Origin of the sequence: Streptomyces justiciae (assembly GCF_015163075.1) — a bacterium.
GTDB classification, from domain to species: Bacteria; Actinomycetota; Actinomycetes; order Streptomycetales; family Streptomycetaceae; genus Streptomyces; species Streptomyces justiciae.
Genome location: NZ_JADDXU010000003.1, coordinates 560,330 through 618,000, shown reverse-complemented (window position 1 = coordinate 618,000; position 57,671 = coordinate 560,330). Strand labels below are relative to the sequence as shown.

The 57,671-nt window shown below is 70.3% G+C and carries 47 protein-coding genes, 2 tRNA genes and 2 pseudogenes (2 of these 51 running past the window's edge); 31 read left to right on the top strand and 20 right to left on the bottom strand.

Annotation, left to right across the window (positions count from 1 at the left end; genetic code table 11):
- On the top strand, nucleotides 1-513 hold the 3' portion of the coding sequence (locus tag IQ210_RS11155; RefSeq protein ID WP_194078740.1) for an LppU/SCO3897 family protein. 6 nt of this gene lie to the left of the window's left edge; the window shows 513 of its 519 coding nt (coding positions 7-519); its start codon lies off the left edge, out of view; its stop codon occupies nucleotides 511-513.
- Between the two features lie 114 nt (nucleotides 514-627).
- On the opposite strand, the gene IQ210_RS11150 is transcribed toward IQ210_RS11155, so the two are convergent.
- Complete coding sequence (locus IQ210_RS11150; RefSeq protein WP_194078739.1) at nucleotides 628-2,070, bottom strand: CCA tRNA nucleotidyltransferase; 1,443 nt, start codon at nucleotides 2,068-2,070, stop codon at nucleotides 628-630.
- A gap of 297 nt (nucleotides 2,071-2,367) precedes the next feature.
- Here IQ210_RS11150 and IQ210_RS11145 point away from each other — a divergent pair, with 297 nt between their 5' ends.
- From IQ210_RS11145 to trxA, 7 genes are all read left to right on the top strand, one after another.
- A complete protein-coding gene (locus IQ210_RS11145) occupies nucleotides 2,368-4,740 on the top strand; it encodes a DUF6049 family protein (protein ID WP_194078738.1) in 2,373 nt (790 codons plus the stop codon).
- 44 nt (nucleotides 4,741-4,784) lie between these two features.
- Nucleotides 4,785-7,049, top strand: coding sequence for a murein biosynthesis integral membrane protein MurJ (murJ, locus tag IQ210_RS11140; protein ID WP_194078737.1), 2,265 nt, complete (start codon nucleotides 4,785-4,787; stop codon nucleotides 7,047-7,049).
- 138 nt (nucleotides 7,050-7,187) lie between these two features.
- Entirely contained in the window at nucleotides 7,188-8,906 is a 1,719-nt protein-coding gene (locus tag IQ210_RS11135) for a protein kinase family protein (RefSeq protein ID WP_194078736.1), read from the top strand.
- A 29-nt stretch (nucleotides 8,907-8,935) separates the two neighbouring features.
- Entirely contained in the window at nucleotides 8,936-9,661 is a 726-nt protein-coding gene (gene sigM, locus IQ210_RS11130) for an RNA polymerase sigma factor SigM (protein WP_194078735.1), read from the top strand.
- Nucleotides 9,658-10,560: an anti-sigma factor family protein gene (locus IQ210_RS11125; RefSeq protein ID WP_194078734.1), complete on the top strand. Its 903-nt coding sequence runs from the start codon at nucleotides 9,658-9,660 to the stop codon at nucleotides 10,558-10,560. Before sigM ends, IQ210_RS11125 begins: the two co-directional genes overlap by 4 nt.
- Nucleotides 10,561-10,723: 163 nt before the next feature.
- Complete coding sequence (trxB, locus tag IQ210_RS11120; RefSeq protein WP_059194370.1) at nucleotides 10,724-11,692, top strand: thioredoxin-disulfide reductase; 969 nt, start codon at nucleotides 10,724-10,726, stop codon at nucleotides 11,690-11,692.
- 46 nt (nucleotides 11,693-11,738) lie between these two features.
- Nucleotides 11,739-12,071 (top strand): thioredoxin, encoded by a 333-nt coding sequence (gene trxA / locus IQ210_RS11115; protein WP_007383275.1) that lies wholly within the window; start codon nucleotides 11,739-11,741, stop codon nucleotides 12,069-12,071.
- Between the two features lie 80 nt (nucleotides 12,072-12,151).
- Here the strand turns inward: trxA and IQ210_RS11110 are convergent, their stop codons facing one another.
- The 9 genes from IQ210_RS11110 to rpmH form a co-directional block, all read right to left on the bottom strand.
- Nucleotides 12,152-12,769 carry a GNAT family N-acetyltransferase gene (locus IQ210_RS11110; protein ID WP_194078733.1) on the bottom strand — a complete coding sequence of 206 codons (618 nt, stop codon included), beginning with the start codon at nucleotides 12,767-12,769 and terminating at the stop codon, nucleotides 12,152-12,154.
- Nucleotides 12,770-13,114: 345 nt separating this feature from the next.
- Nucleotides 13,115-14,215 carry a ParB/RepB/Spo0J family partition protein gene (locus tag IQ210_RS11105; RefSeq protein WP_194078732.1) on the bottom strand — a complete coding sequence of 367 codons (1,101 nt, stop codon included), beginning with the start codon at nucleotides 14,213-14,215 and terminating at the stop codon, nucleotides 13,115-13,117.
- Nucleotides 14,212-15,285 carry an AAA family ATPase gene (locus IQ210_RS11100; protein ID WP_079083284.1) on the bottom strand — a complete coding sequence of 358 codons (1,074 nt, stop codon included), beginning with the start codon at nucleotides 15,283-15,285 and terminating at the stop codon, nucleotides 14,212-14,214. The genes IQ210_RS11105 and IQ210_RS11100 overlap by 4 nt, the downstream gene beginning before the upstream one ends.
- A gap of 318 nt (nucleotides 15,286-15,603) precedes the next feature.
- The gene (gene rsmG / locus IQ210_RS11095; protein ID WP_097266267.1) at nucleotides 15,604-16,323 is read right to left on the bottom strand and encodes a 16S rRNA (guanine(527)-N(7))-methyltransferase RsmG; all 720 of its coding nucleotides are present in this window, start codon (nucleotides 16,321-16,323) and stop codon (nucleotides 15,604-15,606) included.
- 127 nt (nucleotides 16,324-16,450) lie between these two features.
- The gene (locus IQ210_RS11090; protein WP_079307551.1) at nucleotides 16,451-16,963 is read right to left on the bottom strand and encodes a Jag family protein; all 513 of its coding nucleotides are present in this window, start codon (nucleotides 16,961-16,963) and stop codon (nucleotides 16,451-16,453) included.
- Between the two features lie 15 nt (nucleotides 16,964-16,978).
- The gene (yidC, locus tag IQ210_RS11085) at nucleotides 16,979-18,280 is read right to left on the bottom strand and encodes a membrane protein insertase YidC (RefSeq protein ID WP_194078731.1); all 1,302 of its coding nucleotides are present in this window, start codon (nucleotides 18,278-18,280) and stop codon (nucleotides 16,979-16,981) included.
- A gap of 3 nt (nucleotides 18,281-18,283) precedes the next feature.
- The gene (yidD, locus tag IQ210_RS11080) at nucleotides 18,284-18,661 is read right to left on the bottom strand and encodes a membrane protein insertion efficiency factor YidD (protein WP_194078730.1); all 378 of its coding nucleotides are present in this window, start codon (nucleotides 18,659-18,661) and stop codon (nucleotides 18,284-18,286) included.
- A complete protein-coding gene (gene rnpA, locus IQ210_RS11075; RefSeq protein WP_079083267.1) occupies nucleotides 18,658-19,029 on the bottom strand; it encodes a ribonuclease P protein component in 372 nt (123 codons plus the stop codon). Before rnpA ends, yidD begins: the two co-directional genes overlap by 4 nt.
- Before the next feature lie 21 nt (nucleotides 19,030-19,050).
- Nucleotides 19,051-19,188 carry a 50S ribosomal protein L34 gene (gene rpmH / locus IQ210_RS11070; RefSeq protein ID WP_015659252.1) on the bottom strand — a complete coding sequence of 46 codons (138 nt, stop codon included), beginning with the start codon at nucleotides 19,186-19,188 and terminating at the stop codon, nucleotides 19,051-19,053.
- Nucleotides 19,189-19,564: 376 nt separating this feature from the next.
- On the opposite strand from rpmH, the gene dnaA reads away from it, so the two are divergent.
- The 9 genes from dnaA to IQ210_RS11025 all read left to right on the top strand — a co-directional run bounded on the left by dnaA (nucleotide 19,565) and on the right by IQ210_RS11025 (nucleotide 32,476).
- On the top strand, nucleotides 19,565-21,604 hold the full coding sequence (gene dnaA, locus IQ210_RS11065) for a chromosomal replication initiator protein DnaA (protein WP_194078729.1): 2,040 nt from the start codon (nucleotides 19,565-19,567) through the stop codon (nucleotides 21,602-21,604).
- An 890-nt stretch (nucleotides 21,605-22,494) separates the two neighbouring features.
- Nucleotides 22,495-23,625, top strand: a complete 1,131-nt coding sequence (dnaN, locus tag IQ210_RS11060) for a DNA polymerase III subunit beta (RefSeq protein ID WP_194078728.1) — start codon at nucleotides 22,495-22,497, stop codon at nucleotides 23,623-23,625.
- 182 nt (nucleotides 23,626-23,807) lie between these two features.
- Nucleotides 23,808-24,683, top strand: a complete 876-nt coding sequence (gnd, locus tag IQ210_RS11055) for a phosphogluconate dehydrogenase (NAD(+)-dependent, decarboxylating) (protein WP_194078727.1) — start codon at nucleotides 23,808-23,810, stop codon at nucleotides 24,681-24,683.
- Nucleotides 24,684-24,736: 53 nt separating this feature from the next.
- On the top strand, nucleotides 24,737-25,858 hold the full coding sequence (gene recF, locus IQ210_RS11050) for a DNA replication/repair protein RecF (protein ID WP_194078726.1): 1,122 nt from the start codon (nucleotides 24,737-24,739) through the stop codon (nucleotides 25,856-25,858).
- Complete coding sequence (locus tag IQ210_RS11045) at nucleotides 25,855-26,385, top strand: DUF721 domain-containing protein (protein WP_194078725.1); 531 nt, start codon at nucleotides 25,855-25,857, stop codon at nucleotides 26,383-26,385. Before recF ends, IQ210_RS11045 begins: the two co-directional genes overlap by 4 nt.
- 416 nt (nucleotides 26,386-26,801) lie before the next feature.
- On the top strand, nucleotides 26,802-28,841 hold the full coding sequence (gene gyrB, locus IQ210_RS11040; protein WP_194078724.1) for a DNA topoisomerase (ATP-hydrolyzing) subunit B: 2,040 nt from the start codon (nucleotides 26,802-26,804) through the stop codon (nucleotides 28,839-28,841).
- A 42-nt stretch (nucleotides 28,842-28,883) separates the two neighbouring features.
- The gene (gene gyrA, locus IQ210_RS11035) at nucleotides 28,884-31,478 is read left to right on the top strand and encodes a DNA gyrase subunit A (protein WP_194078723.1); all 2,595 of its coding nucleotides are present in this window, start codon (nucleotides 28,884-28,886) and stop codon (nucleotides 31,476-31,478) included.
- Between the two features lie 17 nt (nucleotides 31,479-31,495).
- On the top strand, nucleotides 31,496-32,314 hold the full coding sequence (locus IQ210_RS11030; protein WP_194078722.1) for a DUF3566 domain-containing protein: 819 nt from the start codon (nucleotides 31,496-31,498) through the stop codon (nucleotides 32,312-32,314).
- A gap of 88 nt (nucleotides 32,315-32,402) precedes the next feature.
- Nucleotides 32,403-32,476, top strand: a tRNA-Ile gene (locus IQ210_RS11025).
- 211 nt (nucleotides 32,477-32,687) lie between these two features.
- Here IQ210_RS11025 and IQ210_RS11020 read toward each other — a convergent pair.
- Nucleotides 32,688-36,629, bottom strand: a complete 3,942-nt coding sequence (locus IQ210_RS11020; protein ID WP_194078721.1) for an nSTAND1 domain-containing NTPase — start codon at nucleotides 36,627-36,629, stop codon at nucleotides 32,688-32,690.
- Between the two features lie 334 nt (nucleotides 36,630-36,963).
- A complete protein-coding gene (locus IQ210_RS11015; RefSeq protein ID WP_194078720.1) occupies nucleotides 36,964-37,440 on the bottom strand; it encodes a hypothetical protein in 477 nt (158 codons plus the stop codon).
- A 54-nt stretch (nucleotides 37,441-37,494) separates the two neighbouring features.
- On the opposite strand from IQ210_RS11015, the gene IQ210_RS11010 reads away from it, so the two are divergent.
- On the top strand, nucleotides 37,495-37,977 hold the full coding sequence (locus IQ210_RS11010) for a hypothetical protein (protein WP_256784870.1): 483 nt from the start codon (nucleotides 37,495-37,497) through the stop codon (nucleotides 37,975-37,977).
- Nucleotides 37,947-38,186, top strand: a complete 240-nt coding sequence (locus IQ210_RS11005) for a ferredoxin (protein ID WP_407699692.1) — start codon at nucleotides 37,947-37,949, stop codon at nucleotides 38,184-38,186. Before IQ210_RS11010 ends, IQ210_RS11005 begins: the two co-directional genes overlap by 31 nt.
- On the opposite strand, the pseudogene IQ210_RS11000 reads toward IQ210_RS11005, so the two are convergent.
- Both IQ210_RS11000 and IQ210_RS10995 read right to left on the bottom strand, forming a co-directional pair.
- Nucleotides 38,176-38,969 (bottom strand): annotated as a pseudogene (locus IQ210_RS11000) (glycosyltransferase family 2 protein). The gene IQ210_RS11005 and the pseudogene IQ210_RS11000 overlap by 11 nt on opposite strands.
- 97 nt (nucleotides 38,970-39,066) lie before the next feature.
- The gene (locus IQ210_RS10995; RefSeq protein WP_194078718.1) at nucleotides 39,067-39,441 is read right to left on the bottom strand and encodes a DUF6344 domain-containing protein; all 375 of its coding nucleotides are present in this window, start codon (nucleotides 39,439-39,441) and stop codon (nucleotides 39,067-39,069) included.
- A gap of 340 nt (nucleotides 39,442-39,781) precedes the next feature.
- Between IQ210_RS10995 and IQ210_RS47185 the strand changes: the two genes are divergently transcribed.
- The gene (locus IQ210_RS47185; protein ID WP_003999697.1) at nucleotides 39,782-39,910 is read left to right on the top strand and encodes a DLW-39 family protein; all 129 of its coding nucleotides are present in this window, start codon (nucleotides 39,782-39,784) and stop codon (nucleotides 39,908-39,910) included.
- Nucleotides 39,911-40,136: 226 nt separating this feature from the next.
- Nucleotides 40,137-41,411, top strand: coding sequence for a hypothetical protein (locus IQ210_RS10985; RefSeq protein ID WP_322656343.1), 1,275 nt, complete (start codon nucleotides 40,137-40,139; stop codon nucleotides 41,409-41,411).
- A 52-nt stretch (nucleotides 41,412-41,463) separates the two neighbouring features.
- Here IQ210_RS10985 and IQ210_RS10980 read toward each other — a convergent pair whose 3' ends face one another.
- Together IQ210_RS10980 and IQ210_RS10975 are read right to left on the bottom strand one after the other, a co-directional pair.
- Entirely contained in the window at nucleotides 41,464-43,251 is a 1,788-nt protein-coding gene (locus IQ210_RS10980) for a serine/threonine-protein kinase (RefSeq protein ID WP_194078716.1), read from the bottom strand.
- A 247-nt stretch (nucleotides 43,252-43,498) separates the two neighbouring features.
- Entirely contained in the window at nucleotides 43,499-44,047 is a 549-nt protein-coding gene (locus IQ210_RS10975; protein WP_093825278.1) for a helix-turn-helix domain-containing protein, read from the bottom strand.
- 183 nt (nucleotides 44,048-44,230) lie between these two features.
- On the opposite strand from IQ210_RS10975, the gene IQ210_RS10970 reads away from it, so the two are divergent.
- Nucleotides 44,231-44,303 (top strand) — tRNA-Ala (locus IQ210_RS10970).
- 123 nt (nucleotides 44,304-44,426) lie between these two features.
- Nucleotides 44,427-45,413: a transaldolase family protein gene (locus IQ210_RS10965; RefSeq protein WP_194078715.1), complete on the top strand. Its 987-nt coding sequence runs from the start codon at nucleotides 44,427-44,429 to the stop codon at nucleotides 45,411-45,413.
- Here the strand turns inward: IQ210_RS10965 and pabB are convergent.
- Both pabB and IQ210_RS10955 read right to left on the bottom strand, forming a co-directional pair.
- Entirely contained in the window at nucleotides 45,351-47,435 is a 2,085-nt protein-coding gene (pabB, locus tag IQ210_RS10960) for an aminodeoxychorismate synthase component I (RefSeq protein ID WP_194078714.1), read from the bottom strand. The two genes, IQ210_RS10965 and pabB, sit on opposite strands and share 63 nt — an antisense overlap.
- A gap of 95 nt (nucleotides 47,436-47,530) precedes the next feature.
- Nucleotides 47,531-48,262: a methyltransferase domain-containing protein gene (locus IQ210_RS10955; RefSeq protein ID WP_194078713.1), complete on the bottom strand. Its 732-nt coding sequence runs from the start codon at nucleotides 48,260-48,262 to the stop codon at nucleotides 47,531-47,533.
- Nucleotides 48,263-48,519: 257 nt separating this feature from the next.
- Here IQ210_RS10955 and IQ210_RS10950 point away from each other — a divergent pair, with 257 nt between their 5' ends.
- The gene (locus IQ210_RS10950) at nucleotides 48,520-50,484 is read left to right on the top strand and encodes a helix-turn-helix domain-containing protein (RefSeq protein ID WP_322656342.1); all 1,965 of its coding nucleotides are present in this window, start codon (nucleotides 48,520-48,522) and stop codon (nucleotides 50,482-50,484) included.
- A 12-nt stretch (nucleotides 50,485-50,496) separates the two neighbouring features.
- On the opposite strand, the gene IQ210_RS10945 is transcribed toward IQ210_RS10950, so the two are convergent.
- Together IQ210_RS10945 and IQ210_RS48465 are read right to left on the bottom strand one after the other, a co-directional pair.
- Nucleotides 50,497-51,705 carry an IS701 family transposase gene (locus tag IQ210_RS10945; protein WP_228047616.1) on the bottom strand — a complete coding sequence of 403 codons (1,209 nt, stop codon included), beginning with the start codon at nucleotides 51,703-51,705 and terminating at the stop codon, nucleotides 50,497-50,499.
- A 114-nt stretch (nucleotides 51,706-51,819) separates the two neighbouring features.
- A pseudogene (locus IQ210_RS48465) lies at nucleotides 51,820-51,885 on the bottom strand (pentapeptide repeat-containing protein); the annotation flags it as partial.
- Between the two features lie 381 nt (nucleotides 51,886-52,266).
- On the opposite strand from IQ210_RS48465, the gene IQ210_RS10940 reads away from it, so the two are divergent.
- From IQ210_RS10940 to IQ210_RS10910, 7 genes are all read left to right on the top strand, one after another.
- Nucleotides 52,267-53,739 (top strand): AMP-binding protein, encoded by a 1,473-nt coding sequence (locus IQ210_RS10940; protein ID WP_194078712.1) that lies wholly within the window; start codon nucleotides 52,267-52,269, stop codon nucleotides 53,737-53,739.
- Nucleotides 53,736-54,011, top strand: a complete 276-nt coding sequence (locus IQ210_RS10935) for an acyl carrier protein (protein WP_194078711.1) — start codon at nucleotides 53,736-53,738, stop codon at nucleotides 54,009-54,011. The genes IQ210_RS10940 and IQ210_RS10935 overlap by 4 nt, the downstream gene beginning before the upstream one ends.
- Before the next feature lie 63 nt (nucleotides 54,012-54,074).
- Nucleotides 54,075-54,449, top strand: coding sequence for an ectoine synthase (locus tag IQ210_RS10930; RefSeq protein ID WP_194078710.1), 375 nt, complete (start codon nucleotides 54,075-54,077; stop codon nucleotides 54,447-54,449).
- Between the two features lie 58 nt (nucleotides 54,450-54,507).
- Nucleotides 54,508-55,641, top strand: coding sequence for an acyl-CoA dehydrogenase family protein (locus IQ210_RS10925; RefSeq protein ID WP_194078709.1), 1,134 nt, complete (start codon nucleotides 54,508-54,510; stop codon nucleotides 55,639-55,641).
- Nucleotides 55,642-55,655: 14 nt separating this feature from the next.
- A complete protein-coding gene (locus IQ210_RS10920) occupies nucleotides 55,656-56,348 on the top strand; it encodes a transglutaminase-like domain-containing protein (protein WP_194078708.1) in 693 nt (230 codons plus the stop codon).
- An 11-nt stretch (nucleotides 56,349-56,359) separates the two neighbouring features.
- The gene (locus IQ210_RS10915; protein ID WP_194078707.1) at nucleotides 56,360-57,310 is read left to right on the top strand and encodes a pseudouridine-5'-phosphate glycosidase; all 951 of its coding nucleotides are present in this window, start codon (nucleotides 56,360-56,362) and stop codon (nucleotides 57,308-57,310) included.
- Nucleotides 57,307-57,671: the 5' portion of an HAD family hydrolase gene (locus tag IQ210_RS10910; protein ID WP_194078706.1), read on the top strand. It continues 358 nt past the right edge of the window; only the first 365 of its 723 coding nucleotides appear in the window; its start codon is at nucleotides 57,307-57,309; its stop codon lies off the right edge, out of view. Before IQ210_RS10915 ends, IQ210_RS10910 begins: the two co-directional genes overlap by 4 nt.

The following is a 57,671-nucleotide window of genomic DNA, read 5'->3' as shown; positions in this document are numbered from 1 at the left end:
ACTCCGCCGCCCCAGGGCCAGAACCCGTTCGCCCAGGGCCAGCAGCCCTACGGCCAGCCCCAGGCCCAGGCCCCGTACCCGCCCCAGGACGGCAACCCCTACGCCCAGGGCCAGCAGCCGGGCTTCCCGCAGCAGGCCGGCGTCCCGTACGCGCCGGTCCCGCCGGAGCAGCCGAAGCGCAAGCTGAGCTTCAAGACGATCAAGAACATCGTCATCGTCGTGGCCGTCGCCGGTATCGCCATCGGCGGCTACATCTCCAGCCGTGACGACGCCAACACCGCAGCGGTCGGCGACTGCATGCACCGCGGCAGCAGCGACGACAACAACCCGGACCTCGAGGTCGTCGACTGCACCTCCTCGAAGGCCCAGTACACGGTGCTGGCGAAGATCGAGGGCACGTTCAGCGGTACTCTCGCCGAGACCAAGTGCGCGGCCGAGGCCAAGGACTTCCAGTACGTCTACACCGAGTCCGGTGACGGCACTGACTTCCTGCTCTGCCTGAAGGACAAGTAGTAGGTCCTGCGGCACCGCAGACACCACGAGGGGCGACGTTTCACGTGAAACGTCGCCCCTCGATGCTTTCCAGGGGTCATGTTTCACGTGAAACATGACCCCGTTTTCACAGACTCAGCTCTGCTCGGCCCACCACTCCTTGAGTGCCGCGGCCGCGGCCTCCTCGCCCATCGGGCCGTTCTCCAGGCGCAGTTCCAGCAGGTGCTTGTACGCGCGGCCGACTGCCGGGCCAGGGGCGACGCCGAGGATCTGCATGATCTGGTTGCCGTCCAGGTCCGGGCGGATGGCGTCCAGTTCCTCCTGCTCCTGGAGTTGGGCGATGCGCTCCTCCAGGCCGTCGTACGCACGCGAAAGCGCCGTCGCCTTGCGCTTGTTGCGGGTCGTGCAGTCGGAGCGAGTCAGCTTGTGGAGGCGGTCGAGGAGCGGGCCGGCGTCACGGACGTAACGGCGGACCGCGGAGTCCGTCCACTCGCCCGTGCCGTAGCCGTGGAAGCGCAGGTGGAGTTCGACCAGGCGTGAGACGTCCTTCACCAGGTCGTTGGAGTACTTCAACGCCGTCATGCGCTTCTTGGTCATCTTCGCGCCGACCACCTCGTGGTGGTGGAAGGAGACCCGACCGTCCTTCTCGAAGCGCCGTGTGCGCGGCTTGCCGATGTCGTGGAGGAGAGCGGAGAGGCGGAGGACCAGGTCGGGGCCGTCCTCCTCCAGGGCCATCGCCTGCTCCAGGACGATCAGCGTGTGGTCGTAGACGTCCTTGTGGCGGTGGTGCTCGTCACGCTCCAGGCGCAACGCCGGCAGCTCGGGCAGGACGTGGTCCGCGAGGCCCGTGTCGACCAGCAGGGTCAGGCCCTTGCGCGGGTGCGCGGACAGGATCAGCTTGTTCAGCTCGTCCCGGACCCGCTCGGCCGAGACGATGTCGATGCGCCCGGACATCTCCTTCATGGCGTCTACGACCTCGGAGGCCACTTCGAAGTCCAGCTGCGCGGCGAAGCGCGCCGCTCGCATCATCCGCAGCGGGTCGTCCGAGAAGGACGCCTCAGGCGTGCCCGGCGTGCGCAGCACCCGTGCCGCCAGGTCCTCCAGACCGCCGTGCGGGTCGATGAACTCCTTCTCCGGCAGAGCCACGGCCATCGCGTTCACCGTGAAGTCACGCCGGACGAGGTCCTCCTCGATGGAGTCGCCGTACGACACCTCGGGCTTGCGCGACGTCCGGTCGTACGCCTCCGACCGGTAGGTCGTCACCTCGATCTGGTAGCCGTCCTTCTGCACACCCACCGTGCCGAAGGCGATCCCGACCTCCCACACGGCGTCCGCCCACGGGCGCACGATCTTCAGTACGTCCTGAGGGCGGGCGTCGGTCGTGAAGTCCAGGTCGTTGCCGAGCCGGCCGAGCAGCGCGTCCCGGACCGAGCCGCCGACCAGGGCGAGAGAGAACCCGGCCTCCTGGAAACGGCGGGCAAGGTCGTCGGCGACAGGGGCGACCCGCAGCAGTTCACTGACCGCGCGGTGCTGCACCTGGCTCAGGGCGCTGGGCTTGTCTTCGTTGGCGTTCGGCACAACAGAAAAGGGTACGTGGCCCCGGCGACCCGGAGCGCCCCGATTAATCGCGAGCGCCTCCGACAGGCGCCTCCATCAAATCTGCACAGCCCCGTACGCAGGTCGGTACAGAGGAAGCGTCTGCCGGACGTACTGATTCGCTCCCCTTTATACGCACACATACAGGACGGCCCGGCCCTGTTTCCCGATCTTGTGGAGCAGACCGCGGCACTTCCCCTCAGCGCGCATCGTTACCATGCGTGGACGCACATTGCGACGACCACTGACGACCACTGACGACGAGGGACGGGCGAGCGCGTGGCCGAGGCGGCAGACTTCCAGGGGATGAGTCCCTCACCTGCCCGCCGGTGGCTGCGGCGCACGGGAGCACTGCTCGCCGGAGCGCCTCTGCTGGCCGGTCTGCTCCAGCTGCCCGCCGCCGCGCCCGCGAGCGCCGCGTCCGGCTCCAGCACCGTGTCCGTGGACATCAACACGCTCACGCCCAGCGTCCCCACGGACGGCGACACGGTGACCGTGTCCGGCACCGTGACCAACGACAGCAAGCAGACGGTCACGGACGCCCAGGTGGATCTGCGCGTCGGCCCCGAGCTCAGCACCCGCTCGGACGTCGACAGCGTCGCGCAGCGCGCCGATTTCCAGCCGGGACTCGACGGAACGATCGTCGGCGGCAAGTACGTCAAGAAGTTCGCCAAGCTGACGCCCGGCGTCGCCCAGAGCTTCAGCATCGCCGTTCCGGTCGACGAGCTGGACCTCGGCTCGGACGGCGTCTACCAGCTCGGCGTCTCCCTGACCGGTCAGACCTCCGCGCAGCAGTGGCAGCAGGTCCTCGGCATCCAGCGGACGTATCTGCCCTGGCAGCCCGAAGGCGCCGACACCCAGACGAAGACGACGGTCCTGTGGCCGCTGATCTCCACCGCCCACATGACGGCCGAGACGGGGTCGAACGCGGAGCAGACGCCGGTCTTCCTCAACGACGACCTGGCCAAGGAGATCTCGCCGGGCGGCCGGCTGGAGCAGATGCTGTCGCTGGGCAAGGCCCTCGACGTCACCTGGGTGATCGACCCGGACCTGCTCGCCTCCGTCGACGCGATGACAGGTGCCTATCGCGTCGAGTCCGGCACCGGCACGGTGGCGGGTACGCACCAGGCGGTGGCCAAGCAGTGGCTGGCCGACCTTCAGGACGCGGTGACCGACAAGGAGGTCGTCGCCCTTCCGTTCGCCGACCCGGACCTCGCCTCACTCGCCCACAACGGCACCACCGTCAGCGGCTCCCTGAGCCACCTCAAGGACGCCACCGACGTCGCGGCCACCACGGTGCAGACGGTGCTCCACGTGACACCCGACACCGACTTCGCCTGGCCCGTGAACGGCGCCGTCGACCCGTCGATCGTCAAGGTCGCCACCTCCGCGGGCGCCGACAAGGTGATCGCGCGCAGCGACAGCCTCGAAGAGACCGCCGGGCTGCCGTACACGCCCTCCGCCGCCCGCCCCATCGGCGGCGGCACCACCGCGGTGGTCGCGGATGCGCGGCTGTCCACGGCGTTCCAGGGCGACCTGACCTCGGCCTCCGCGTCCACCCTCGCCGTGCAGAAGTTCCTCGCCTCGAGCCTGGCGCTGAACCAGCAGGTGGACAAGGAGCGCAGCATCGTCGTCGCCCCGCAGCGGACGCCGACCGCGAGCCAGGCGCAGGCGATGGCCGCGGCAGTGGCCGCCCTCCAGGGCGGGGAGTGGACGCAGACCCAGACCCTGGCGTCGGCGGCCGCCGCCAAGCCGGACGCGAGCGCCACCACCAAGGTCCCGCCGGCCTCCGCCTACCCCGCCAAGCTGCGCAAGCAGGAGCTGTCGAAGCCGTCCTTCGAGCAGATCGCGGCGGTGCAGGACAAGCTCGACAAGTTCAAGGTGATCCTCACCGACCAGTCCCGCGTGGTGACCCCCTTCGGGCGGGCCATGAACCGTGAGATGTCGACGTCGTGGCGCGGCCGTGCCGCCGAGGCGCAGAGCTACCGCGACGGCGTGCGGAACTACCTCGACAGCCTGACCAACCAGGTCAAGCTGATCGACAAGTCCGAGGTCAAGCTCTCCGGGCGCAGCGCCACGATCCCCGTGACCGTGCAGAACAACCTGGTGCAGGGCGTCGACCACCTCGTCCTGCGGCTCACCTCCACGAGCCCGACCCGTCTGAAGATCGGCGACGATGACTACGAGGAACAGCGGGTCACCGTCAACGGCGGACACAGCCAGACGGTGAAGTTCACCACCTCGGCCCAGGCCAACGGCCAGGCGAAGGTGGTCGCCCAGCTGTTCACCGAGGACGGCCAGGCGTACGGCGATCCCGTCCGGTTCGACGTGAAGGTCACCGAGTTCACGGCCACCGTGATGCTGGTCATCGGCGGCGGCTTCCTCCTTCTCGTCCTCGCCGGTTTCCGGATGTACAAGCAGCGCAAGCGCGCCGCCCAGCGGGAGGCCGAGGAGGCCGGCTCGGACGGTCCCGAGGAGGCCGGGGAGCCGGCGGACGGCCCGGAGAACCCGGAAGGGCCCGAAGACCGTCTCACGGAGGAGTCCGGCACCCGGCCCGGGGCAGACGACCCGGAGCAGCCGAGTGACCCGACACCGGACACCGCAGCGGAAAGCACCGACCCGTCCGGCACGGGTGAGAGAGTGGACCGTTGAGGATGTCGTGGCCGGTGGGCCCGGGACGATGAGGTGGGGTAACCATGAACGCGCCGTACGACGGTGACCGCGGCCAGGCCGCGGGCAGCTCGGGCCACCCCGAGGGCCCGCCGCCCGAGCACGGCCAGGTACCGCCGCAGCCACCCGCGGACATGTACCTCCAGGACGCCTATGCCCAGGACCCCTACCGGGCCCAGGACATCTCCGCCCAGGACCCGGTCGCCGAGGCGCTCTACGACCGCGCCGCGCACCCCCCGCCGCCTCCGGGCACGTACCAGCCGCAGCAACCGCTGTACGCCCAGCCCCAGCAGTCCCCGTACGCCCCCGACCCGCACGTGTGGGCCCAGACCCCGGCGCCCGAGCCGGACGGCGCGACCCAGTACCTGCCGTACGGCGACGACCCGCGCACCACGCAGTACGTGGGCGTCGACGACCTCGTCACGCACTCCGCCGAGGAGCGCCACGAGCCGGACGCGTTCGCGCACCTCTTCCGGGACCAGCAGCAGGGCGGCGGCCAGCAGCCGTACCAGCCCCCGTCGGTACCGGCTCCGTCCCCGGCGCCGGTACCGGGCGCCGAGCCGCCCATGCCGCCGTCCGCGGACAGGACAATGAACCTGGGCACGGCACCCGTACCCCCTCCGGCATCGCCGGCTCCGGCGGCGGCTTCCGCGAAGAAGGGCGGGAAGGCCGGCGGCCTGCTGAAGTCGAGCGCGGTGATGGCGGCGGGCACGATGGTGTCGCGGCTCACCGGATTCGTGCGCTCCGCCATGATCGTCTCCGCGCTGGGTCTCGGCCTCCTCGGTGACTCCTTCCAGGTCGCCTACCAACTGCCGACGATGATCTACATCCTGACCGTCGGTGGCGGCCTCAACTCCGTTTTCGTGCCTCAGCTCGTGCGGGCCATGAAGGACGACGAGGACGGCGGCGAGGCATACGCGAACCGTCTGCTGACCCTGGTGATGGTCGCGCTCGCCGCACTCACGGCCCTCGCGATGTTCGCGGCTCCTCTCCTGGTCCGCGCGCTGTCCGCGAAGGTCGCCAATGACCCGGCGGCCAATGAGGTGGCCATCACCTTCACCCGTTACTTCCTGCCCTCGATCTTCTTCATGGGCGTCCATGTGGTGATGGGTCAGATCCTCAACGCCCGCGGCCGCTTCGGCGCGATGATGTGGACCCCGGTCCTGAACAACATCGTCATCATCGTGACGCTCGGCATGTTCCTGTGGGTCTACGGCACCTCGGAGCGCTCCGGGATGGAGGTCACGAACATCCCGCCCGAGGGCCAGCGGCTCCTCGGCGTCGGTGTTCTGCTCGGCCTGGTCGTCCAGTCCCTGGCGATGATCCCCTACCTGCGCGAGACCGGCTTCCGCCTGCGGCTCCGCTTCGACTGGAAGGGCCACGGTCTCGGCAAGGCCGCGATGCTCGCCAAGTGGACGATCCTGTTCGTCCTCGCCAACCAGGCGGGCGCGCTCGTGGTCACCCAGCTGTCCACCGCCGCCGGCTTCGACTCCGGTGTCAAGGGCACCGGCTTCGCCGCCTACGCGAACGCCCAGCTGATCTGGGGCCTGCCGCAGGCCATCATCACGGTCTCTCTGATGGCAGCCCTGCTGCCGCGCATCTCCCGCTCAGCCGCGGAGGACGACAGCGGAGCCGTCCGCGACGACATCTCGCAGGGCCTGCGCACCACGGCCGTCGCGATCGTCCCCGTCGCCTTCGGGTTCGTCTCCCTGGGCATCCCGATGTGCACCCTGATCTTCGGTTCCTCGGGTGCCGACCAGGCCACCAACATGGGCTACATGCTGATGGCCTTCGGCCTCGGCCTGATCCCGTTCTCCGTGCAGTACGTCGTCCTTCGCGCGTTCTACGCCTACGAGGACACCCGAACCCCCTTCTACAACACGGTCATCGTGGCGGCCGTCAACGCCGCCGCCTCCGCCGTCTGCTACTTCGTCATCCCGGCACGCTGGGCGGTCGTCGGCATGGCAGCCTCGTACGGCCTCGCCTACGCGGTTGGCGTCGGTGTCGCCTGGAGCCGCCTGCGCAAGAAGCTGGGCGGCGACCTGGACGGCGCCCGCGTGATGCGGACCTACGCCAGGCTCTGCATCGCCTCCGTACCGGCCGCGATCCTCAGCGGCGCCGCCTGCTACGGCATCGCGCATGTCCTCGGCCAAGGCGTCATCGGTTCCTTCGCCGCTCTGATCGTCGGCGGAGCCGTCCTGCTCGGGATCTTCTTCGTGGCCGCCCGGAAGATGCGTATCGAGGAGCTGAACTCCCTGGTCGGCATGGTGCGCGGACGGCTGGGGCGCTGATAAGGGGGTACGCGCACAACCATCGTCCGCCACCGTGTGTCGTGCATAGCGGCGGACTGTGGGCACAATTGGTTTCGGCGTCGGACGGCGCGCACGGATGTCGGTCGGCGCGCAACGAATGGGGAGGCAGGAACGACGGTGGCGGAACGGAGCACGGCTGCCGTCGACGTGGCAGACAACAGCGGCGACGAGCCGCTGACCGCAGAGGCGGACCAGTCCACGGCCGACGGGGTGGCCACTAACCGGGAGCGGGACACGGACATCGACGAGGCACAGGGGAGTGGCGGGACCGAGGGTCCCGGGAAGGCCTCACCGCCCGAGCTGCACAGCGGCCACAAGCTCGCCAGACGCTACCGGCTCGAGGAGTGCGTCACCCGGCTGGACGGGTTCAGCAGCTGGCGTGCGGTCGACGAGAAGCTCCGTCGCGCCGTCGGTGTGCACATCCTGCCCGCAGACCACGCGCGAGCCCGTTCCGTGCTGGCCGCGGCCCGTTCGTCCGCGCTGCTCGGTGACCCGCGCTTCGTCCAGGTCCTGGACGCCGTCGAGGAGAACGACCTCGTCTACGTGGTCCACGAGTGGCTGCCCGACGCCACCGAGCTGACCGCCCTCCTGGCCCCCGGGCCGCTGGAGCCGCACGACGCCTACCAGATGGTCAGTCAGGTCGCCTCCGCCATGGCCGCCGCCCACCGCGAAGGGCTTGCGCATCTGCGCCTGAACCCGAACGCGGTCCTGCGGACCTCCAGCGGCCAGTGGCGCATCCGCGGCCTCGCCGTGAATGCCGCGCTGCGCGGCATCACGTCCGAGACCCCGCAGCGCACGGACACCGAGGCCATCGGCGCCCTGCTGTACGCGGGCCTGACCCAGCGCTGGCCGTACGAGAACGACGCCTACGGTCTGTCCGGGCTGCCCAAGGACATCGGGCTGATCCCGCCCGACCAGGTGCGTGCGGGTGTCCACCGCGGCCTGTCCGAGCTGTCGATGCGCGCGCTCGTCAACGACGGCGCCACCGCCTCACGCCACGAATCCGCGTGCACCACGCCGGAGGAACTGGTGAAGGCGATCGGCGAGATGCCCCGCATCCGCCCGCCGGAGCCAGCGTTCACCGCGCCGCCCGAGTACCAGCGCACGACGTACCAGCAGGGCACGTACGGCCGCCCGGCGCCCCATCCCGGCGTCACCCAGCCGCTGCCGCCTCCTCCGCCGCCGCTGCAGAGCCGCACCGGCAAGGCCCTGAAGTGGGCCGTGTCGGCGCTCCTCATCGCCGCGCTGGGCCTGGGCAGCTGGCAGTTGGCGGACGCCCTCATGGAGCAGAACAACAAGTCCGACGACACCAACCAGACGCAGACGACGGACGACAACGACAAGAGCGGCGACAAGACCAAGCCGGTCAAGACGCTCAGCATCGCCGGTGCCCAGGAGTACGTCGCCAGCGGTGACGCACAGGCTCCGGACGATGTGCAGCTGACGTACGACGGCAAGAGCTCCACGTACTGGCGTACCAAGCGCTACAACGAGGGCCCGACGCTCGCTCCGTACAAGCCCGGCGTGGGAATCGTCTACGACCTCGGTTCGGCGCAGAAGATCTCGACGGCGTCGATAGGGCTCCGGTATCCGGGCGATCACACGACCGTGAAGCTCTACGCCACCGACTCCCTGTCCCCCTCGACCGGGGTCGACGGGATGACAGAGATCGGAACCGCTACCACGAGCGGAACCTCTCTCACGGTGAAGGCTTCCAAGTCGGTCAAGACGCAGTACGTGCTGTTGTGGATCACCGCTGTACCGAGCGCACCCTCGGACGGCTACAGCAGCGCCGGCTACAAGCAGGCGGTCACCGACGTGACGTTCAAGGGCTGAGCGCACCGCATCCCAGGGGAGGGGGTCCGATGGCAGATGGCACCGCATACGGCGACGCAAGCGATCAGGACCTCCTCGCCGCTCACGTGGACGGCGATCCCGACGCGTTCGGCGAGCTCGTAAGACGTCACCGTGATCGGCTCTGGGCCGTGGCCCTCCGCACGCTCGGGGACCGCGAGGAAGCCGCTGACGCCGTCCAGGACGCCCTGGTCTCCGCCTACCGCGCCGCGCACACCTTCCGGGGCCAGTCGGCGGTCACGACGTGGCTGCACCGCATCACGGTGAACGCCTGTCTCGACCGTGCCCGCAAGGCCGCCTCCCGTAAGACCTCACCGGTCGACGACACCGAGCGCCTGGAACAGCTCCTGGAGCCCCACGAGGAGGCTTCGGCGCCGGCGGAGCGCAACGATCTGCACCGCCAGCTGCTGGAGGCACTCGGCACGCTGCCGCACGACCAGCGGGCCGCGCTCGTCCTGGTGGACATGCAGGGATACCCGGTCGCCGAGGCCGCCCGCATGCTCGACGTGCCGACCGGCACGGTGAAGAGCCGCTGTGCCCGCGGCCGGGCCAGACTCCTCCCCCTCCTCACTCATCTGCGGCCGGAAAACACCGGTGACAGCAGAGAACCGGGCAGGGGACGGAACCGGGTGCACGGGACATCCGTCCCACCGGCAGCGGGATCCCCTGACCCGGGGCCCCATGAGACAGGTCCAGGCGATTCAGCTGCTGTGACGGGCGGAGGTGGGCGAGCGTGACATCCACGACAGACGCGGCCGGGCACCCGGACGTCGCGGAGCTCTCCGAGCTCACCGAGGGCCTGCTCACGCCGACCCGCAGCGCGGACGTACGACGACATCTGGACGAGTGCGAGCTCTGCGCCGACGTGCACGCCTCGCTGGAGGAGATCCGGGGCCTGCTCGGCTCGCTGCCTGGTCCGCCGCGCATGCCCGACGACGTCGCAGGCCGTATCGACGCCGCTCTCGCTGCCGAGGCTCTGCTCAGCGCGACAGCTCCCGAGCCCGCCGATGCTTCCGGCTCCGATCACACCACCGACCTTGTTGCCCCCGCACTCGCCGGTACGCATGTTTCACGTGAAACATCGGCGTCGGCGGACCGTCCCGCAGGCCACGCCCGTGCCTCCAGCACCGGCCCCGGCCGCAAGGGCCGTTCCCGCGGCGGGCGACGCAGGATCGCCGTGCTGGGGACCGTGTTCACGGTCGCCGCCCTCGGACTCGGTTCTGTGCTGCTGTCGTCCTTCAACGACGGCAAGCCGTCCGACCCCACCGCGCAGGCCGACGCCTTCTCCGGCAAGAAGGTCGAGACCCAGGTCTCCGAGCTTCTGGCGCAGGGTGCCGGTGAGGGTTCCCGGTCCCCTCGCAGTCTCGGGGCGAACACCGTGCCCGAGAACCACCTCAAGAACCAGCCCCTGCCACAGGTTCCTGCTTGTGTGCTGAAAGGCATCGGTCGCGACGACACGGCTCTGGCCGCCAAGAAGGGCACCTACGACGGAGATCCGGCCTACCTCGTGTTGATGCTCAACGCGAAGGACACCAGCCGAGTCGACGCCTACGTGGTCGACGCCGGCTGTGAGAAGGACCCGTCCTCCTCCGCGAAGGTTCTGCTGACGCACTCCTACGCGCGTTCCGCGCACTGACGCTTCGTCTCTCTCCGGCGTGGTATCCCGTACGGTGGCGCCTCTCCGTGTGCCCGGACACACCGGGAATGCGCGCCCCGTAGGATCCGTTGGGTGGGGTGAGAGTTCTGAGAGGGGCTCCCACCGGTCGTACTGACGCAGTCCAGAGACGAGGAACCAAGCCGTGAGCGACGTCCGTAACGTGATCATCATCGGCTCCGGGCCCGCCGGCTACACGGCGGCGCTCTACACCGCGCGCGCGTCGCTGAAGCCGCTGGTGTTCGAGGGCGCCGTCACCGCAGGTGGTGCGCTGATGAACACCACCGAGGTGGAGAACTTCCCGGGCTTCCAGGACGGCATCATGGGCCCCGAGCTCATGGACAACATGCGCGGCCAGGCCGAGCGTTTCGGCGCGGAGCTCGTCCCGGACGACATCGTCAGCGTCGACCTCACGGGTGAGATCAAGACCGTCACGGACACGGCGGGCACGGTCCACAAGGCGAAGGCCGTCATCGTCGCCACCGGCTCGCAGCACCGCAAGCTCGGCCTGCCGAACGAGGACGCGCTCTCCGGCCGCGGTGTCTCGTGGTGCGCCACCTGTGACGGGTTCTTCTTCAAGGACCAGGACATCGCCGTGATCGGTGGCGGTGACACCGCGATGGAGGAGGCCACCTTCCTCTCGCGCTTCGCCAAGTCCGTGACGATCGTCCACCGTCGCGACACCCTGCGTGCCTCCAAGGCCATGCAGGAGCGTGCCTTCGCCGACCCGAAGATCAAGTTCGTGTGGGACAGCGAGGTCGCCGAGATCCAGGGTGACCCGAAGCTGGCCGGCCTGAAGCTGCGCAACCTCAAGACCGGCGAGCTGTCGGACCTGGCGGTGACCGGCCTGTTCATCGCGATCGGCCACGACCCGCGCACCGAGCTCTTCAAGGGCCAGCTCGACCTCGACGAGGAGGGCTACCTGAAGGTCGCCGCGCCCTCCACGCGGACGAACGTCACCGGTGTCTTCGCCGCCGGCGACGTGGTCGACCACACCTACCGCCAGGCGATCACCGCGGCCGGCACCGGCTGTTCCTCCGCCCTCGACGCCGAGCGCTACCTCGCCGCCCTGGCGGACGAGGAGCAGGCGGAGCCCGAGAAGACCTCTGTCTGATCCCCTCCCATCCACCACCCCACGCACAAGAGTTAAGGAGCCCGCCGTGGCCGGCACCCTGAAGAACGTGACCGACGACTCCTTCGAGCAGGACGTCCTCAAGAGCGACAAGCCCGTCCTGGTGGACTTCTGGGCTGCCTGGTGCGGCCCGTGCCGCCAGATCGCTCCGTCCCTCGAGGCGATCGCCGCCGAGTACGGCGACAAGATCGAGATCGTGAAGCTCAACATCGACGAGAACCCGGGTACGGCCGCCAAGTACGGCGTCATGTCCATCCCGACCCTGAACGTCTACCAGGGTGGCGAGGTCGCCAAGACCATCGTCGGCGCGAAGCCGAAGGCCGCCATCGTGCGCGACCTCGAGGACTTCATCGCCGAGTGACGTTCTGAGCCATCGAGTCGATGGCACATGTTTCACGTGAAACACGACTGGGCCGGCCCGAGAGGGCCGGCCCATCGTCGTCAGAGGGGACGGAGAGCGGGCTCCTTCTGCACCGCGCCCAAAAGGCGGTCCAGCGCCATCTCCACGTCTTCCTTCCAGGAGAGCGTCGTACGCAGCTCCAGCCTCAGTCGTGGGTGCAGGGGGTGCGGGCGCACCGTCTTGAAGCCCACCGCCAGCAGATGGTCGGCGGGCAGCACACAGGCCGGTTCCTTCCAACGGGCGTCCCCGAAGGCCTCGATGGCCTTGAAGCCCCGTCGCAGCAGATCCTTGGCCACCGTCTGGACCATCACCCGCCCCAGTCCCTGCCCCTGGTACCCCGGCATGATGAACGCCGTCATCAACTGCACGGCGTCGGGTGAGACGGGGCTCGTGGGAAACGCCGTCGAGCGCGGGACGTAGGCCGGAGGGGCGTACAGCACGAAACCCACCGGCACGTCGTCGACGTAGACGACCCGGCCGCACGATCCCCAGTCCAACAGGACGGCGGAGATCCAGGCTTCCTTCTCCAGGGCGGCTGTGCCCCCTCTTACCGCGGCTTCACCGCTGACTGGGTCCAACTCCCAGAAGACACACGAGCGACAGCGCTGGGGAATGTCCTGAAGGTTGTCCAGCGTGAGCGGTACGAGCCGACGCCCCATGAAGGCTGTTCCTCGCTTCCCTCGCCCGCGGCATCGCGGGCGGCTGTCAGAGCGCTCCGTTCCCGGAGCAGGCTGCCGACGAAGCCGCCGACCGCGCCCAGTCCCAGACCCGCGCTCACCAGTCCGCTGCGGCTCACCGTTCGCATGACACCTGCCTCCCCTGAGAGGTGCTGCCGGGTGGATGCGCCGTACCCGCTCGCATCGTATCCACGATGTGATGGCATCGACACCGCATGAAAGCAAAGAGCGGGCTGTGTCCGGTCCCTGCCGAACTCAGCCCGCTCTGCCGTGGAACACGGCCCGCTCTCCTGACCGACGGACGCTCTCGCACCGTCGGCCGGACGATCAGTCCTCCGAGTCCTCGGAGTCGCCGTCCAGAAGGCTCTTCTGAAGGACCGGCCCCTCGCCCGGGGCGAGCGTGCCGAGAATTCGCTCGAGGTCCTCCATGGAGGCGAACTCGACCGTGATCTTGCCCTTCTTCTGACCCAGGTCGACCTTCACCCGCGTCTCGAAGCGGTCCGAGAGACGGCCCGCCAGGTCGCTCAGCGCCGGAGAGACCCGGGTACCGGCCCGCGGGCCCTTGGCACGCTGAGCCGTCTGCGGACGCGACCCCATGAGGGTCACGATCTCCTCGACGGCACGCACCGAGAGCCCCTCGGCCACGATCCGGTGGGCGAGGCGGTCCTGCTCCTCCGAGTCCTCGACCGAGAGCAGCGCCCGCGCATGCCCGGCGGAGAGCACCCCGGCGGCCACCCGTCGCTGAACGGCCGGGGAGAGCTTCAGCAGACGCAGGGTGTTGGAGACCTGCGGGCGGGACCGGCCGATGCGGTCCGCCAGCTGGTCGTGCGTGCAGTTGAAGTCCTTCAGGAGCTGGTCGTAGGCGGCGGCCTCTTCCAGCGGGTTCAGCTGCGCCCGGTGCAGGTTCTCCAGAAGGGCGTCCAGGAGGAGCTTGTCGTCCTCCGTCGCCCGCACGATCGCCGGGATGGCCTCCAGGCCCGCCTCACGGCTGGCCCGCCAGCGCCGCTCGCCCATGATGAGCTCGTAGCGGGCGTGACCCACCTGGCGTACGACGACCGGCTGGAGGAGACCGACCTCCTTGATGGAGGTGACCAGTTCCTGCAGGGCGTCCTCGTCGAAGACCTCACGCGGCTGGCGCGGGTTCGGCGTGATGGAGTCGAGAGGGAGCTCGGCGAAGTGGGCACCGACCGGAGACGCGAGCGTCTCCACGGCACCGTTCAGCGACGGCTCCTCCGTTTCATGTGAAACAGGCGGCAGCGTGGCCACCTTCGCCGCCGCCACCCCACGGTCGGTCGTCAGCACCGGAACAGCTGCCGGGGACGCGGAACCCGCGCCACCCATCGCGGCCGGAGCCGGCGTCTTCTCCGTCGGGGCAGCGGGGATCAGTGCGCCGAGACCACGGCCCAAACCCCTCCGTCGCTCGCTCACTGAATGCCCTCCACCATGCTCGGGTTGCTCTGGGCGCCGATGTGGGCCTGGGTCGGGTCATAGCTGACGCCCACGCCCTTCAGCGCGATTTCGCGTGCCGCCTCAAGATAGGAGAGGGCACCGCTCGATCCTGGATCGTAAGTCAGCACCGTCTGCCCATAGCTCGGCGCCTCCGAAATACGGACCGAGCGGGGAATGCTCGTCCGCAGCACCTCGTCACCGAAGTGGGTGCGCACCTCTTCCGCGACCTGGGACGCGAGCCGCGTCCGGCCGTCGTACATGGTGAGCAGGATCGTCGAGACATGCAGGGCGGGGTTGAGGTGCCCTCGCACCAGGTCGACGTTGCGCAGCAGCTGACCCAGCCCCTCCAGCGCGTAGTACTCGCACTGGATCGGGATGAGGACCTCGGCTCCGGCGACCAGAGCGTTGACCGTCAGCAGGCCGAGCGAAGGCGGGCAGTCGATGAGGATGTAGTCCAGGGGGTGCTCGTACGCCTGGATCGCGCGCTGGAGACGGCTCTCACGTGCCACCAGCGACACCAGCTCGATCTCCGCACCGGCGAGATCGATGGTGGCGGGCGCACAGAAAAGCCCCTCGACATCCGGGACCGGCTGAACGACCTCGGCCAGCGGCTTACTGTCGATCAACACGTCATAGATGGACGGCACTTCGGCGTGATGGTCGATCCCCAGGGCCGTGGACGCATTGCCCTGCGGGTCCAGATCGATCACAAGGACCCGGCCACCGTGTACAGCCAGCGAAGCAGCGAGGTTGACGGTTGTCGTCGTCTTGCCCACGCCGCCCTTCTGGTTGGCGACAACGATGACACGCGTCTGCTCAGGCCGCGGCAGACCCTCGCCGGCGCGGCCCAGAGCCTCTACCGCCAGCTGGGCAGCGCGACCGATGGGAGTGTCGTCCATCGGGGGCGGTGTTTCACGTGAAACATCGTCCCCGATCGACTCGGTACGGGGACCGGGGACCGGATCGGTCATCGGTCCCGCGATGTTGGCGTCGGACCGCAAGGATTCACTCTCCTCGACTTCAGGCTCGCAATGAACAGAGCCTCCCATGTCTTCGGGGTCGTGAACCAGTGAGGCCTGGCGTTCTGTGGAGAAATCCACCTCTGTGGACAACTCCCTTACCTCTCCGAGTGACCCGAGAGGCTTCCGGTCGCGCGGTTCGGCCGCGGCGCGGCCACGGCTGATGATGCCGTGCAGGAGTGAGCGACGTTTCACGTGAAACACGATGCACAGCAGCGGAGAGCGAACTGCCGCGACACTCCGGCATGCGTAGGTTTGGCAGCTTGTGTGGAGTACGTCTCGTCGTCAGGACGGATCAGCGAAGCCGAGGCATCAGCCACCTGTCCGCGACGTCGAGACGTCGATCACCTATCCGCGACGACGGCGCGCACGTCCCGTACGAGCCGCCTTCGCCCGCTTGGCCGCGAAGCGCACTCCGCCGGGGCTCTCCCCGACCTCGACTCGCACGACCGTGGAAAGGGGATCCACGACTCCCTCACCCACCTGAAGGACAGACGTCTCCACGGCACCCAGCTTGCTCAGCGCAGTGGACGCCGCCTTGAGTTCCTCCTCGGCGGTGTCGCCCTTGAGGGCGAGCATCTCGCCGTACGGGCGCAGCAGCGGAATGCCCCAGGTGGCCAGCCGGTCCAGCGGAGCCACGGCCCGTGCCGTCACCACGTGCACCGGCGGCAGCTTGCCCATGACCTCCTCGGCACGGCCCCGCATGACGGTCACATGGTCCAGGCCGAGCAGTTCCACGACCTCGGTCAGGAAGGTCGTACGCCGCAGCAGAGGCTCCAGGAGCGTGATCTTCAGGTCGGGCCGTACCAGCGCCAGGGGGATGCCCGGGAGGCCGGCACCCGAGCCGACGTCGCAGACGGTCACGCCCTCGGGGACGACCTCAGAGAGCACCGCGCAGTTCAACAGGTGCCGTTCCCACAGCCGGGGCACCTCACGCGGGCCGATCAGACCGCGCTGCACGCCCGCCTCAGCGAGCAGCTCCGCGTACCGGACCGCGTCCGCGTAGCGATCACCAAACACCGTGCGCGCCTGCTCGGGCGCAGGGGGGAGCTCCGCTGCCTCCGTCACGGGGACCGTCCTTCCGTACCGCGATGGGCGCTCACGGCGCCGATCACCACAACCACCAGAACTATCAGGCTGACAAAGTTCGGCCCCGTCTGCCGGGCAGACGGGGCCGGAGGAACCTACGGTCCGATCAGGCGGGCAGTACGACGACGAAGCGCTGCGGCTCCTCGCCCTCGGACTCGCTGCGCAGACCGGCGGCCTTGACGGCGTCGTGGACGACCTTGCGCTCGAACGGCGTCATCGGCTTGAGCTTCACGGGCTCGCCACTGCTCTTGACCTCGGCGGCGGCCTTGGCGCCCAGCTCGGAGAGCTCGGCACGCTTCTTGGCCCGGTAGCCCGCGATGTCCAGCATCAGACGGCTGCGGTCGCCGGTCTCCCGGTGCACGGCCAGGCGCGTGAGCTCCTGGAGGGCCTCGAGCACCTCACCGTCCCGGCCGACCAGCTTCTGCAGGTCGCGGCTGCCGGCGTCGCTGATGATCGAGACAGCGGCGCGGTCGGCCTCGACGTCCATGTCGATGTCGCCGTCGAGATCGGCGATGTCCAGCAGACCCTCGAGGTAGTCCGCCGCGATCTCGCCCTCCTGCTCCAGGCGGGTCAGGGTGTCTGCACCCTCGGCAGCGGCGGAGGTGGTGCCTTCCGTCACGGGTTGGACTCCTTCTTACTTCTTGGACGGGGACTTGGGCCGCTGCGGGCCCTTGCGCTGTCCGGACTGGGCCTTGCTGCGGGTACCGGCGCCGGGCTGCTGCTTCTGAGCGGCCTTCTTGGCGGGGGTGGCGGGCTTGGCGTCTTCGGGCTCGTCGGACTTGCTGAGCGAGACGGACTCGTCGGCCGACTTGGCCGCACCGGTGGTGCCGGAGGCGCCACCCGACTGCCGCTGCGACTTGCTCTGCCGCTTGGGCTGCTGACGCTTCGGAGTGCCGGTGCCACCGGCGGTCGGCGTACCGTCCTCGGCCTGGGCGGCGGCCTGGCTCTCGCTCTTGATCACGGCGCCGTCGGCCTGGGCGGCGAGACCCGCCTTGCTCAGGGCGTTGATGAACTTGCGCTCGAACTCGTTGCGGTCACGGCCCTTGGCGACGATCGCCTTGACGATGGTCTTCTCGCTGCGGCGGCGGACCTTGCCGTGGTGCGTGACGTGCTTGGTCAGACGCTCCAGGTAGGCGGCCTGAGCCTTGGAGCCCGGGGTCGGGTTGTTGTGGATGACGTACATCTGCTGGCCCATGGTCCACACGTTGGTGGTCAGCCAGTAGACGAGGACACCGACCGGGAAGTTGATGCCGAAGACGGCGAACATGACCGGGAAGACGTACATCAGCATCTTCTGCTGCTGCATGAACGGCGTCTTCACCGTGGTGTCGACGTTCTTCGTCATCAGCTGGCGCTGGGTGAAGAACTGCGAGGCCGACATCAGGACGATCATGACCGCGGTGACGATGCGGACCGTGGTCAGCGAGGCGTCGAGGGCGGCGACGTCGGCGGAGCTGTCGGTGAACTTCGCCGCCAGCGGGGCACCGAAGATGTGCGCCTTCTGGGCGCTCGCCAGCAGGCTCTCGTTGATGACACCGATGGTGTCGTTGTTCGCGATGCCGTTGAGCACGTGGTACAGGGCGAAGAAGAACGGCGACTGCGCCAGGATGGGAAGGCACGAGGAGAGCGGGTTGGTGCCCGTCTCCTTGTACAGCTTCATCATCTCTTCGGACTGGCGCTGCTTGTCGTTCTTGTAGCGCTCCTGGATCTTCTTCATCTCGGGCTGGAGCGTCTGCATGGCCCGCGTCGACTTGATCTGCTTCACGAAGAGCGGGATCAGGCAGATACGGATCAGGATCACCAGGGACACGATCGACAGGCCCCAGGCCCAGCCGGTGTCAGGGCCGAAGATGGCGCCGTACACCTTGTGGAACTGGACGATGACCCAGGAGACGGGTGTCGTGATGAAGCTGAACAGGCTGGCAATCGTGTCCACTAATCATGCTCCTTGGGCATGGGACGGAGTCTCTGCGGCCGGGCTCGAAGGAGGATTCTCTTCGGTGGTCGAAGAGGGATTCTCCTCGGTGGCCGTTTCGGCGGCGGAGGGCCCGCCCCTGCGTGCACGCCAGGCGTCACGCAGCATTTCGTGCCACCGCGGGCGCTTGCGGGGCGGGACATGGTCCACGCCTCCCAGCGACCACGGATTGCAGCGCAGGATGCGCCAGGCGGTGAGCGCCGTGCCCTTGATCGCACCGTGCCGGTCGATGGCCGTGTAGCCGTAGTGGGAGCACGACGGGTAGTACTTGCACACGGGCCCCAGCAGCGGACTGATCGTCCACTGGTACAGCTTGATCAGAGCCAGCAGCGGGTACTTCATCGCGCGCCCCCTCCCAGTAGCCGCTCGATGGCGGCATCCAGGTCTCGGGCCAGCTGTGCATGGTCGGCGTCACCCGCACCGGGCAGCGCTCGTACGACTACCAGGCTACCGGGGGGCAGCAGGTCGACCCGGTCGCGCATCAGATGGCGAAGCCTGCGCTTCACCTTGTTGCGCACCACCGCACCGCCCACAGCCTTGCTCACGACGAAACCCGCACGCGTCGGGGGAGCGCTCTCCCCAGGCGCGTGCGGGTCCGTTGCACCGCTACGAAGATGGACTACGAGGTGCGGGCGTCCTGCCCGGCGTCCTCGTCGTACCGCGGTCGCGAAGTCCTCGCGCCGCCTCAGCCGGTTCTCGGTGGGCAGCACGACGGCATGACCTGACCGGAATCAGGCGGACAGGCTGGCGCGACCCTTGGCACGGCGGTTCGCGAGAATCGCGCGACCGGCACGGGTGCGCATCCGCAGGCGGAAGCCGTGGGTCTTGGCGCGACGACGGTTGTTCGGCTGGAAGGTGCGCTTGCTCACTCGGGGGCTCCAGAAATCAAATCGGTGGTGGCGGGTGCCGTCCTGGCTGTCACCGTGCGCCCACGAGTAGCTCTCGCTTACGCCCGAGTGCACCGCTTCCCGATCACCTGACGCGATCTGTGCCCATCGGAGGCAGGCGGCAGCAGCCATCGACAACTCGACCTGGTTACGGTACGCGCGGCTACGCCATCCGGTCAAACCAGCCGCCTCCGGGAGACACTATCCACAGCCTGGGGACAACAACTTGAACCGCACCCGTCGCCCTGACTACCGTGGCTGAACTCCGATTCGTTCCTTTGTCCCCCGCGCCCCGCGGTGTAGATCCCGACCCGTCCCACCATCACACGTTCGTGGGACCTGTGAGAGAGCGTGCCCTGTGGCTGACGTACCTGCCGATCTTGCCGCAGTGTGGCCACGAGTACTGGAGCAGCTCCTCGGCGAGGGCCGCGGGCAGGGCGTGGAGGTCAAGGACGAGCACTGGATCCGCCGCTGCCAGCCGCTGGCGCTGGTCGCGGACACCGCCCTGCTCGCCGTACCGAACGAGTTTGCGAAGGGCGTCCTCGAAGGCCGCCTCGCCCCGATCGTCAGCGACACCCTGAGCCGCGAGTGCGGCCGCCCGATCCGTATCGCGATCACCGTCGACGACTCCGCCGGTGAGCCCCCGGCCCCGCCGGCACCCCAGCCCGCGCGCCCCCAGCAGCCGCGTTACGAGGAGCCCGAGCTCCCCGCCGGCCAGTACGACGGCCAGAGCGGCCCGTACGACAACCAGTACGACAACGGCAACCAGTACGAGGGCTACGGCCGCCACCGCGCTGACGACCGCCACCGCGGCGACGACCGCCAGCCGGGCCGCCCCGAGCAGCTCCCCGGCGGCCCCGGCGACCAGCTGCCCAGTGCCCGCCCCGCCTACCCGGGCGAGTACCAGCGCCCCGAGCCCGGCGCCTGGCCCCGGCCGCAGCAGGACGAGTACAGCTGGCAGCAGCCGCGGCTCGGCTTCCCGGAGCGGGACCCGTACGCGACCCCGCCGCCGCAGGAGTCGTACGGCCAGGAGCCCTACCCCAAGGACGCCTACGCCTCGCCCTCGCAGGACTACCGCCCGCAGCCGATGGACCGCCCGTCCTACGACGGCCAGCGCGCGGAGTACGACCAGCCGCGGCGCGACGAGTACGACCAGCCGGGCCCCAGGCGCGACGACTACGACCAGCCGGGGCCGCGCCGGGACGACTACGACCAGGGCGGGCCCCGCCGTGACCTGCCCGAGCCGCCCTCCGGCGGCGGGCACGCGCACCGCGGCGGACCCGGCGGCTCGGCGCTGCCCCCGGCCGGTGGCGCCCCCGGCCCGCTGGCCGCGAAGCCCGCGCCGGCGGCCGGACCCGGTGAGCCCACCGCGCGCCTGAACCCGAAGTACCTCTTCGACACGTTCGTCATCGGCGCCTCCAACCGCTTCGCGCACGCGGCCGCGGTGGCCGTCGCCGAGGCGCCCGCCAAGGCGTACAACCCCCTCTTCATCTATGGGGAGTCGGGGCTCGGCAAGACGCACCTGCTGCACGCGATCGGGCACTACGCGCGGAGTCTGTATCCCGGCACGCGCGTGCGCTACGTGAGCTCGGAGGAGTTCACCAACGAGTTCATCAACTCCATCCGCGACGGCAAGGGCGACAGCTTCCGCAAGCGGTACCGGGAGATGGACATCCTGCTCGTCGACGACATCCAGTTCCTCGCGGACAAGGAGTCGACGCAGGAGGAGTTCTTCCACACGTTCAACACGCTCCACAACGCGAACAAGCAGATCGTGCTCTCCAGCGACCGGCCGCCGAAGCAGCTGGTGACGCTGGAGGACCGGCTGCGGAACCGTTTCGAGTGGGGTCTGATCACCGACGTCCAGCCGCCCGAGCTGGAGACGCGGATCGCGATCCTGCGCAAGAAGGCGGTGCAGGAGCAGCTCAACGCCCCGCCGGAGGTGCTGGAGTTCATCGCCTCCCGCATCTCGCGGAACATCCGTGAGCTGGAGGGCGCGCTGATCCGGGTGACGGCGTTCGCGTCGCTCAACCGGCAGCCGGTGGACCTGGGCCTGACGGAGATCGTCCTCAAGGACCTGATCCCCGGCGGCGAGGACTCGGCGCCCGAGATCACCTCGACGGCGATCATGGGCGCGACGGCGGACTACTTCGGCCTGACCGTCGAGGACCTCTGCGGCACCTCGCGAGGCCGCGCGCTGGTGACCGCCCGGCAGATCGCCATGTACCTGTGCCGCGAGCTGACGGACCTCTCGCTGCCGAAGATCGGCGCGCTGTTCGGCGGCCGCGACCACACGACCGTCATGCACGCGGACCGCAAGATCCGCAATCTGATGGCCGAGCGGCGCTCCATCTACAACCAGGTGACGGAGCTGACGAACCGCATCAAGAACGGCTGACACAGGCGTACTCACGGCGTCCAGGGCGCTCTGGGACACGGTCCCGGGGCGCCCTTCGTCATGCCGCCACGGCCCGGGACGCCGTCTCGGCCGTCACGTCCTCGTAGCCGCATGTTCGATTACCTGCCGGGTTACGGCCTCCCTCCACAGATTCGGCAACTTTCTGCCGTCCACATCCTGGGGACTGCGAAGTTGTCCAGATCGCCGTCCACAGGGGGTCTGTTGAAAGACCATCAGGCCAGGTCAAGTGGTTGTGGATTCGTGGACGAGCGATCTCCACAGACTGTGGACGACGAAAAGATCCACAGGCTGTGCATCGAGTTGTCCACCGGCAACCCACAGGTTGAGCCCGGTTGTCCCCAGCGATCCCCAGCTTCTCCACATGGCTGTCCACTGTTCGGCAACGCGACGCGGCTGCTCACCGTGTCGAGTGAAAGGCGTCACACGAAGGTGCCGGGTTGGGGTGTGGGAAACGTGGGTAAAGCTGGGGACGCAGCTGGGGAGAACTCGGCTCAGCCTGTGCACGGAGTGTGCAGAACTTTCTGTTCTCCACAGACACCCCGAGTTGTCCACCGCCTCCGCCCACAGGACCCGTGGACAAAATTTCCGGGCTGACCTGCGCAAACGCAGTTATCCACGGTATCCACAGCCCCTACTACTACTCCCAACTAGAGAGAGCTGGGAATCCGTTTCGAAGGGGGTCCTGTGCACAACTCGCTGTCCGGCTCCCGACTGCCCCTCGTCACGACTTGACCCCGAGAGGCACCTACTGTCAGTGGGGTGCGTCAGACTGTTCCCCGGTGTCCTTCCCCTCACAGGGGCCGACGACACCGAGACAGACGACGAGGCCAGGCAGAGCGAAGCGCCGGCAACAGCAGGAGGCGGCAACAGTGAAGATCCGGGTGGAACGCGACGTACTCGCGGAGGCAGTGGCCTGGGCGGCACGCAGCCTCCCGGCCCGTCCGCCGGCGCCTGTCCTCGCCGGCCTTCTGCTGAAGGCCGAGGACGGCCAGCTGAGCCTGTCCAGCTTCGACTACGAGGTCTCCGCGCGGGTGAGCGTCGAGGCCGAGGTCGAGGAGGAGGGCACGGTCCTGGTCTCCGGCCGCCTGCTCGCCGACATCTGCCGCGCCCTCCCCAACCGCCCGGTGGAGATTTCCACAGACGGTGTACGGGCGACCGTGGTCTGCGGCTCCTCGCGGTTCACCCTTCACACCCTGCCTGTGGAGGAGTACCCGGCGCTCCCGCAGATGCCGACCGCGACCGGCACCGTCCCCGGTGAGGTCTTCGCCTCCGCCGCCTCCCAGGTCGCCATCGCGGCCGGCCGCGACGACACGCTGCCGGTGCTGACCGGTGTGCGCATCGAGATCGAGGGCGACACCGTCACGCTGGCCTCCACCGACCGCTACCGCTTCGCGGTCCGCGAGTTCCTGTGGAAGCCGGAGAACCCCGAGGCGTCCGCGGTGGCCCTGGTGCCCGCCAAGACCCTCCTGGACACCGCCAAGGCGCTCACGAGCGGCGACAGCGTCACCCTGGCGCTTTCCGGCTCGGGCGCGGGCGAGGGCCTGATCGGTTTCGAGGGCGCGGGTCGGCGTACGACCACGCGTCTGCTCGAGGGCGACCTGCCGAAGTACCGCACGCTGTTCCCGACCGAGTTCAACTCCGTCGCCGTGATCGAGACCGCCCCGTTCGTGGAGGCCGTCAAGCGTGTGGCCCTGGTCGCCGAGCGCAACACCCCGGTGCGGCTGAGCTTCGAGCAGGGCGTGCTGATCCTGGAGGCCGGTTCCAGCGACGACGCACAGGCTGTGGAGCGCGTCGACGCCAACCTCGACGGCGACGACATCTCGATCGCCTTCAACCCGACCTTCCTGCTGGACGGCCTGAGCGCCATCGACTCCCCGGTCGCCCAGCTGTCCTTCACGACGTCGACGAAGCCCGCGCTGCTCAGCGGCAAGCCGGCCCTGGACGCGGAGGCGGACGAGGCCTACAAGTACCTGATCATGCCGGTGCGACTCAGCGGCTGACCGGCTGAGCGACCGGAGTTATCCCCAGGCCGTGGACGACGGTCTCGCGGTCTGGGGAAAATCCGCAGGTGGGGGCGTACGTATGAGCGCGTATGCCCACAGGTGTGCGTGAGCGTCCGGGTTTAGGCTCGGACGTAGGTACGAAGGTGCCACACACGCCACAGCAACCTAAGGAACAACTGATGGAGCTCGGTCTCGTCGGCCTCGGCAAGATGGGCGGCAACATGCGCGAGCGGATCCGCCGCGCAGGCCACACCGTCATCGGATACGACCGCAACCCGGACCTCGCCGATGTCCACAGCCTGGAAGAGCTTGTGGGCAAGCTCAAGGGACCGCGCGTGGTCTGGGTGATGGTCCCGGCCGGTGGCCCGACCCAGTCGACGGTCGACGAGCTGGCCGAGCTCCTGGAGCCGGGTGACGTCGTCGTGGACGGCGGCAACTCCCGCTGGACGGACGACGAGAAGCACGCCGAGGAGCTCGCCGCCAAGGGCATCGGCTTCGTCGACTGCGGTGTCTCCGGAGGTGTGTGGGGCCTGGAGAACGGCTACGCGCTGATGTACGGCGGCGACGCGGAGAACGTCGCCAAGGTGCAGCCGGTCTTCGACGCGCTCAAGCCCGAGGGCGACTTCGGCTCGGTGCACGCCGGCAAGGTCGGCGCCGGGCACTTCGCCAAGATGGTCCACAACGGCATCGAGTACGCGATGATGCAGGCCTACGCCGAGGGCTGGGAGCTGCTGGAGAAGGTCGACTCCGTCACCGACGTGCGCGAGGTCTTCCGGTCGTGGCAGGAGGGGACGGTCATCCGTTCCTGGCTGCTCGACCTGGCCGTCAACGCCCTCGACGAGGACGAGCACCTGGACAAGCTGCGCGGTTACGCACAGGACTCCGGCGAGGGCCGCTGGACTGTGGAGGCCGCCATCGACAACGCGGTGCCGCTGCCGGCGATCACCGCGTCCCTGTTCGCGCGGTTCGCGTCCCGGCAGGACGACTCGCCGCAGATGAAGATGATCGCGGCGCTGCGCAACCAGTTCGGCGGCCACGCGGTCGAGAAGAAGTAATCCACAGGGCTGTTGAGAACAGCCCACAAGCTGGGGGAGGTCGGCGCCCGACCATGCACGTCACGCATCTGTCGCTGGCCGACTTCCGCTCGTACGCCCGGGTCGAAGTTCCGCTCGACCCGGGCGTCACGGCCTTCGTCGGCCCCAACGGGCAGGGCAAGACGAACCTGGTCGAGGCGGTCGGCTATCTCGCCACCCTCGGCAGCCACCGCGTCTCCTCCGACGCCCCCCTGGTCCGCATGGGCGCCGACCGCGCGATCGTCCGGGCGCAGGTCAGGCAGGGCGACCGGCAGCAGTTGGTCGAGCTGGAGCTGAACCCGGGCAAGGCGAACCGCGCTCGAATCAACAGGTCGTCGCAGGTCAGACCGCGTGACGTGCTCGGCATCCTCAGGACCGTCCTCTTCGCCCCCGAGGACCTCGCCCTGGTGAAGGGCGACCCCGGGGAGCGGCGACGGTTCCTCGACGAGCTGATCACCGCCCGCTCCCCGCGCATGGCGGGCGTGCGCTCCGACTACGAGCGGGTCCTCAAGCAGCGCAACACCCTGCTGAAGTCGGCGGCGCTCGCGCGCAGGCACGGTGGCCGCTCGATGGACCTGTCCACGCTCGACGTGTGGGACCAGCACCTCGCGCGCGTGGGTGCCGAGCTGCTCGCCCAGCGGCTCGACCTGATCGCCGCGATCCAGCCGCTGGCCGACAAGGCGTATGAGCAGCTGGCGCCCGGCGGCGGCCCGATCGCCCTGGAGTACAAGCCGTCGGCGCCCGGTGAGGCGCACACCCGTGAGGATCTCTACGAGCAGCTGATGGCGGCGCTCGCGGAGGCCCGTAAGCAGGAGATCGAGCGGGGCGTCACCCTCGTAGGTCCTCATCGGGACGATCTGCTGCTCAAGCTCGGTCAGCTGCCGGCCAAGGGCTACGCCTCGCACGGGGAGTCCTGGTCGTACGCGCTGGCGTTGCGGCTCGCGTCGTACGACCTGCTCCGCGCGGAGGGCAATGAGCCGGTGCTGATCCTCGACGACGTGTTCGCCGAGCTGGACACCCGGCGCCGGGAGCGGCTGGCGGAGCTGGTGGCGCCCGGGGAGCAGGTGCTGGTGACGGCGGCGGTCGACGACGACGTACCGCATCTGCTGGTGGGGGCGCGGTACGCGGTGTCCGGTGGGGTGGTGGAGCGCGCGTGAGTGCCGAGGAGCCGAAGAAGAACACGCCCGAACCCTCGGGGATCGACCTCGCGCGCGTGGCGTTGCGCGCGGCCAAGGAGCAGGCACGCGCGCGTGGGGACGCGGCGCAGCAGAAGAAGCAGGCGCGGCGGGGCGGTCTGCGCTCCGGCGCGCGCGCCGACGGGCGCGACCCGATGGCGCTGGGTTCGGCGATCAACCGGCTGATCAGTGAGCGGGGCTGGGAGGCGCCGGCGGCGGTCGGCGGGGTGATGGGGCGCTGGCCGGAGATCGTCGGGGAGAACCTCGCCAAGCACTGTGTGCCGCAGAAGTACGACGAGGACGAGCGGGTGCTGGTCGTGCAGTGCGACTCCACGGCGTGGGCGACCCAACTGCGTCATCTCGCGCCCGCTCTGGTCGCCCGCCTCAATGAGGACCTGGGCCAGGGCAGCGTGCGGATGATCAAAGTGCTCAACCCTGGTGGCCCCCCGCGGCGCTACGGCCCCCTGCGTGCCCCGGGCAGCACAGGCCCTGGTGACACCTACGGATGAGCCCGCAAACCTCTGGGTGACAGACATCACATCGACGGCCGTCGGCGGTCCTCCGGGACCTTCGGCGGCCGTCGTGTCGTACACCCGCACGCGGTTGCGAATCGCGACCTGACTCCCAAGTAGCCAAGGGTTGACAGTCAGAAGCGCTGAGTGCCTCCGTGAGCCTCTTGGAGCCCCGCTCCGTATATGGGGACCCGGCGGAGCGGTATTTCGGGCGGCACATGAGGACTCAGGTACCGGCAAACCCCCATCACTGTCGGCGCTACCGGTAGACTGGAAGCCAATCCCGCCCCATTAGTGGGGACCGCCGGGACAAGCTGAGCAACGCTGATCAAGGCTTACCAACGCAACATGCCGCAGCCGCTCCGGCAACCCGCCGACGAGCTTGGCTCGTGCTGTGCCAGAAAGGGCGCTTCGTGGCCGATTCCGGCAACCCCAACGAGAACATCCCGTCCACCGACGCCGGCGCGAACGGCGAGGTCACCGCCTCGTACGACGCCAGCGCCATCACCGTCCTCGAGGGTCTGGACGCGGTCCGCAAGCGACCCGGTATGTACATCGGCTCGACCGGTGAGCGGGGTCTGCACCACCTCGTGTACGAGGTCGTCGACAACTCCGTCGACGAGGCGCTGGCCGGGCACGCGGACACGATCGACGTGACGATCCTGGCCGACGGCGGCGTGCGCGTCGTCGACAACGGCCGTGGCATCCCGGTGGGCATCGTCCCGTCCGAGGGCAAGCCCGCCGTCGAGGTCGTGCTGACCGTGCTGCACGCGGGCGGCAAGTTCGGCGGCGGCGGTTACGCCGTCTCCGGTGGTCTGCACGGCGTGGGTGTGTCCGTCGTGAACGCGCTGTCGTCGAAGGTCGCCGTCGAGGTCAGGACCGACGGCCACCGCTGGACGCAGGACTACAAGATGGGCGTCCCCACGGCCGCGCTCGCGAAGCACGAGGCTACCGAGGAGACCGGCACCTCGGTCACCTTCTGGGCCGACGGCGACATCTTCGAGACCACGGAGTACTCCTTCGAGACGCTCTCGCGGCGCTTCCAGGAGATGGCGTTCCTCAACAAGGGTTTGACGATCAAACTCACTGACGAGCGCGAGTCGGCGAAGGCCACCTCCGGTGCGGACGAGGCCGGTGCCGATGAGAAGGCCGAGGTCAAGCACGTCACGTACCACTACGAGGGCGGCATCGTCGACTTCGTGAGGTACCTGAACTCCCGCAAGGGCGACCTGGTGCATCCCACGGTCATCGACCTGGAGGCCGAGGACAAGGACAAGAGCCTGTCCCTCGAGGTCGCGATGCAGTGGAACAGCGGCTACAGCGAGGGCGTGTACTCCTTCGCCAACATCATCCACACCCACGAGGGCGGTACGCACGAGGAGGGCTTCCGTGCGGCGCTGACCTCGCTCATCAACAAGTACGCGCGCGACAAGAAGCTGCTCCGCGAGAAGGACGACAACCTCACGGGTGACGACATCCGCGAGGGTCTGACGGCGATCATCTCGGTGAAGCTGAGCGAGCCGCAGTTCGAGGGCCAGACGAAGACCAAGTTGGGCAACACGGAGGCGAAGACCTTCGTGCAGAAGGCCGTCTACGAGCACCTCAACGACTGGCTGGACCGCAACCCGGTCGAGGCCGCGGACATCATCCGCAAGGGCATCCAGGCGGCCACCGCGCGCGTGGCGGCCCGCAAGGCGCGCGACCTGACGCGTCGTAAGGGTCTGCTGGAGTCGGCGTCCCTGCCGGGCAAGCTCTCCGACTGCCAGTCCAACGACCCCACCAAGTGCGAGATCTTCATCGTCGAGGGTGACTCCGCCGGCGGCTCGGCCAAGTCCGGCCGCAACCCGCAGTACCAGGCGATCCTCCCGATCCGAGGCAAGATCCTCAACGTCGAGAAGGCGCGGATCGACAAGATCCTGCAGAACCAGGAGATCCAGGCGCTGATCTCGGCGTTCGGCACGGGTGTGCACGAGGACTTCGACATCGAGAAGCTCCGCTATCACAAGATCATCCTGATGGCGGACGCCGACGTCGACGGCCAGCACATCAACACCCTGCTGCTGACCTTCCTGTTCCGCTTCATGCGGCCGCTGGTCGAGGCGGGGCACGTGTTCCTGTCGCGTCCCCCGCTCTACAAGATCAAGTGGGGTCGGGACGACACCGAGTACGCGTACTCGGACCGCGAGCGCGACGCGCTGCTCGAGATGGGCCGCCAGCGCGGCAAGCGGGTGCGTGAGGACTCCATCCAGCGCTTCAAGGGCCTTGGCGAGATGAACGCCGAGGAGCTGCGCATCACGACGATGGACCAGGAGCACCGCGTCCTCGGCCAGGTCACCCTGGACGACGCCGCGCAGGCCGACGACCTGTTCTCGGTGCTGATGGGCGAGGACGTCGAGGCGCGCCGCCAGTTCATCCAGCGCAACGCCAAGGACGTCCGCTTCCTCGACATCTGAGTCGGTCTCAGCTGACCGCACCAGGAAGGATCTTCACCAGCAATGACCGACGAGAACACCCCCCTCACGCCTGAAGAGGGCGGCGACATCGCCCAGCGTGTCGAGCCCGTCGGGCTCGAGACGGAGATGCAGCGCTCGTACCTCGACTACGCGATGTCCGTCATCGTCTCGCGTGCGCTGCCGGATGTCCGGGACGGCCTCAAGCCCGTCCACCGCCGCGTCCTGTACGCGATGTACGACGGCGGCTACCGCCCCGAGCGCGGCTTCTACAAGTGCGCCCGCGTCGTCGGCGACGTCATGGGCAACTACCACCCGCACGGCGACAGTTCGATCTACGACGCCCTGGTCCGTCTCGCCCAGCCGTGGTCGATGCGCATGCCGCTCGTCGACTCCAACGGCAACTTCGGCTCCCCGGGCAACGACCCGGCGGCCGCCATGCGCTACACCGAGTGCAAGATGGCGCCGCTGTCGATGGAGATGGTCCGTGACATCGACGAGGAGACCGTCGACTTCACGGACAACTACGACGGCCGCTCCCAGGAGCCGACCGTCCTGCCGGCCCGCTTCCCGAACCTGCTGATCAACGGCTCGGCCGGTATCGCGGTCGGCATGGCCACCAACATCCCGCCGCACAACCTGCGCGAGGTCGCGGCCGGCGCCCAGTGGTACCTGGAGAACCCGGAGGCCTCCCACGAGGAGCTCCTGGACGCGCTCATCGAGCGCATCAAGGGCCCCGACTTCCCGACCGGCGCCCTGGTGGTGGGCCGCAAGGGCATCGAGGAGGCGTACCGCACGGGCCGCGGCTCGATCACCATGCGCGCGGTCGTCGAGGTCGAGGAGATCCAGAACCGCCAGTGCCTGGTGGTCACGGAACTGCCCTACCAGACCAACCCCGACAACCTCGCGCAGAAGATCGCCGACCTGGTGAAGGACGGCAAGGTCGGCGGCATCGCCGACGTCCGTGACGAGTCCAGCTCGCGCACCGGCCAGCGTCTCGTCATCGTCCTGAAGCGGGACGCGGTCGCCAAGGTCGTCCTGAACAACCTGTACAAGCACACGGACCTGCAGTCGAACTTCGGCGCCAACATGCTGGCCCTGGTCGACGGCGTGCCGCGCACGCTCTCCCTGGACGCGTTCATCCGCCACTGGGTGACGCACCAGATCGAGGTCATCGTCCGCCGGACGAAGTTCCGGCTGCGCAAGGCCGAGGAGCGGGCGCACATCCTGCGCGGTCTGCTCAAGGCCCTGGACGCCATCGACGAGGTCATCGCGCTGATCCGGCGCAGCGACACCGTCGACATCGCGCGCACGGGCCTGATGGAGCTCCTGGAGATCGACGAGATCCAGGCGAACGCCATCCTCGAGATGCAGCTGCGCCGACTGGCCGCCCTGGAGCGCCAGAAGATCATCCAGGAGCACGACGAACTCCAGGCGAAGATCACGGAGTACAACGAGATCCTGGCCTCGCCGGTCCGCCAGCGCGGCATCGTCAGCGAGGAACTCGCCGCGATCGTCGAGAAGTACGGCGACGACCGCAAGACCATGCTGGTGCCCTACGACGGCGACATGTCCATCGAGGACCTCATCGCCGAGGAGGACATCGTCGTCACCGTCACGCGCGGCGGCTACGTCAAGCGGACGAAGACGGACGACTACCGGGCGCAGAAGCGCGGCGGCAAGGGCGTACGGGGTACGAAGCTCAAGGAAGACGACATCGTCGACCACTTCTTCGTCTCCACCACCCACCACTGGCTGCTGTTCTTCACCAACAAGGGCCGCGTCTACCGGGCCAAGGCGTACGAGCTGCCGGACGCCGGGCGTGACGCGCGTGGACAGCACGTCGCCAACCTGCTGGCCTTCCAGCCGGACGAGGCGATCGCCGAGATCCTCGCCATCCGCAACTACGAGGTGGCGCCGTATCTGATCCTGGCCACCAAGGGCGGTCTGGTGAAGAAGACGGCTCTGAAGGATTACGATTCGCCGCGTTCCGGAGGTGTCATCGCGATCAACCTCCGGGAAACGGACGACGGTTCTGACGACGAACTGATCGGTGCCGAACTCGTTTCGGCCGAGGACGATCTGCTTCTGATCAGCAAGAAGGCGCAGTCGATCAGGTTCACGGCGACGGACGAAGCACTCCGTCCCATGGGCCGCGCGACCTCGGGTGTCAAGGGCATGAGTTTCCGTGAGGGAGACGAGCTGCTCTCGATGAATGTTGTTCGACCCGGTACGTTCGTGTTCACTGCCACCGACGGTGGGTACGCGAAGCGGACCGCCGTCGACGAGTACCGCGTCCAGGGTCGCGGCGGCCTCGGCATCAAGGCCGCCAAGATCGTGGAGGACCGGGGTTCTCTCGTCGGCGCGCTGGTGGTCGAGGAGACCGACGAGATCCTCGCCATCACGCTGGGCGGCGGTGTGATTCGTACGCGAGTCAACGAGGTCAGGGAGACGGGCCGTGACACCATGGGCGTCCAACTGATCAACCTGGGCAAGCGCGATGCCGTCGTCGGTATCGCACGTAACGCCGAGGCGGGGCGCGAGGCGGAGGAGGTCGACGGCGAGGACGCCGTCGACGAGACCGCCGAAGGTGCCGCGACCACCGGCACGGACGAGGGTGAGGCGCCCTCGGCCGAGTAGCACGAGGAGTGAGTCACGTGAGCGGAGCCACGGGCGCCGGATCGTCCAGTACCCCTTCCGGTACGGACACGGACGACGGCGGTCGTGGCTCCGCCGCGCGTACGAACGCTGCGCGTACGACCGACGCGCGCGCCACGGACGGGCGGGCGACAGATTCGCACACGACCCAGCTCAAGGCGATCAAGTCGCCCGCCAAGGACTCTCCCTCGCCCGACGCACCTGGATCACAGGGGGGAACTGTGACGGACACCCGAGGCCCGCAGACCCAGCAGTACGCGGCCGGCGCGGGCCCGGCTGCTCCGGGCGCACAGCCGCAGCCGTCGGCCCCGCCGCCGTCGCCGCTGCCGGGGGAACGCCGGCCGGAGCAGGCCGCGGGGCCCTACCACCCGCCGCAGGCCTACCCGGCGCAGGCCGCCGCCACCGGCGCCGTACGCCGGCCGCGCACCGGTGCGCGCACCACGCCGCGGACCCGCAAGGCGCGGCTGCGGGTGGCCAAGGCCGACCCGTGGTCGGTCATGAAGGTCAGCTTCCTGCTCTCCATCGCGCTCGGCATCTGCACGATCGTCGCGGCCGCCGTGCTGTGGATGGTCATGGACGCGATGGGCGTCTTCTCCAGCGTCGGCGGCACCATCTCCGAGGCGACCGGCTCGAACGAGTCCAACGGCTTCGACCTGCAGTCGTTCCTCTCGCTGCCGAACGTCCTGATGTTCACGACGATCATCGCGGTCATCGACGTCGTCCTCGCGACGGCCCTCGCGACGCTCGGCGCGTTCATCTACAACCTCTCCGCGGGCTTCGTCGGCGGCGTCGAGCTGACGCTCGCCGAGGACGAGTGAGCGGCCCCGACTATCGATTTTGGGACTGCCCCGGTCGTGCGCTAATCTTCAGGAGTCAGCGCGCGGGACACACACCGCAGAGCGCGGCGGGGCTATAGCTCAGTTGGTTAGAGCGCATCCCTGATAAGGATGAGGCCACAGGTTCAAATCCTGTTAGCCCCACAGCACAAAGACCCCCAGTCGATACGACTGGGGGTCTTTCTCGTATGCGGAGTTGCTGTGTGTGTGGGGGCGGGCATGCGAACGCCCGGTCGCTGGCGACGGGGGATGCACCAGCGACCGGGCTATGGCCAAGGCTAACAACGGTGATGGTGCTGGGGGAGGCGGCTGCTCGGGACCGGTGAGGTGTTGTGACGGGGATCACGTGGTCCCGTCAGTCCTCGCACGGGGGTTCATAGGCGAGTCGCGGCAGGTACTCGTGCCATTTCCCGGGCGTCAGGACGCCGCGCGTGGCCGAGCAGATGCGGCGGACCGCCGTGTCGGTGTCGAGGTTCCACAGCCGTACGGTGTCGACGCCGCTGGAGATGCCGAGCAGATCGGCGTGCGGGCTGAAGGACAGGAAGCTGCCCGTCTTGCCGTTGGGGCTCATCGCCTGGCCGATGGGCGTCGCGAGTGCCGGGTCGGTGACGTCCCAGGCGCGGACCGTGTTGTCGTTGCCGCCGCTGGCGAGGGTGTCGCCGTCCCTGCTGAAGGTGAGGGAGACGATCGCCTCGGTGTGGCCGGTGAGGGTGGGGCCGACCTGGGTCGCGTCGCCGGGGTCGGCGACGTTCCACAGGCGGACCGTGTCGTCGTCGCCGGCGCTGGCCAGGGTGTGGCCGTCCGGGCTGTAGGCGAGGGTGTCGATGGGGCCGGAGTGGCCGGTGAGCGGGGCGCCGAGCGGGGTCGCGTGGCCGGGGTCGGTGACGTTCCACAGGCGGACGGTGTCGTCGGCGCTGCCGCTCGCCAGGGTGCGGCTGTCCGGGCTGAACAGCAGGGAGTTGACGTACCCCCGATGGCCGGTCAGCGGGGCGCCGAGCCGGGTGAGGTGGGCGGGGTCGGTGACGTTCCACAGCTGGATCGTGCGGTCGTCGTGGGCCGTCGCGAGGAGGCGGCCGTCCGGGCTGAACGCCAGCGCCTCGGGGCCCGGGAAGCGGGTCTGGAGGGGGACCGGGCGGCCGTGGGGGACCGGGTGGCGGGGGTCGGCGACGTTCCACAGCTGCACCGCGTGGCTGCCCGTCAGGACCGCGAGGGTGCGGCCGTCCGGGGCGAAGGCCAGCGCGCGGATGTCGCCCTCCCCCGGTCTGAAGGGCGCGGCCAGCCGCCGGGGCCGGTCGGGGTCGGTGACGCTCCACAGGCGGATGTGCTCGTCGCGGGCCGCCGTGGCGAGGACGCGGCCGTCGGGGCGGAACGCGCCGAGCCTGCCGGTCATGTCCGAGGTGGGGATCGACCACAGCCGGACCTTGTTGTCGCCGTTGCCGGTGGCGAGCGTCCGCCCGTCCGGGCTGAAGCCGAGCGCGTACATCTCCCCGCTCGCGCCGGACAGCGGCTCCCCGATCTGGGACGGGGAGGCGGGGTTGGCGACGTTCCACAGGCTGGCTGTGCTGTCCGCGCTCGCGGCGGCGAGACGCGTGCCGTCGGGGCTGAACGCCACCGACCAGACGGGGCCGGTGTGCCCGGCCAGTGGGGTGCCCAGCGGCTCGGCCGCGTGCGGATCGGCCACGTTCCACAGTCGTACGGTGTCGTCCGTGCTGCCGCTGGCGAGGGTGCGGCCGTCCGGGCTGAACGCCACGGAGTGGATGATTCCGGTGTGTCCGGTCAACGGGCTGCCCAGCGGCTCGGGTTCGCGCGGGTCGGTCGTGTCCCACAGCCGGATCGTGTCGTCGTCGCCCCCGGCCGCCAGGGTCCGCCCGTCCGGGCTGAACGCCACGGAACGCACGGCCGCGGTGGAGCCGGTGAGCGGCCTGCCGAGCGGCTCGGGGCGGGCGGGGTCGGTCACGTTCCACAGCCGTACGGTGTGGTCGTCGCCGGCGGAGGCGAGGGTGCGGCCGTCCGGGCTGAACGCGACCAGGTAGATCGTGCCGTCGTGGCCGGTCAGGGGAGCGCCGAGGGAACGCGGCCGGCTCGGCTGCCGTACGTCCCACAGGCGGATCGTTCCGTCGTCCGAGGCACTGGCGAGGGTGTGGCCGTCCGGGCTGAAGACCGCGCTGCTGACCCAGCTCGTGTGGCCGGTCAGGGGCTTGCCTAGCGGCTTCGGGCGGGCCGGGTCGGAGACGTCCCACAGGCGGACGGTGCGGTCGTAGCTGGCGGTGGCCAGGGTGCGGCCGTCGGGGCTGAACGAGGTGAGGTAGACGGCGCCGGTGTGGCCGAGCAGCGGGGTGGCCAGCGGGGCGTTCGCCGTCGACAGCACGCGGCTGCGCGCGCCCTCGTCGTCCCCGCGCAGCCGGTGCGCCACCAGGGCGAGCTGGGCGGACAGCGAGGGGTCGGTGTCCTGGAAGCGGTCCGCCTCGGCGACGACCTGCTCGAAGACGGCGTCGTCCCGCTGCTTCCACGCGATCACCGCCGCGCAGACGGCGACGAGCGTGAGCGCGAGCAGCGCGGAGATCGCGGCCCGGCTGATCCACACCGTGCGCCGGCGCAGCCGTACCGAGGCCGCCAGGAACTCCACCGCGCTGCGGGTCAGGAAGGTGTCGCCGGCCGACTTCGCCCAGGTGTGCGCCTGTTCGAGGCGTGATCCGCGGTACAGAAGCGCGGAATCGCGCTCGGAGTCCTCCCAGGACCTGCCGTCCTCCTCCAGGCGCTGGCGCAGCAGGTTGCCGTTGCGGTCCTCGTCGATCCAGTCGCGCAGCCGCGGCCAGGCATGCAGGAGCGCCTCGTGGGTGATCTCCACGGTCTCCGCGTCCAAGGTCACCAACCGGGCCTGGACCAGCGCCTCCAGGGACTCCTCGGTCTTGTCGGGGTCCGTCGACTCCGCCGCCAGCTGACGCCGGGTGCCGCGCCTGCGGGTGGCCTGGGTGTCCTCGCTGAGCCGGACCAGCCGCAGCAGGAGCAGCCGCGCGGCGGTACGGGCGGCCGGGTCGAGCCCGGACCAGGCTCGCTCGGCGGTGGCCGCCACGGCGCCCTGGATGCCGCCCGCAGCCCTGTATCCCGCCAGCGTCAGCCGGCCCGACTTGCGGCGCTGCCAGGTGGCCAGCAGCGCGTGGGAGAGCAGGGGCAGCACTCCGGCGTCGTGCGCCCCGCGCGGCCCGTCGGCGCTGACCTCGCGCACGATCAGCTCCGCGAGCCCCGGCTCCAGCTCCAGACCCACGGCCTTCGCCGGGGCGGTCACGGCCTCGCGCAGCTCCGTGGTGGTCAGCGGGCCGAGCACCATGTGCCGGTGCTGGAGCGCGTCGGCGAGTTCGGGATGGCCGAGGCACTGCTCGTAGAAGTCGGCGCGGATGCCGAGGACGACCAGCACCGGGGCCGGATCGTCCGGATCGCCCGAGCCGTCGCCGGGTGTGGACGCGGCGTGCAGCAGTTGGACGAACGTACGGCGGTCCGCCTCGTCGGCGCAGAGAGTGAACGTCTCTTCGAACTGGTCGACGATCAGGACCGGCCGGGCCTCGCCGGCCCACGCGCGCACGGAGTCCCGCACGGTCCGGGCGAAGGCGGGATCGTACGGGTCCGGAACCGACGCGAGTACGGGGATACGACGGGTCAGCTCGGCGAGCGGGTCGGCGCCCGGCACGAGCTGGACCACCTCCCGGCCCTGGTCGGTCAGCGCGGGCACCAGACCGGCGTTGAGCAGGGAGGACTTCCCCGCTCCGGAGGCGCCCACGAGCATGACCAGTCCCCCGGTCCGCTCCGCGCCGAGCAGCTGGGCGAGGAGGGCGTCGGTGCTGCGTTCGCGGCCGAAGAACCAGCGGGCGTCCTCGCGGCGGTACGAGGCGAGGCCGCGGTAGGGGCAGACGCCGGCCGCGGGCGGGGGCGGGGTCTCGGCCGCGGGGCGTTCGTCGTCGGCGGTGCCGGTGATCGCCTGCTCCCACAGGCGCTGCCAGTGGGCGAGGTCGTAGAGCCCGGTGGAGACCGGGGTGGGCTGGGCGCGGCGCGCCTGGGGTATCAGGATGTGCAGGACGGCCGCGAGCGCGGTGAACTGTGCGGGTACGTTCCTGGCCCGGCGCCAGTCGCTGATCCGCTGCGCGGAGACCCGTACGGGACGCCCCCGCTCGTCGACCCGCTGGAGTCGGCCGACCGCCTCGGACACGCTCTTGAGGGGCGGGTTTCCGGCCTCCCGGTACAGCAGCGCGAGGCGTTCCGCGAAGGCCGTGCGTGCCCCTGAGTCGGAACTCAAGGCCTCCACCCCTTACTTCCCTCGCCGCTGGACATCCGGACCGGAAAACTCACTCTATAGGGCTGACCTGCGGAAAAGTCGATCCCCCAGGTCCGGAACCTCCCCGGCGACGACACCAGGGGGCAGGATCAAGCCACAGCGACGCGGTTGACTGTGCGTTGCCTGAGCTTCCGCCGGAGTAATCACCGGCCGCATCCGGACTGCCATGTTCCGGCCATTGCCCGGCCCACGCGGCCCTGGCGCAGGCCGACGCCGCCCCACAGTTCGGCACCGGTCCCCACGAGGGGAGGGACCGGCGCCGGACGATGGGGCGGGCCCGTTTCATCGGCGGGCGGGCCCTGTCTTATGAACGGGGCGGCCGCATCCATCCTGCCGACCGCGCCGCCTCCGCGGCTTGGGACGCCTTCAGCACCGTACGGAAGGCCGCGTTGGAGAGGCTCCCCGGGCGGTCGTCGTTCTCTTGGCTGCTCTCGTGGTTGTTGGCGTCGTGGGTCTGTGCCGCCGCCTGGGCCGCCAGGGCTGCCGCGGCGGCGACGTTGCGGGCGCAGCGGGCGTCGGCGGCCGGGGCGGGGGCGGACGCGGCGAGGGTGCTCGTCGAGTGGGCGGACAGGCGCAGGGAGTGGGCGGCGCGGCCGGCCGGGCTCTTCGGGACGAGTTCCACGGCGTCCGGGCCGATGCCCGCGTGGCGGCAGGCGGCCTCGGCGCGGGCGTAGGCGCTGCGGGTGCGTTCGGCGTGGCCTGTCCTGAGGGACTCCGGCGTGGTGGTCGGCGGGCAGCTGTCGGTTGTGGCTGCGGGTCTGGATATCTGACGGGTCGTCAATTATGGTCCCCGTGCCGTTCCGCTTCCCAAGGGGTGAGTCAAGGGGTGAGTGCAGTGGAGACACGTCCCCTCAGTCCGCAGCCGTCGGGGGAACCGCGCTGGGTCGCGATGTTCCGGCGGCCTTCCACCGATTCCTGGCGGGTGGCCGCGGAGTCGCCTCACCGAGGGCCGGTGCTGTACGCCGTGGGCGAGATGAGCCAGACCCTGCGGGCGCGCGGGGAAGAGGTGAGCGTGGAGGTGTGGGGTCCCGGGGAGGGCGGTGGCTGGCAGACCCCGGCGCGCGACGACTCCGCTGCCTCCGCTGCCGTGCCTGAAGCATCTGTGACGGCCGTCGGTGCGGTCGGGGCGCCGGACAAGCTGGTCGAGCGCATGCAGGACCGGCGGCATCAGGTGCTCATGGCGGGGCTGAGCAAGGCGGGCCGGTACGACCTCGCGCCGGAGGACGTCGCGGCCGTACAGGCCCTGGTCGACCGGCTCGACGAGACGACCCTGCGCACGGTGGCCGGTTGGTTCGCCGGGGCGGCGGGAGGGCACTGACCCTCCTGGGAGGGACGTGCAGGAAGATCTCGGTCGACCCTGAGCGGTGCTACGGCTCGGGGGACTGTGTGTACCGGCTGCCGTCCGTGTTCACGGTGGTGGACGGTTTCGGGACCGTCCTACCGGGGCGCGAGGAGGCCGAGGACGAGGCACGCGTGCGTGAAGCGGCGGAAGGGTGCCCCTCGCGGGCGATCAGCGTCAGCGGATGACGTCGTCGAACGGGGATCTCTGCTGCGGGGCCTGCGGGGTCGTACGCCACTGAAGAGCGGCGAGTGCGCGCGCCCGTTCCTCTATGACGGACATCCGGGCCTCGCGTTCGACCGGGTCCACGTGCGGGGGCTGTCCGGTCACCTGGCCGTCCCATTTGCGGTACAGGAGTCCGACCTCCTGTGAGAACCAGCCGCGGCTCACGGAGTTCAGCGCGAGCAGCAGTCCGGTGTCGTCGGACGCGGGCAGGGCCATCCAGCCGCCGAGCGACGGCAGCAGCTCGCGTCGTACGCAGAGCGTCGCGGGGTGGACGGGCGCGCGGAAGTCGTTGGTCCGCCAGTGGTGGAGGACTGCTCCGTGTTCGATCGGGCCGTGGTCAGGGTCGCCGGGGAAGCCGGTCGTCGAGCCCTCGGGGAAGGGGTCCAGGACTCGGGAGGTCGCCCAGCCGAGAGCGGGGTCGGCCTCTAGCGCGGTCAGGTCGCGGGCGAGAGCGCCCGGTGGAAGCAGGTCGTCGGCGTCCGGAACCCTCACGTACTCGCCTTCGGCGTGCGCGAGCGCGATCGTACGGGCGACGCCGGGGCCGCCGGGGCGTCCCTGGCGGAAGGTGACGCGGTCGTCGTCGGGCACGTACGGGGCGACGGCTTTGTTCTGCCGTCCTCCTGTATCACCCAGTGCCATTCCCAGCCGTGGGGCAACCGCTGCTCGCAGAGGGAGCGGTAGGCCTCCGGCAGGTAGCCGGCAGAGGGGGCGTGTACAGCGGTGACGATGACGATGCGCCGGTTCACGGCCTCACCCTGACGACCAGGGGTTTCCGGTCTTCGGGGTGGTCAAGTGGTACGAGGTTCTGCTGTTACGTCGAGGTCGTGCGCGCGTGCCGGGTGTTCAGCGGCCGTGCGGGGCGGCCGGCTCGGCCTGCGGGGCGGCGGCGGTGTCGTCGCAGAGGGCCGTCGCCTCGTCGGTCGACTCGGTGTCCGACGGGGAGCGGTGGCGGCAGCTCGGGGTCTTGCCGTGGGCCTCGGCGCGGATGCGCTGCTTCATCGTGGGCGGCAGGGACCTGGCGTGGGTCAGGGACCAGGACCAGGCCGCGGCCCACGGGGTCAGCTCCGGCGCCGTGGCCGGCGCGGTGCTGTTGCGGGTGGTGTCGGCCTGCGGTACGGCCGCCGCGGCGGTGGTGGTGACGAGTCCGAGCGTCGTGCACAGCGCCAGGAAGGCGGTGACGATCGCGGTCCACAGCTTCATGACCTTGTTCCGGTCCATGGCCCCTCTACTTTCGGGTTGGGCGATTTGCGTACTTTCCTCATGATGTGTATGAGGGCCGCGAAAGCACGGACCGACGCCCATGGCGCGTCGATCTTCAGATGAACACCACCCGGATGGGCGCAAGGGGCCTGAAAACCGGAGAAGAGGGGAGGAGGTGCAGCAAAAGTCACCGTGTGTGGAGGTGTGATCACCCTCCGATCGGAGCGGCGTCATCCGCTTCTATTGCGGTGCGGAAGGCGGAAGTTGAGGGGCTGACGCAGGTCACCGATCGGTCTCGGACGGTGTGTATAGTCGGGCGCCAGAGGTCCCCTACGTCAAGGAAAGACGAGGTCGCGCGGTGAAGAAGCTTCTCCTGGTCGCACTGGCCGCCATCGGCGGGCTCCTCGTGTACCGCCAGATCCAGGCGGATCGCGCCGAGCAGGATCTGTGGACGGAGGCGACTGACTCCGTGCCCACGGGTTCGTGAGCACTGACACCCGATTCTGAACAGACCCCGGCCGCCGTTGCGGTCGGGGTTTTGCGTTGCCTGAATCCGGGGGTGAGCCTCGCTCCGGCTGGGCAGGATGGGCCACGGTCCGGCGACGGTTCGGCCCGGCGACGAGGAGAGGTGGCGGGTTGCGGTGGGGCGGCGTACCGTGCGGTGGCGTTCTCGGCCGTGGACCGCTCTGCGTCCGGCACTCGTGTCAGTGGTCGTGGCGGCCGTCACCCTGATGGGGCAGACGGGGTCGGTTGCGGCCGAGGGGGCGGAGGCTGCCGGGTCCGGGTCGTACGGCTTCTCGTCCGATGACCAGCCGGTCGACGGTGCCGCGGGCACCGGGGACGCCGAGCTCCTCGTCCCCGGCAAGACCTACAAGAGCGCCCTTCCGGCGGACAGCGACGTCTACTACCGCCTCGAACTCGACGACGCCTCCGACGCGTACGTCTCCGTCACCGCCGTCCCGCGCGCGGGAGCGACGGTGACCGCGTCGGACGGCATCAGGGTGACCGTGCAGGACGCCGACAGCCGTAACTGCTCCATCGAGAGCGAGCTGGTCAGGGCGGGGCGCAGTCCGCGGCCGGTCGTGGTGTCGGGGATGCGGGAGATCTCCTCCCGGCGCACGGCGTGCCAGGACGAGGGCTCGTACTACGTGATCGTCCACCGCATCGCCGGGACGGGCGGGACGCCGGACGACTGGGATCTGGAGCTGGCGCCGTTCCTGGAACCGCGGCTGGAGAACGCCGTGGGCACCACTCCGCCGGAGAGCCCGGACCCGGACTCCGACTCCGCCTCCCCCGGCGGCGTCAGGGGCGTGGCCACACCCCGCTCCGGAGGCGCGGGCTTCGGTTCGGCCGCGCCGGTGGAGCAGGGGGTCTGGAGCGCCGACATCTCCCCCGGCCAGACGCTCTTCTACGCGGTACCGGTCGGCTGGGGGCAACGACTCGGCGCCACCGCCGAACTGGGCAGCACGGTCCGCGGCGCTTATGTGGGCGGCGCCCTGACCATGTCCCTCTGCAACCCCGCGCGCGGTCCCGTCACCGACGTGAGCCTCGGCTACAGCGGCGGCCAGAAGTCGGCCTCGCTCCGCTCGGTGCCGCCCGTCGACTACGCCAACCGGTACGGCTCCTCCGGCGCGGTGAGCGGCATGCGGTTCGCCGGCTCGTACTACCTCGTCCTTCATCTCTCCGAGCGGATGGGCGAGGAGTTCGGCGCTGGGCCGTTCGAAGTGACGTTGCGCGTACGGGTCGACGGCTCGGCCGAGGCGGGGCCCGCGTATGCGGGGCGGTTCCAGCCGCCGGGGCCTTTCGAGGTGGCGGCTCAGGGGCCGGGGGCTGCTGAGGGAGGTGACGGCGGCGGGGGCGGAGCCGCGGGGGACGACGCGGTGATGACGGTGGTCGCTGTCGCCGGCATCGGAGGCGGGACTGTGTTGTTGGGGGTGCTCGGGGTGTGGACGGTGGTGGCTCGGCGGCGGGCTGGGGGCGCCGCGTAAGGGGGTTGGCCTGGGCCGTCACCGGGGCGGCTCGCTCGCGGGCGTGGGTTGTTCAGATGCGGGTCAGTGCCCAGAAGCCCACGGCGTAGCAGGTCAGCGCCAGGAGCAGGAGGGGGAGCGTCACCTTGGCCGGGGGGCCCGGGCGGCGTCGGGCCCTGGAGCCGCGGCGGCGGGGGATTGGCTGGGCCGGAGGCGGAACCTGCGGGACCCGAGCGGTGTATGAAGCAGTAGAGGCATCGGCGGGCTGACGCGGGAGCGGTGGGGTCAGGGGCGGTGCCGGGTGGGGGGACTGGTGCGGCTGATGCGGCCGGCCGGGCTGATCGTGCCGGTCGGGCTGGTGGGGCGCTTCGGGACGGGGGGTGGACAGGACGTGCGTGGGGTCGTGGGGGGCGATCGAGGCCGGGTGCGGGGCCGGGTGCGGGGGCTGTTGTGGTGCGCCGCTGTGCTGTGGTTCTGGGGCGGTGGTCTGTGGAGGCGGCAGGTGGAAGCTGCCGGTGTCCGACATGGAGGGCGGTTGCGCTCCGGTCGAGGGGGCCGTGGCGGGAGGGTGCTGGGGGCGGGGTGGCGTGATGTCCGGTGTGGGACCGGTGGCGGTGCCTTGTCGTGGGTCGGGCGGTACGACGCCGGGGGCGGCGGCGTGATGCGGATCGGTCGTCGTCGAACCTGTGGGGGTGTGACGGGGATCGTTCGTCGTCGAACCCGTGGGGGTGTGACGGGGATCGTTCGTCGTCGAACTCGCGGTGGCGCGACGGGGATCGGTCGTCACCGAACCCGTGCCGGGCCATACGGAGTCGGAGGAGCTGTCCGGCCAGGGAGAGTCCGTCGGCTTGCGGGGTGTGCCCGGTGGAGCCTCCGGCCCGCTGATGCCCTGCGTCCCCGTGACACCCTGCGGTTCTGTGGCTTCCCGGGCTTCCCGCGCCGCCCTCGCCCCCCGGGTCGTCTCCACACCCGGCGCCGGTTTGAGTGGTCCCTCGGGGCCGAACCCCGGTGGCAGGGGCCCGAGTTGGTCGAATATCTCGATCAACTCGTCGTCGGGGCCCGGCTCGGGCAGCAGTTCCATGGCCGAGGCGAGTGCTTTGCGTGCCCCCGTGGCCGTGCGGAACCGCGCCTGTGGATCGGGCTGGAGCAGCATGGCCACGACCTGCCAGAGCGGCTCGGGGATGCCCTTGGGCGCACCCGGTGTGCCGTGCGCCGCGAAGTACTGCACGAGCGCCTTGGTGTCGGGCCGCGCGCCCTCCAGGAGATAGAGGGCGACCAGACCTACGGCGAACAGGTCGGCGGGGAAGTCCGGTTCGGAGCCCATCATCTGCTCGGGCGAGATGTATCCCGGCGTCCCCACCACGAGGTCGGTCTCCGTCAGGCGCGGCTCGCCCAGCCGCATGGCGATGCCGAAGTCGGACAGCCGCAGCCGGGGGCGGCCCGCGCCGGTGGCCTCCAGCAGCAGGTTGGCCGGCTTGATGTCCCGGTGGACGACGTCCTCCGCGTGCACCGCGGCCAGCCCGGACAGCAACTGGTCCAGCAGCGTGCAGACGAAGGACGGCGGCAGCGGGCCGTAGTCCCCGACCAGGTGGACCAGCGAACCGCCGCCGACCAGGTCCATGGTGAACAGGACCTTGTCGTCGTCGGCGGCCCAGCTGGCGGGCGCGAGCACATGGGGGTGGTCGATCCGCAGCGCCTGCTCACGGACGAACCGGAGCAGGGAGTGCGCGTCGCTCTGCTGGAGCACCTTGGCGGCGACATAGCGCCGACGCCGGTGGTCCCAGGCGCGCCAGACGGCGCCGACGCCACCGCGCCCGATCGGGTCGACGAGTTCGTACCGGCCGGCGAAGACCTCACCCATGGCTGTGCGTCGCTCCTCCCCCTTCGGTCTCCCCCCTTGCTTCCCCCACTGCGAGGGATACGACTCCCGTCGCATCCCTCGGAGATGAGTGACACCCCTCATGTAACCCTCACGCCCGGGAGATGAGAGCCCGCGCGATGAGAACCCGGTGGCTGAGGCCCGGGCGGGTCCGGTGGAAGGACACGCCCCCACGTGTCGTTCTCCGGTCCCTGTGTGGTGAGGCGCGACCCCCTCGCGCCTTACCGGGTCAGCTCTGGTGGGACTGGTAGTGCGTGACGGCGTCGGAGGTGCGGCCGGCGCCGTAGACCCGGAGGAACTCTGCCAGTTCCGGGTGGGTCGGGGCGAGGGTGTCGGCGGCGTCGATGATGTCGCCGGCGGCCGCGACCGAGCGCAGCAGCGACTGGATCTCGCGGACGACCCGCTTGACCGTCGGCGCTCCCGAACTGCTCGTCGTGGTCGTGGTGTTGCTGAGCACCGAGCCCCCCTGGGACTTCTTGATCTCGTCCATCCGTTCCGTCGCCTCGGCGGCGCTGACGCTGCCGTCCGCGACCTGCCCCGCCAGGTCCTGGAGCAGCTGCACCCGCTGCACCACGGCCGGGTTGCCGATCTTCGCCCGCTGTCCGCTCATCAGCTGCGACAGCATCGGTGCCGACAGTCCCAGTACCCCCGCGAGACGAGCCTGGTTGAGGCCAAGATCGTCTATGAGCTTACGGAAGAGCGCCCCCAGCGGCTCCCCGTACCAGTTCCGCTGCAGTTCCCGCGCTCTTGCGGTGGCTTCCTGCTGTGCGGCGTCCATTGCGTCTCCCCATCGCTTCCCCAAATACCGCGGTTCGCTGTAGCGAACCACGCCGAGCATCTTACGGAGAGTGGTCATCCATCGGGACCCCCAATCTTTTTGCGAGATACCCCGGGTGACCCGGTACTCTGGTCTGCGGCGCCCGCCGGTGGTGTGACTCCTCCGGACGGACGCTCCTTTTCCGGGGCCTTAGCTCAGTTGGTAGAGCGCTGTCTTTGCATGGCAGATGTCAGGGGTTCGACTCCCCTAGGCTCCACAACGAAGAACCCCCTGACCTGCGGGAACGCGGTCAGGGGGTTCTTTCTGTCCGCGGCGACCTGACAACGTCTGGTCGACGACAGTGACGTGTTCCAGCCAATCCCCCTAGCTTTGGGGGGTGATGACGGCTGAAGCTATGGGGCTCATCGAGGAGCTCGTCGCCGAAGGGGTCGCGCCGTGGTGGGAGGCGGGTCCGCAGGAGCGGCCGGCGGTGCTCGACGCCGTGCGGTGCGGGTTCCGCGGGATCCGGATGGCGTCCGGGACGCCGCTGGGCGCGGTGCGGGCGGCGTGTGACGCGGTACGGGTGAGCGGCGGCTTCGTGTCGGTCGCCGCGGCCGCCTTCGACGGGGCCGACGACCCGGAGGCGTGGGTGGCGGCGGCCCGGGTGCTGCGCAGTGCGGTGGACCGGCCGAACGTGCTGGTGAGCGTGCCGGCGACGCCGTCCGGCATCGGCACCGTGGCCGACTGCCTCGCTGAGGGGATCGGCGTGGAGTCCACCCTGGTCTTCTCGGTACGTCAGTACCGTGCCGTCCTCGACGCCCAGGGGGCGGGACTGGAGCGCGCCCGGGAGCGCGGTGTGGAGCTGGCGGGCCTGGGCACGGCCGCCTCCTGTGAGCTGGGGGCGCTGGAGGACGAGGTGGACGCCCGTCTCGACCGCCGGCCCGGCGCCCCGGCGAGCGGGCTGCGCGGCACGGCGGCCCTGGCCACCGCCCGGCTGCTGTACCGGGCGCGCGAGACGGCGTTGGGCGGGGAACGCTGGCAGAGTCTGCGGGCCTGCGGTGCCCGGCCGCCGATGCTGCTCTGGTCGGGGACCCGGCCCGAACAGGTGCGGACCCTGGTCAGCTGGAACACCGGGCATGTGATGACGACGCGGACGGTGGAGGCGGCGGCGCGTGGCCGGGCGCTGGAGGGCGACACGCTGCTGGGGTGTCATGAGCAGTCCCTGCGCGAGCTGCGCTGTCTGGCCGAACGGGGCGTCGACGTGGACGTCGTAGGAGAGGAACTGCTGCGGGCCCGGTCCCCTTGGGGAGCCGGGCCCGTGGTGTCAGTGGGCGGCGGCCGGCAGCGGCTGCCGGAGGTCGGTGAAGCCGGTGCCGGCCAGCGCTAGCAGCGGGGCCGCCTTGACGACCGTCTCCTCGAACTCGGCGGCCGGGTCGGACAGGGCGACGATCGCGCCGCCGACGCCGTACCGGAGCCGGCCCGGGGTGACGACGGCGGTGCGGATGACGACGCTGAAGTCCGCGGCGCCGGTCAGGGAGAGGTAGCCGATGGCGCCGGAGTAGATGCCGCGGGGGCCGTTCTCCAGGCGGTCGATGATCTCCATGGTGCGCGGCTTGGGCGCGCCGGTCATCGACCCCGGCGGGAAGGCCGCGCGCAGACAGCGCACCGGGCTGCTGTCGGGGCGCAGCCGTGCGGTCACGGTGCTGACGAGCTGGTGGACGGTGGCGTAGCTCTCGACGGCGAACACCGGGTCGGCCCGTACGCTGCCGGTCTCGGCGCAGCGGCCCAGGTCGTTGCGGACCAGGTCGACGATCATCAGGTTCTCGGCGCGGTCTTTCTCGTGCGTGCGCAGGTCGGCGACGAGGGCGGCGTCCTCCTCCGGGGTGGCGCCGCGCGGGCGGGTGCCCTTGATGGGCTTGGACTCCACGACCCCGTCGGCCGAGACGCGCAGGAACCGTTCGGGCGAGGTGGAGAGCACCGCCAGCTCGCCGAAGCGCAGGAGGGCGCCGAAGGGGGCGGGGCTGGTGCGCCGCAGGAAGCGGTACGCCTGCCACGGGTCCAGGGCCGTCTTCGCCTCGGCCATGTTGGTCAGGCAGATCTCGTAGCTATCGCCTGCGGCGATCTCCTCCTGGCAGGTGTCGATGAGCCGGAGGTAGGCGTCGCGGTCGTGGCGCAGCCGCAACTCCCCGAAGGGGGCCGGGGGTTCGGGTGGCGGGGCCGGGAGGGCGCCGGTGAGGGCGGTGAGGCGGCGGGCGGTGGCGTCGAGCCAGGCGCGGGCGGGCTCCGGGGCGTCGTGCTCGGCGAGGGCCAGCAGGTGGGTCGTACCCGTCTCGTGGTCGAGGACGAGGGCGCGGTCCGCGAAGACCATCACGGCGTCGGGTTCCTCCGCGCGCGGGCCGGGCGGGGCGCCGCACTCCGCCTTGAGGCCGTAGCCGAGGTAGCCGGTCCAGCCGAGGGCGAAGTCGCAGGGGAGCGGCGGTACTTGGACGTCGAGGGCGGCCATGTCCCGGTCGAGCCAGTCCAGGAACGGGCCCTCGACGGTCTCCTCGGACGTCGCCGACCGCACGGTGACGGTGTTGGTCGCCACGTCGGCCGTGGCCACCCGGGCCAGCGGTCCTGAGGCGTCGCCCATGACGGAGAAGCGGCCCTGGCCGTCGCGGCGGCTGCTGTCCAGCCAGAACGCGTGGTCGGCGGCGTGGAAGAGACGGTCGTGGAGCGTCTCGTCGTCGCAGGGCGTGGGGACCTGGGCGGTGAGCACGCGCAGGGAGCGGGTGGGGGTACGAGGGAGGGGTGCCGGGCGCTGGAGCGTCACCGTCTCGCGGCGGCGGCCGGCGCCGGTCCGGGCCAGGCGGTGGAAGTTGGCCAGCAGCTCGTCGCCGTACTCCGAACAGATCGACTCGGGATGGAACTGCACGCCCCACAGCGGTCGTTCACGATGCCGCAGGCCCATGACCACGCCGTCCGGCGTCCACGCGGTGACCTCCAGAGGGTCGGGGAGGCCGGTGACGGCGAGGGAGTGGTAGCGCGCCGCCTCGAACGGCGAGGGCAGGCCCGCGAACAGGCCCTCGCCCTCGTGCAGCACCGGCGAGGTGCGGCCGTGCCGGGGCTCCGGGGCGCGGCCCACGCTCGCCCCGTTCAGCAGCCCGATGCCCTGGTGGCCCAGACAGACGCCGAGCAGCGGAAGGTCCGTGCGCTCGATGATCTCGCGGCAGATGCCGAAGTCCGCGGCGCGCTGCGGGGTTCCGGGGCCGGGCGAGATGACGACGGCGTCGAACTCCGCCAGCAGCGCGGGGTGCCAGTCCGGGTCGTCGTTGCGGACGACCGTCGGCTCGGCGCCGGTGACGCGCGCGAGCTGGTGGACGAGGTTGTAGGTGAATGAGTCGTGGTTGTCGACGAGCAGGGTGCGCATGGAAATCCGGTCTCTCCGCAGGTCGGATCCGTGGGTTCCGGTCAGCTGTTCGGCGCGGTCCGCTCCGGTCAGCCGACCGGCACGATCTGCTCCGGTCAGCCGACCGGCACGATCTGGAGCAGCAGGTGCTCGACGATCTCGTTGCCGTACTCCCCCTCCCGGACCCGGCAGCTGTTCAGGACCCGCAGCTCGCGGCCGGTCTCCTCGGCGATGCGGGTCAGGCGGGGGTGGTCGCCGCGGCTGCTGAAGTGCAGCAGCGCGCGGCCGCCGGACGTCGTGCGCAGCGGGGCCTGCTCCAGGTAGCGGCGGTGGGTGCGGTAGCCGGCGTCGACGTAGACGCGTTCGTGGGCGGAGCGGTACTCGTAATGGTCGGGGCCGAGCACGTAGTTGGAGCTCCAGAAGACGGTGTCGAAGCGTTCGCCGGCGTCGAGGCCGGAGAACAGGTCGCCGTGCACGGCCCTGACCCGGTCCGTCATGGCGTGGCGGCGGGCGTTGACGGCGGCGTTCTCCACCGCCCGCACGTTGATGTCCGAGGCGACGACCGGGGTGTGGCCGGCCAGGGCGGCGGTCACCGCGATGGCCCCCGTACCGCAGCCGATCTCCAGGAACGAGCCGCGGCGCACCTCTTCGACGCCGGGGCCGGTGAGCCCGAGGAAGTCCAGGGCCACGCCGGTCGACGGCGAGTACACCGGCGCGAACACCTCGTCGAGCAGGTCCCATTGCCGTCCGGCGAGGGTGAACACGTCGGGCCGGTCGGCTCGGTTGAGGGACTGTCGGCTGCGTTCCAGGGAGCGCTGGTAGTCCTGCACCTGCGGTGTGTACGGCATGAGTCCCCACCCGTTCCGGTCTGCTGGCGGCGTCGCACTGTGCGTTGCCTGTGCTGCCGAGCGTGACGGGCGGGACGGACGCGGCGGAAGGTGCTCCGGCAACAGCGCGGGCCCGCCGGTGAGGTGACCGCGCCACCGTCGGCGCCGCTGACCTGCGCTTTTGAAGTTGCGCGGTCAAGAACTGGTTGACCCTCGGTAAAAACCTGAACTAGGTTTTCCGGAACGATCTGGTCCATGCTCTGGGGGAGGGCCGCGGGTTGCAGACCGGTGGGGGCCTGCTGGACGCGTATGTGCTGGCCATGCTTGACCTGCTGGCCAGGGAGGCGCCCGCCGAGCGCTTCGAGGAACTGCTGGGGCAGGCGGCCGAGGCCGGTGTCTCCGCGACGGACCTGGCGCAGCTGACCACGGCCAAGGACCGTTCGCTGGAGGTCAGACAGCTGTTCGCCCGGCGTCAGCAGCGCGAGGCCGGACTGTCCGCGCTGGTCGACACGGCACGCGATCTGACCCATCCGTACAGCCTGGACACCCTGCTGGCGGTGATCACCCGGCGGGCCCGGCTGCTGATGGGCCTCGACATGTCCTGGGTGAGCCTGCACGGCGACGACGGGGTGTCCGAGGTCAGAGCCGCGGACGGCCATGCCTCGGCGATCACCGTCGGGTTCGAGGTACCGCTCGCCGGCGGGGTCGGAGCGCACGCGCAGAAACGGTCCGCTCCCTTCTGGACCCCGGACTACCTGCACGACGACAGCTTCGTCCACAACGAGACCATCGACCACGTGGTCCGCTCCGAGGGGCTGCGGGCCATCATGGCCGTCCCGCTGCGCCACGAGCACTCCACGCTCGGCGTGCTCTATGTCGCCGACCGCAACATCCGGCACTTCCTGCCCAACGAGATCTCGCTGATGGCCTCGCTGGCCGACCTCGCGGCCGTCGCCATCGAGCGGACCCGGCTGCTGGAACGGACCCGCACCGAGGTCGCGGAGCTGACGGGCGACGTCTCGCAGGCCATGGACTCCTCGGCGGCCGTGCGCCGCCTGCACAGCGTCCACCGCGGCCTGATCGACCTCGCCCTCGGCGGCAGCGAACTGCCCGCCCTGCTGGAGCGGGCCGCTGCCGAACTGGACGGCGCGCTGCTGGTGCGGGGCGCGATCGGCAAAGATCTCGCGTGTACGGAAGGCTTCCCGGATTTTTTGTCGGGCCTCGGATCTACCCGCATAGACCTCCGTGGAGAGGGCTCCCCGGTCGACCGGCTGTGCCTGGACGCGCAGGCCGCCGACGGGCCCGTACGCTGCGACGACGGCACCGGCGGCGTGCTCTCGGCCTGCCCGGTGACCGGCGGCACGGAGAGCCTCGGCACCCTGCTGCTGCACGGCGCCCGGCCCCCGTCCGAGGCGCAGGAGCAGCTGCTGGGCCTGGTCGCGCAGGCCGTCGCGGTGCAGCTGCTGATGCAGCGCAGCACGGCGGTGGCCGAGGGCCAGGTCAGGGACGAGCTGCTGCACGACCTGCTGCACGTCTCCCAACTGCCGCCCACGCAGCTCGCGGCGCGCGGCCGCCGGCTCGGCGTCGACCTCGCCGAACCGCACGTGGTCGTGGTGGTCCGCCCGGAAGGCGGCTCACAGAGCCGGGCCAACGCCTGGGCCTCGGCGTGCGCGCACCGGCTGTCGGGGCTCAAGTACGTCGACGGCGGCCACATCGTGTTACTGCTGCCCGGCGACGATCCGTCGGGCGCCGCCAGATCCGTACAGCGCGAACTCTCCGTCGTCCTCGGGCATCCGGTGACCGGTGGCGCGGCCGGGCCGACCACCGCGCCGGACGACGTCCGACGCGTCCACCAGGAGGCCCGGCGCTGCCTGGACGCCCTGACCGTGCTGGACGGCGTCGGCGGTACGGCGTCGCCGAAGGAACTGGGGTTCCTGGGGCTGCTGCTGTCGGAGAAGCAGGACGTCGAACGGTTCGTACGGTCGGCCGTCGGGCCCGTACTGGACTACGACCACCAGCAGTCGACCGAGCTGCTACGGACCCTGGAGTCGTACTTCACCTCCGGCAGCAGCCCCACGCGGGCGGCCGAACTGCTGCACGTCCACCCCAACACCGTCTCCCGCCGCCTGGAACGGATCACCGACCTGCTCGGCGCCGACTGGCAGGAGCCCACGCAGGCGTTGGAGGTGCAGCTGGCGCTGCGGCTGCATCGGACGCGGCATCTGCTGGGGGGTGGGCAGTAGGCGTACGACGGTTCAGGCGCTGCGTGCCGTGATGACGCCGGAGGTGTCCAGGGTGCGGGCCGCGTAGGCGACGGAGGCGAGGGTGGTGTGGCGGTGCCAGCCCTTGAAGGAGCGGCCGACGAAGTCCCGTAGCCCGACCTGCTCACCGGTCGTGGCGCAGTCCCGGGCGACCCGGCGGGCCAGCTTGGCCAGCCTCAGCAGGGCGGGGACGGGCATCCGGTCCAGGTCGGTCAGCCAGAACTCCGTCGGCGGCCGGCGCGGGTCGGTCCGTGCGGCGCTCTGGGGGGCGGTCCACTCGGCGAGCAGCAGCCCCGGCCGGCCTTCGTCCGGCAGCGTCACCGGGACGCCCACGACCAGCGAACTCCGTACGGTCGTCGGGCCGGCCAGCGGATCGGCCCACTGGACGGGGCGGCGCAGGGCCCGCAACGAGTCGGCGATCCGCTGCGCGGCGAGCGCCCCGGCGCCGAAGCCGGGCAGCGACGGCTCGGCCACGGCCAGCGCGGTGCCACCGGGGACCCGCACCAGCAACGGCACGCCGGCCTCCCGGTACCGCCGCATCGCCGTACCCAGATCCGGGCCCGCCGCCCCGAGGACCACCGGCCGGCGCGGCAGGTCCCACTTGAGCGTGGACCGCACGACAGCGGCCGCGCACTCCTCCAGGCTCTCCTCACCCGCGCCCTCGGGGATCTCCGCCCGCCGCCGCCGTTCCGCGTCGCGGATCCAGCCGCCGGGCAGATGCAGCCGCCAGTTGACCGGCGCGCTCGCCCGCTCGGAGGCGAACCACAGCCCGAACGCCTGCTGCCCGCTGTCCGGCCGGCCCGCGCGCGGCACGAACTGCCGGCCGACGCCCACCGAGTGCTCGCCGACCTTGGGGATGGCCATCGGCTGCACCACCCAGGCGGCTGGGGTGACGGCGTCCTGGAGGCGGTGGGCCAGGGCCGCCCGCATCGGTGACCAGTCCCAGGTGGAGGCGGCGATGAGGTGGTGCAGGCTCTGCTCGGCCGCCCCGCCGCCGACCGCGGAGGCGATCCGGCGCACCGACTTGCGGCCGTCCGCGGCGAGCAGTCCGCGCACGTACTGCTCGGCCCACCAGCGCTGGTCCTTGCGGCGCAGCACCCGGGGGAAGAGCGCGGCGGACAGCTCGGCCACGACGTCCGGCGGCTGATGGAAGCCGGCCCAACCGAGGTCCGCGCCGGGGCGGTCGAAGGCGGCTTCGCTCAAGGGGGCTTGGCTCAAGGCGGCTTCGCCCAAGGGGGCTTGGCTCAAAGGGGCTTGGCCCAAGGGGGCTTGGCTCAAGGCGGCTTCGCCCAAGGTCGCCTCGCTCGAAGCGGCCTCGCTCAAGGTGGCCTTGCTGAAGACGGCCTTGCTGAAGACGGCCTCGCTGAAGACGGCTCTGCTCACGGTGACGCCTGCCTCTCGCCCGCTGACTTCTGACGCGTCTCACCCTGCCGACCGGCCGGGCGTCCGGAGGAGGTGCCCGGGGAACCCCGTCCGCCCGGCGGATGGTGACCGGACCACCACCCCGGGTCGTCGAAGGGCGGACGAAAGGGCTCGGCAGGGTCCCCGGGAGGTGGTCCGGCCACCATCCGCGGCCCGGCGTTCCCCTCAACTGACGGCGACCTGACGGATTCCTGTGGACCTGATGAGGATCACGGACCGTGCTTGTGACACCACCGGCCCGCTCCACACAGTGATGGTCGTGATCAACGCCCGGCACCGGGGCCCGACCGCAGGGTGACCGGATCGCGCCGGGTTCCCTTCACCACCGTCCGGGGGCCGTTCATGCCGTCACCACACCTAGCCGACGCCGTCGGCGCCCATCGCGAGAGACGTGCCGACCGCGTCGCCCTGTCCTGCTGCCACCAGAGCGTCACCTACCGGCAACTCGACGACCTGACCTCGACGTTCGCCGACCAGCTGGACCGGCTGGGCCTCGCGCCGGGTGCCGTCGTCTGCGTCCCGGCGCACAAGTCGCCGCAGACCGTCGCCCTGTTGCTGGCCGTGTTCCGCAAGGGCCTGGTCGCGCTCGTCCCGTCGCCCGACCTCGGGGCCGAGGCGCTGGCGCGGCTGAGCCGGCAGGCGCGTGCCGTTCAGCTGCTCGGCGCGGACGAGCGGGGCACCCTGTCGGCCGAGCCGATACCGCCCGACGAGACCGAGGCAGCCGGGTTCGCGATCCCCGACCCCGACCGCACCCGGCTGCTGCTCACCACCTCCGGTTCCACCGGAACCCCGAAGATCGTGCCCATCCCCGCCGACGGCTTCACCGCCTTCGCCGACTGGGCCACCGACGCCTTCGCCCTCACCGGCGACGACGTCGCCCTCTCCTACGCCCCCCTCAACTTCGACCTGGCGCTGCTGGACGTGTGGACCTTCCTGCGGCTCGGCGCCCAGGTCCTCCTCGTCGGCAAGGAGCAGGCCGCCGACGCGGGGCGGCTCGCGGAGCTGGTGAGCGGGCGGGGGGTGACCTTCGTCCAGGGCGTGCCGATGCTGCACCGGCTGCTCGCGCAGGGCCCCTCCCAACCCACCGTCCGACAGGCCGTGTTCACCGGCGAGGCGATGCCGGCCGACCTGCTGCCGCCGGTGTTCGAGGCGTATCCCGAAGCCCGCTTCCACAACGTCTTCGGCTGCACGGAGACCAACGACTCCTTCGTGTACGAGGTCCCCCGCACCCCGGCTCCCCAGGCCCGGATGCCGATCGGCCGCCCCCTCCCGGGCGTACGTGCTCTCGTACTCACCCCCGACGGGACCCCCTTGGACGGCCCCGGCACCGGCGAACTCGTCGTCTCCACGCCCTTCCAGACCGACGGCTACCTCCGCACCGCCCTGAACGAGCGGGCGTTCACCGAGATCGACGGCCGCGCCCACTACCGCACCGGCGACATCGTCACCCGCGGCGCGGACGGCCTCGTCCACCTCGAAGGACGCGCCGACTGGCAGGTCAAGGTGCGCGGCATCCGCACCAACCTCCAGGAGGTCGAGGCCGTCATCACCACCCACCCCGATGTCGCCGAGGCGGTCGTCGTCGCCCTGCCCGACGACCAGGCGGGGGCCCGGCTGCACGCCAGGGTGACGCTGCGTCCCACCGCCGTGCTGACCGGCCTCGGCCTGCGCAGCCATGTGGGCGCACGGCTGCCCCGGCACGCCATCCCGTCCTCGGTCCACCTCACCGACCAGCCATTGCCCCGCACTTCCACGGGCAAGCCCGACCGCAACCGGATCAGAGACGACCGTATGAAGGAGACCGCGACCGCATGACCACCCCGACCCCTCATGCCATAGCCGACGAGCTGCGCGCCCACATCGCCGCCGAGTACCTGGCCGGCGAGGACGCCTCCGACCTCACCGACGACTTCGACATCGTCGCCTCCGGCGTCATCGACAGCCTCGGCCTCGTCCGCCTGGTGTCCCACATCGTGACCGCCTATCAGGTCCCGGTCGACGACCTGGAGATCAAGCCGGAGCACTTCCGGAGCATCGCCGCGATCACCGAGCTGATCGTCCGGCACTCCGCCCCCGCAGCGGCCTGACCACCGCTCGAGAACCCTTCGACACCCCTTCGACACCCCTTCGACAAGCCAAGGAGTACCCCTGTGTTCACGCGCACCGTTGACGAAGTCGCCCCCGTCGAGTGGGGCAACGGCACCAGCCACCGGCTGCTCGTCGAGGCCGACCGGATGGGCTTCGCCTTCGCCGTGACCCTGGTCCGCCAGGGCACCACGAGCGCGCTCCAGTACCGCAACCACCTGGAGGCCTGCTACTGCGTCGCGGGCTCCGGCGAGGTCGTCGAGAAGGACGGCACCCGGCACAAGATCATGCCGGGCACGATCTACGTCCTGAACGAGCACGACCCGCACTACCTCATAGCCTCCGACTACGAGGACCTGCACCTGGTCTCGGTCTTCAACCCGCCGATCGTGGGCGACGAACGGCACACCCTGTCCGAGGACGGCTTCTCCCAGTACTGACGGCCCTGACGGCCCGACGTTTCGACTGTCCGCCTGTTCGCCTGCTCAAGGAGCGGCCATGTCCGATCAGCCACCCCCCTCCGACCTCCTCCACCTGATGGCCCCCTGGGCCGACCGCCTCAACGCCGACCTCGAAGGCCTCGACAGCAGGGCCGAGTTCTCCCGCGACAAGTGGTCGGCCGTCCAGGACTCCGGCCTCCTGCGCACCCCGTTCGCCCCCGCGTACGGCGGCCACGGCCGGTCCCTGACCGACACCATGCGGGCCCTGGAGGGACTGGGCCGCGTCTCGCACGACTCCGGCCTGTCCTTCTCGGCCTCCACCCAGATCGTGTCCGTGGGCACACCGCTCCAGCGGTTCGGCGACGACGACCTGAAGGAGCGCTACCTCCCGAAGATCGTCTCCGGCGATCTGATCACCGCCCACGCCATCACCGAGGAGTCCGGCGGCTCCGACGCGATGAACATCTCCACCACGGCCGTCCGCGACGGCGACCACTACGTCGTCAGCGGCGGGAAGATGTTCATCACCAACGCCCCCGTCGCCGACGTCTTCCTCCTCTACGTCCGCACCGGCGCCCCCGGCCCGTTCGGGCTGACCTGCCTCCTCGTCGAGGCCGGGACGCCCGGCCTGGTGGTCGGGCCGGCCATGGACAAGATCGGGTTGCGCACCAGCCCGATCGGCACCCTCGCCTTCGAGGAACTGCGGGTGCCGGCCGCCCAGCGGGTCGGCGGGGAGGGCGCCGGGTTCCTCGTCCTCGATCACGTGATGAAGCGCGAGGTGCTCTTCTCCTTCTCCATCACGCTCGGCGAGATGACCCGCCGACTGGAGGAGACGGTCCGATTCGCCAAGGACCGCACGCAGTTCGGCCAATCCATCGGGAAGTACCAGGCGATCTCCCACAAGATCGCCACCATGAAGATCCGGACCGAGACCGCCCGCAAGTGGCTGCGGGACACCGGCGCGAAGGTGGAGGCGCGCAAGGACGCCGCCCTCGACCTCGCCGCCACCAAGACCGTCGTGTCGGAGGCGAACGTGCAGAACGCCCTCGACGCGGTCCGTATCCACGGCGGCCGCGGGGTCCTCACCTCCCACGGCGTCGAACGCGGACTGCGCGACTCCGTCGCCGGGACCATCTACTCCGGCACCAGCGAGATCCAGCGCACCCGGATCGCCAGCCTTCTCGGCCTCTGACCAGGGAACCCGTCATGACCACCACCGACGTGACCAGCAGCCTCACCGCGCCCACCGAGTTCCTGGACTACGAGTCCGACGCCGTCCAGACCTTCATCGACGCCGTCGTCGACGACCGCTCGGCCGACCGCCGCGAGAACGCCGTGAAGCTGTACTACGCGGTCCGCGACACCGTCCACTACGAGGTGTACGGCGCCGACCTGTCCCGCGAGGGCCTCAAGGCATCCAGCACCGCCACCGCCAAGTCAGGCTTCTGCCTGCACAAGTCGGCCCTCTTCGCCGCCGCCGTACGCGCCCTCGGCATCCCCTCGAAACTCGTCTACGGCGACGTCCGCAACCACCTCGCCTCGCCCCGCCTGATCGAGCACATCGGCGGCGACGTCTTCTTCCACGGCCTCACCCAGATCCACCTCGACGGCCGCTGGGTGAAGGCCACCCCCGTCTTCAACAAGGTGCTCTGCAAGCTGTACGGCATGCAGGCCCTGGAGTTCGACGGGCGCACCGACAGCCTCTACCACCCGCACGGCAGCGGCGCCGCCATGGAGTTCCTCAAGGACCACGGTGCCTTCGACGACCTGCCCTACGAGTTCGTCATGGCGTCCATGCGCACCGCGCACCCGCGGTTCCTGGACGGCGCCGGAACCGGCACGGTCCCCGGCGGCTCGCTCGCCCTCGAAGCCGCCACGTCGCCCACCCCGAAGAGCTGAGGAGCCCCGACATGACCGTCACCGCCCCCGACCCCACCCTCCTCGACATCGACGAGGAGGTCCGCGAGGCCCTGCACGAAGGCCGCCCGGTCGTCGCCCTGGAGTCCTCGGCCATCCCGCACGGCCTGCCCTATCCCGCCAACCTCGACCTGGCCCTCGACATCGACGCCGCCGTCCGCGCCGAGGGCGCCGTCCCCGCACGGGTCGCCCTGCTCGACGGCCGGATACGCGTCGGCATGACCAAGGAACAGCTCGAACTCTTCGCCGCCGACCCCGCCGTACCCAAGGTCAGCACCCGGGACATGGGCATCACCCTGGCCCGCGGCGGCTCCGGCGCCACCACCGTGTCCTCCTCGCTGGTCGCGGCGGAGCTGGCCGGCATCAGGGTGTTCGCCGTGGCCGGCATCGGCGGCGTGCACCGGGACGCCCCGGACACCTTCGACATCTCCGCCGACCTCGTGCAGTTCACCCGCAGCAAGGTCGCCGTGGTCTGCGCGGGCGCCAAGTCGATGCTGCACCCGGCGTGGACCCTGGAGTGGCTGGAGACGGCCGGCATCCCCGTCCTCGGCTACCGCTGCGACGACTTCCCCGCCTACCTGAGCGTCAGCACCGGCATCCCCAACCCGCACCGCCTGGACGACCTGCGCGACATCGCCGCCGTCGTCCTCGCCCACTGGCGGGCGGGCAACGCCACCTCCCCGCTGATCACCCACCCGATCCGCGAGGCGGACGGCATCCCGTCCGCCGACATCGAGGCCGCCCTCGCCGACGCCACCGCCGAGGCCAAGGCCGCGGGCGTCACCGGCCCCGCGATCACCCCGTACCTCCTCAAGGCGATCTCCAAGGCCACCGCGGGCCGCACCTCGGCCGCCAACCGGTCGGTGCTGCTGTCCACCGCGAGCCTCGCCGGGCAGTTCGCCGGCCAGTTCGCCCTTGAACTGGCGGCGGGAGTGGACTCGTGACGGCCGCCCAGGGACCCGACGCCGTCCTCTTCGACCTCGACGGCACCCTCCTCGACACCCCCGGCGCCATCGCCGGCGTGCTCACCCAGGTGCTGGAGCGGTCCGGCCACCCCGACGTCCCCGCCGACCGCATCCGCGCCACCGTCGGCAAGCCCCTCGGAGCCGTCTTCGCCGAACTCACCGGGCTCCCAGAGGAACACCCCGACGTGACCGCCTCGGTCGCCCTGTTCCGGGAGCTGTTCCGCGAGGAGGTCGTCCCCAAGGCCGCCGACCTGGTCTTCCCCGGCGTACCCGAACTCCTCGGCAGGCTACGGGCCGAGGGCCGCCGGACCGCGATCTGCACCAGCAAGATCCGGGCCAG

What these genes read in the sequence shown, in the direction of transcription:
- IQ210_RS10980 (WP_194078716.1), bottom strand. Translation starts at nt 43,251, where the DNA reads ATGGGTGAGGTCTTCGCCGGCCGGTACGAACTCGTCGACCCGATCGGG.
- murJ (WP_194078737.1), top strand. Translation starts at nt 4,785, where the DNA reads ATGAACGCGCCGTACGACGGTGACCGCGGCCAGGCCGCGGGCAGCTCG.
- gnd (WP_194078727.1), top strand. Translation starts at nt 23,808, where the DNA reads ATGGAGCTCGGTCTCGTCGGCCTCGGCAAGATGGGCGGCAACATGCGC.
- sigM (WP_194078735.1), top strand. Translation starts at nt 8,936, where the DNA reads ATGGCAGATGGCACCGCATACGGCGACGCAAGCGATCAGGACCTCCTC.
- pabB (WP_194078714.1), bottom strand. Translation starts at nt 47,435, where the DNA reads ATGCGCACCCTGCTCGTCGACAACCACGACTCATTCACCTACAACCTC.
- IQ210_RS10935 (WP_194078711.1), top strand. Translation starts at nt 53,736, where the DNA reads ATGACCACCCCGACCCCTCATGCCATAGCCGACGAGCTGCGCGCCCAC.
- IQ210_RS10940 (WP_194078712.1), top strand. Translation starts at nt 52,267, where the DNA reads ATGCCGTCACCACACCTAGCCGACGCCGTCGGCGCCCATCGCGAGAGA.
- IQ210_RS11110 (WP_194078733.1), bottom strand. Translation starts at nt 12,769, where the DNA reads ATGGGGCGTCGGCTCGTACCGCTCACGCTGGACAACCTTCAGGACATT.
- IQ210_RS10955 (WP_194078713.1), bottom strand. Translation starts at nt 48,262, where the DNA reads ATGCCGTACACACCGCAGGTGCAGGACTACCAGCGCTCCCTGGAACGC.
- IQ210_RS11100 (WP_079083284.1), bottom strand. Translation starts at nt 15,285, where the DNA reads ATGGGAGGCTCTGTTCATTGCGAGCCTGAAGTCGAGGAGAGTGAATCC.
- IQ210_RS10995 (WP_194078718.1), bottom strand. Translation starts at nt 39,441, where the DNA reads ATGGACCGGAACAAGGTCATGAAGCTGTGGACCGCGATCGTCACCGCC.
- IQ210_RS10915 (WP_194078707.1), top strand. Translation starts at nt 56,360, where the DNA reads ATGACCGTCACCGCCCCCGACCCCACCCTCCTCGACATCGACGAGGAG.
- IQ210_RS10975 (WP_093825278.1), bottom strand. Translation starts at nt 44,047, where the DNA reads ATGGACGCCGCACAGCAGGAAGCCACCGCAAGAGCGCGGGAACTGCAG.
- gyrA (WP_194078723.1), top strand. Translation starts at nt 28,884, where the DNA reads ATGACCGACGAGAACACCCCCCTCACGCCTGAAGAGGGCGGCGACATC.
- recF (WP_194078726.1), top strand. Translation starts at nt 24,737, where the DNA reads ATGCACGTCACGCATCTGTCGCTGGCCGACTTCCGCTCGTACGCCCGG.
- yidD (WP_194078730.1), bottom strand. Translation starts at nt 18,661, where the DNA reads ATGAAGTACCCGCTGCTGGCTCTGATCAAGCTGTACCAGTGGACGATC.
- IQ210_RS10920 (WP_194078708.1), top strand. Translation starts at nt 55,656, where the DNA reads ATGACCACCACCGACGTGACCAGCAGCCTCACCGCGCCCACCGAGTTC.
- IQ210_RS10925 (WP_194078709.1), top strand. Translation starts at nt 54,508, where the DNA reads ATGTCCGATCAGCCACCCCCCTCCGACCTCCTCCACCTGATGGCCCCC.
- IQ210_RS10965 (WP_194078715.1), top strand. Translation starts at nt 44,427, where the DNA reads ATGACGGCTGAAGCTATGGGGCTCATCGAGGAGCTCGTCGCCGAAGGG.